Annotated in this window: 52 protein-coding genes (2 of these 52 running past the window's edge); 21 read left to right on the top strand and 31 right to left on the bottom strand. The window is 66.7% G+C overall.

The genetic code is table 11. The features are described from left to right. Together ACFC4D_RS31505 and ACFC4D_RS31500 are read right to left on the bottom strand one after the other, a co-directional pair. Window positions 1-88: the 5' portion of a hypothetical protein gene (locus ACFC4D_RS31505; RefSeq protein WP_376068641.1), read on the bottom strand. 53 nt of this gene lie to the left of the window's left edge; the window shows 88 of its 141 coding nt (coding positions 1-88); the start codon lies at window positions 86-88; its stop codon lies off the left edge, out of view. 37 nt (window positions 89-125) lie between these two features. Next, window positions 126-1745, bottom strand: a complete 1620-nt coding sequence (locus ACFC4D_RS31500) for an FAD-dependent oxidoreductase (protein ID WP_376068639.1) — start codon at window positions 1743-1745, stop codon at window positions 126-128. A gap of 164 nt (window positions 1746-1909) precedes the next feature. Between ACFC4D_RS31500 and ACFC4D_RS31495 the strand changes: the two genes are divergently transcribed. Both ACFC4D_RS31495 and ACFC4D_RS31490 read left to right on the top strand, forming a co-directional pair. Then, complete coding sequence (locus ACFC4D_RS31495) at window positions 1910-2173, top strand: metal-sensitive transcriptional regulator (RefSeq protein WP_364631593.1); 264 nt, start codon at window positions 1910-1912, stop codon at window positions 2171-2173. A gap of 80 nt (window positions 2174-2253) precedes the next feature. Next, entirely contained in the window at window positions 2254-2895 is a 642-nt protein-coding gene (locus ACFC4D_RS31490; RefSeq protein WP_376068638.1) for a dihydrofolate reductase family protein, read from the top strand. A 16-nt stretch (window positions 2896-2911) separates the two neighbouring features. On the opposite strand, the gene ACFC4D_RS31485 is transcribed toward ACFC4D_RS31490, so the two are convergent. The 7 genes from ACFC4D_RS31485 to ACFC4D_RS31455 form a co-directional block, all read right to left on the bottom strand. After that, window positions 2912-3832: a universal stress protein gene (locus tag ACFC4D_RS31485; protein WP_376068636.1), complete on the bottom strand. Its 921-nt coding sequence runs from the start codon at window positions 3830-3832 to the stop codon at window positions 2912-2914. A gap of 36 nt (window positions 3833-3868) precedes the next feature. Continuing rightward, window positions 3869-4720 (bottom strand): universal stress protein, encoded by an 852-nt coding sequence (locus tag ACFC4D_RS31480; protein ID WP_376068635.1) that lies wholly within the window; start codon window positions 4718-4720, stop codon window positions 3869-3871. Window positions 4721-4888: 168 nt separating this feature from the next. Beyond that, a complete protein-coding gene (locus ACFC4D_RS31475; RefSeq protein WP_376068633.1) occupies window positions 4889-6697 on the bottom strand; it encodes a tetratricopeptide repeat protein in 1809 nt (602 codons plus the stop codon). A gap of 112 nt (window positions 6698-6809) precedes the next feature. Further along, window positions 6810-7187, bottom strand: a complete 378-nt coding sequence (locus tag ACFC4D_RS31470) for a hypothetical protein (protein WP_376068631.1) — start codon at window positions 7185-7187, stop codon at window positions 6810-6812. 59 nt (window positions 7188-7246) lie between these two features. After that, the gene (locus ACFC4D_RS31465) at window positions 7247-8185 is read right to left on the bottom strand and encodes a hypothetical protein (RefSeq protein WP_376068630.1); all 939 of its coding nucleotides are present in this window, start codon (window positions 8183-8185) and stop codon (window positions 7247-7249) included. Continuing rightward, a complete protein-coding gene (locus tag ACFC4D_RS31460) occupies window positions 8182-8688 on the bottom strand; it encodes a CGNR zinc finger domain-containing protein (RefSeq protein ID WP_376068629.1) in 507 nt (168 codons plus the stop codon). The genes ACFC4D_RS31465 and ACFC4D_RS31460 overlap by 4 nt, the downstream gene beginning before the upstream one ends. 267 nt (window positions 8689-8955) lie before the next feature. Further along, entirely contained in the window at window positions 8956-9189 is a 234-nt protein-coding gene (locus ACFC4D_RS31455; RefSeq protein WP_375954105.1) for a DUF3039 domain-containing protein, read from the bottom strand. 163 nt (window positions 9190-9352) lie between these two features. Between ACFC4D_RS31455 and ACFC4D_RS31450 the strand changes: the two genes are divergently transcribed. Then, the gene (locus ACFC4D_RS31450; RefSeq protein ID WP_375955961.1) at window positions 9353-9703 is read left to right on the top strand and encodes a DUF3099 domain-containing protein; all 351 of its coding nucleotides are present in this window, start codon (window positions 9353-9355) and stop codon (window positions 9701-9703) included. Here ACFC4D_RS31450 and ACFC4D_RS31445 read toward each other — a convergent pair. Continuing rightward, window positions 9674-10999, bottom strand: a complete 1326-nt coding sequence (locus ACFC4D_RS31445) for an MFS transporter (protein WP_376068701.1) — start codon at window positions 10997-10999, stop codon at window positions 9674-9676. The two genes, ACFC4D_RS31450 and ACFC4D_RS31445, sit on opposite strands and share 30 nt — an antisense overlap. A 104-nt stretch (window positions 11000-11103) precedes the next feature. On the opposite strand from ACFC4D_RS31445, the gene ACFC4D_RS31440 reads away from it, so the two are divergent. Both ACFC4D_RS31440 and ACFC4D_RS31435 read left to right on the top strand, forming a co-directional pair. After that, window positions 11104-12099 carry a GlxA family transcriptional regulator gene (locus ACFC4D_RS31440; RefSeq protein ID WP_376068627.1) on the top strand — a complete coding sequence of 332 codons (996 nt, stop codon included), beginning with the start codon at window positions 11104-11106 and terminating at the stop codon, window positions 12097-12099. Then, window positions 12096-12821 (top strand): VOC family protein, encoded by a 726-nt coding sequence (locus tag ACFC4D_RS31435; protein ID WP_376068625.1) that lies wholly within the window; start codon window positions 12096-12098, stop codon window positions 12819-12821. The genes ACFC4D_RS31440 and ACFC4D_RS31435 overlap by 4 nt, the downstream gene beginning before the upstream one ends. 26 nt (window positions 12822-12847) lie before the next feature. On the opposite strand, the gene ACFC4D_RS31430 is transcribed toward ACFC4D_RS31435, so the two are convergent. The 7 genes from ACFC4D_RS31430 to ACFC4D_RS31400 all read right to left on the bottom strand — a co-directional run bounded on the left by ACFC4D_RS31430 (window position 12848) and on the right by ACFC4D_RS31400 (window position 17508). Then, entirely contained in the window at window positions 12848-13420 is a 573-nt protein-coding gene (locus ACFC4D_RS31430) for a hypothetical protein (protein ID WP_375954110.1), read from the bottom strand. Further along, window positions 13420-13926: a F0F1 ATP synthase subunit B gene (locus ACFC4D_RS31425; RefSeq protein WP_364631541.1), complete on the bottom strand. Its 507-nt coding sequence runs from the start codon at window positions 13924-13926 to the stop codon at window positions 13420-13422. The genes ACFC4D_RS31430 and ACFC4D_RS31425 overlap by 1 nt, the downstream gene beginning before the upstream one ends. Window positions 13927-13933: 7 nt before the next feature. Beyond that, complete coding sequence (locus tag ACFC4D_RS31420) at window positions 13934-14191, bottom strand: F0F1 ATP synthase subunit C (RefSeq protein ID WP_364631538.1); 258 nt, start codon at window positions 14189-14191, stop codon at window positions 13934-13936. Between the two features lie 44 nt (window positions 14192-14235). After that, a complete protein-coding gene (gene atpB / locus ACFC4D_RS31415; protein ID WP_375955967.1) occupies window positions 14236-14985 on the bottom strand; it encodes a F0F1 ATP synthase subunit A in 750 nt (249 codons plus the stop codon). Between the two features lie 29 nt (window positions 14986-15014). Beyond that, the gene (locus tag ACFC4D_RS31410) at window positions 15015-15443 is read right to left on the bottom strand and encodes a hypothetical protein (protein ID WP_375954112.1); all 429 of its coding nucleotides are present in this window, start codon (window positions 15441-15443) and stop codon (window positions 15015-15017) included. Between the two features lie 125 nt (window positions 15444-15568). Further along, window positions 15569-17173, bottom strand: coding sequence for a cation acetate symporter (locus ACFC4D_RS31405; protein WP_376068624.1), 1605 nt, complete (start codon window positions 17171-17173; stop codon window positions 15569-15571). Further along, the gene (locus ACFC4D_RS31400) at window positions 17170-17508 is read right to left on the bottom strand and encodes a DUF485 domain-containing protein (RefSeq protein WP_375954116.1); all 339 of its coding nucleotides are present in this window, start codon (window positions 17506-17508) and stop codon (window positions 17170-17172) included. The genes ACFC4D_RS31405 and ACFC4D_RS31400 overlap by 4 nt, the downstream gene beginning before the upstream one ends. Window positions 17509-17721: 213 nt before the next feature. Here ACFC4D_RS31400 and ACFC4D_RS31395 point away from each other — a divergent pair, with 213 nt between their 5' ends. After that, a complete protein-coding gene (locus ACFC4D_RS31395) occupies window positions 17722-19239 on the top strand; it encodes a methyltransferase (RefSeq protein WP_376068622.1) in 1518 nt (505 codons plus the stop codon). Between the two features lie 461 nt (window positions 19240-19700). Continuing rightward, window positions 19701-20669 (top strand): sigma-70 family RNA polymerase sigma factor, encoded by a 969-nt coding sequence (locus tag ACFC4D_RS31390; protein ID WP_364631520.1) that lies wholly within the window; start codon window positions 19701-19703, stop codon window positions 20667-20669. Window positions 20670-20816: 147 nt separating this feature from the next. Here the strand turns inward: ACFC4D_RS31390 and ACFC4D_RS31385 are convergent, their stop codons facing one another. Both ACFC4D_RS31385 and ACFC4D_RS31380 read right to left on the bottom strand, forming a co-directional pair. Continuing rightward, complete coding sequence (locus tag ACFC4D_RS31385; RefSeq protein ID WP_375954120.1) at window positions 20817-22913, bottom strand: glycogen debranching N-terminal domain-containing protein; 2097 nt, start codon at window positions 22911-22913, stop codon at window positions 20817-20819. Next, window positions 22910-24154 carry a glycosyltransferase family 4 protein gene (locus ACFC4D_RS31380; protein WP_375954121.1) on the bottom strand — a complete coding sequence of 415 codons (1245 nt, stop codon included), beginning with the start codon at window positions 24152-24154 and terminating at the stop codon, window positions 22910-22912. The genes ACFC4D_RS31385 and ACFC4D_RS31380 overlap by 4 nt, the downstream gene beginning before the upstream one ends. Before the next feature lie 168 nt (window positions 24155-24322). On the opposite strand from ACFC4D_RS31380, the gene ACFC4D_RS31375 reads away from it, so the two are divergent. After that, window positions 24323-25171: a class I SAM-dependent methyltransferase gene (locus ACFC4D_RS31375; RefSeq protein WP_376068620.1), complete on the top strand. Its 849-nt coding sequence runs from the start codon at window positions 24323-24325 to the stop codon at window positions 25169-25171. Between the two features lie 15 nt (window positions 25172-25186). Here ACFC4D_RS31375 and ACFC4D_RS31370 read toward each other — a convergent pair whose 3' ends face one another. Next, a complete protein-coding gene (locus ACFC4D_RS31370; protein WP_376068619.1) occupies window positions 25187-25996 on the bottom strand; it encodes a helix-turn-helix domain-containing protein in 810 nt (269 codons plus the stop codon). 86 nt (window positions 25997-26082) lie between these two features. On the opposite strand from ACFC4D_RS31370, the gene ACFC4D_RS31365 reads away from it, so the two are divergent. Continuing rightward, window positions 26083-26934, top strand: coding sequence for an SDR family NAD(P)-dependent oxidoreductase (locus ACFC4D_RS31365; protein ID WP_376068617.1), 852 nt, complete (start codon window positions 26083-26085; stop codon window positions 26932-26934). Here ACFC4D_RS31365 and ACFC4D_RS31360 read toward each other — a convergent pair. Then, the gene (locus tag ACFC4D_RS31360; RefSeq protein WP_376068615.1) at window positions 26924-27496 is read right to left on the bottom strand and encodes a TetR/AcrR family transcriptional regulator; all 573 of its coding nucleotides are present in this window, start codon (window positions 27494-27496) and stop codon (window positions 26924-26926) included. The genes ACFC4D_RS31365 and ACFC4D_RS31360 overlap by 11 nt on opposite strands. Before the next feature lie 83 nt (window positions 27497-27579). Between ACFC4D_RS31360 and ACFC4D_RS31355 the strand changes: the two genes are divergently transcribed. After that, the gene (locus tag ACFC4D_RS31355; protein ID WP_376068614.1) at window positions 27580-29103 is read left to right on the top strand and encodes an MDR family MFS transporter; all 1524 of its coding nucleotides are present in this window, start codon (window positions 27580-27582) and stop codon (window positions 29101-29103) included. Here the strand turns inward: ACFC4D_RS31355 and ppc are convergent. From ppc to ACFC4D_RS31340, 3 genes are all read right to left on the bottom strand, one after another. Further along, a complete protein-coding gene (ppc, locus tag ACFC4D_RS31350) occupies window positions 29100-31862 on the bottom strand; it encodes a phosphoenolpyruvate carboxylase (protein WP_376068612.1) in 2763 nt (920 codons plus the stop codon). The two genes, ACFC4D_RS31355 and ppc, sit on opposite strands and share 4 nt — an antisense overlap. 74 nt (window positions 31863-31936) lie before the next feature. Continuing rightward, window positions 31937-34618 carry a GNAT family N-acetyltransferase gene (locus ACFC4D_RS31345; protein WP_376068700.1) on the bottom strand — a complete coding sequence of 894 codons (2682 nt, stop codon included), beginning with the start codon at window positions 34616-34618 and terminating at the stop codon, window positions 31937-31939. A gap of 34 nt (window positions 34619-34652) precedes the next feature. Then, window positions 34653-35891: an acetoin utilization protein AcuC gene (locus ACFC4D_RS31340; RefSeq protein ID WP_376068611.1), complete on the bottom strand. Its 1239-nt coding sequence runs from the start codon at window positions 35889-35891 to the stop codon at window positions 34653-34655. Window positions 35892-36095: 204 nt separating this feature from the next. Between ACFC4D_RS31340 and ACFC4D_RS31335 the strand changes: the two genes are divergently transcribed. Both ACFC4D_RS31335 and galE read left to right on the top strand, forming a co-directional pair. Then, window positions 36096-36782 (top strand): iron dependent repressor, metal binding and dimerization domain protein, encoded by a 687-nt coding sequence (locus ACFC4D_RS31335; protein ID WP_364631491.1) that lies wholly within the window; start codon window positions 36096-36098, stop codon window positions 36780-36782. 3 nt (window positions 36783-36785) lie between these two features. Further along, window positions 36786-37769 (top strand): UDP-glucose 4-epimerase GalE, encoded by a 984-nt coding sequence (galE, locus tag ACFC4D_RS31330; protein ID WP_376068609.1) that lies wholly within the window; start codon window positions 36786-36788, stop codon window positions 37767-37769. Between the two features lie 23 nt (window positions 37770-37792). Here galE and ACFC4D_RS31325 read toward each other — a convergent pair whose 3' ends face one another. Together ACFC4D_RS31325 and ACFC4D_RS31320 are read right to left on the bottom strand one after the other, a co-directional pair. Beyond that, complete coding sequence (locus tag ACFC4D_RS31325) at window positions 37793-38887, bottom strand: DUF4192 domain-containing protein (protein WP_376068608.1); 1095 nt, start codon at window positions 38885-38887, stop codon at window positions 37793-37795. 497 nt (window positions 38888-39384) lie between these two features. Then, window positions 39385-39792: a VOC family protein gene (locus ACFC4D_RS31320; protein ID WP_376068606.1), complete on the bottom strand. Its 408-nt coding sequence runs from the start codon at window positions 39790-39792 to the stop codon at window positions 39385-39387. 91 nt (window positions 39793-39883) lie between these two features. On the opposite strand from ACFC4D_RS31320, the gene ACFC4D_RS31315 reads away from it, so the two are divergent. Both ACFC4D_RS31315 and ACFC4D_RS31310 read left to right on the top strand, forming a co-directional pair. Then, entirely contained in the window at window positions 39884-40825 is a 942-nt protein-coding gene (locus ACFC4D_RS31315) for a helix-turn-helix transcriptional regulator (RefSeq protein WP_376068604.1), read from the top strand. Between the two features lie 125 nt (window positions 40826-40950). Then, window positions 40951-41466, top strand: coding sequence for a hypothetical protein (locus ACFC4D_RS31310; RefSeq protein WP_376068602.1), 516 nt, complete (start codon window positions 40951-40953; stop codon window positions 41464-41466). A 49-nt stretch (window positions 41467-41515) separates the two neighbouring features. On the opposite strand, the gene ACFC4D_RS31305 is transcribed toward ACFC4D_RS31310, so the two are convergent. Next, entirely contained in the window at window positions 41516-42187 is a 672-nt protein-coding gene (locus ACFC4D_RS31305; RefSeq protein ID WP_376068601.1) for a sensor domain-containing protein, read from the bottom strand. A 257-nt stretch (window positions 42188-42444) separates the two neighbouring features. Here ACFC4D_RS31305 and ACFC4D_RS31300 point away from each other — a divergent pair, with 257 nt between their 5' ends. The 4 genes from ACFC4D_RS31300 (at window position 42445) to speD (ending at window position 48499) form a co-directional block, all read left to right on the top strand. Continuing rightward, on the top strand, window positions 42445-43392 hold the full coding sequence (locus tag ACFC4D_RS31300) for a PAC2 family protein (RefSeq protein WP_364631470.1): 948 nt from the start codon (window positions 42445-42447) through the stop codon (window positions 43390-43392). Between the two features lie 63 nt (window positions 43393-43455). Beyond that, window positions 43456-45966, top strand: a complete 2511-nt coding sequence (locus ACFC4D_RS31295) for a DEAD/DEAH box helicase (protein WP_376068599.1) — start codon at window positions 43456-43458, stop codon at window positions 45964-45966. Window positions 45967-46211: 245 nt separating this feature from the next. After that, window positions 46212-47273, top strand: coding sequence for a type III PLP-dependent enzyme (locus tag ACFC4D_RS31290; protein ID WP_376068698.1), 1062 nt, complete (start codon window positions 46212-46214; stop codon window positions 47271-47273). A gap of 8 nt (window positions 47274-47281) precedes the next feature. Continuing rightward, entirely contained in the window at window positions 47282-48499 is a 1218-nt protein-coding gene (gene speD / locus ACFC4D_RS31285; protein ID WP_375954152.1) for an adenosylmethionine decarboxylase, read from the top strand. A 73-nt stretch (window positions 48500-48572) separates the two neighbouring features. Here speD and ACFC4D_RS31280 read toward each other — a convergent pair whose 3' ends face one another. The 4 genes from ACFC4D_RS31280 to ACFC4D_RS31265 all read right to left on the bottom strand — a co-directional run bounded on the left by ACFC4D_RS31280 (window position 48573) and on the right by ACFC4D_RS31265 (window position 52401). Then, window positions 48573-49880 (bottom strand): class I SAM-dependent methyltransferase, encoded by a 1308-nt coding sequence (locus ACFC4D_RS31280; protein WP_376068598.1) that lies wholly within the window; start codon window positions 49878-49880, stop codon window positions 48573-48575. A 7-nt stretch (window positions 49881-49887) separates the two neighbouring features. Beyond that, complete coding sequence (locus ACFC4D_RS31275) at window positions 49888-50811, bottom strand: sterol desaturase family protein (RefSeq protein ID WP_376068596.1); 924 nt, start codon at window positions 50809-50811, stop codon at window positions 49888-49890. A 223-nt stretch (window positions 50812-51034) separates the two neighbouring features. Then, window positions 51035-51613 (bottom strand): hypothetical protein, encoded by a 579-nt coding sequence (locus ACFC4D_RS31270; RefSeq protein ID WP_376068595.1) that lies wholly within the window; start codon window positions 51611-51613, stop codon window positions 51035-51037. A gap of 62 nt (window positions 51614-51675) precedes the next feature. Next, window positions 51676-52401 carry a hypothetical protein gene (locus tag ACFC4D_RS31265; RefSeq protein WP_376068594.1) on the bottom strand — a complete coding sequence of 242 codons (726 nt, stop codon included), beginning with the start codon at window positions 52399-52401 and terminating at the stop codon, window positions 51676-51678. A gap of 233 nt (window positions 52402-52634) precedes the next feature. On the opposite strand from ACFC4D_RS31265, the gene ACFC4D_RS31260 reads away from it, so the two are divergent. The 3 genes from ACFC4D_RS31260 to ACFC4D_RS31250 all read left to right on the top strand — a co-directional run. After that, the gene (locus ACFC4D_RS31260) at window positions 52635-53618 is read left to right on the top strand and encodes an aldo/keto reductase (RefSeq protein WP_376068592.1); all 984 of its coding nucleotides are present in this window, start codon (window positions 52635-52637) and stop codon (window positions 53616-53618) included. Window positions 53619-53701: 83 nt separating this feature from the next. Further along, the gene (locus tag ACFC4D_RS31255) at window positions 53702-57079 is read left to right on the top strand and encodes a DUF4132 domain-containing protein (RefSeq protein WP_376068590.1); all 3378 of its coding nucleotides are present in this window, start codon (window positions 53702-53704) and stop codon (window positions 57077-57079) included. Between the two features lie 13 nt (window positions 57080-57092). Further along, a protein-coding gene (locus ACFC4D_RS31250; RefSeq protein WP_376068589.1) for a DUF4132 domain-containing protein crosses the window boundary here: on the top strand, window positions 57093-57345 show its 5' portion. The gene runs 3098 nt beyond the window's last position; only the first 253 of its 3351 coding nucleotides appear in the window; the start codon lies at window positions 57093-57095; the stop codon falls past the right edge of the window.

Here is a 57345-nt window from a genome sequence, read left to right as displayed (position 1 = left end):
GCACATCGCCGAGCACCTGTTCGACGTGGTTGCCGCATCCGGTGAAACCGGGCTTACCGCAGGCGCGGCAGGTGGTGCGCTGACACATGAGATGAATTCCTTTCGGGAAGAAGGGGTTTCGTAGTCTAGGACGATCGGGCCGCACTCCACGTGCGGTAGCCGCCGTCGAGATTGCGCGCCTCGCGGCCGAGCTGGGTGAGCAGGCGGGTGGCGCTGTTCCCGCGCTGACCGACCTGGCAGAAGGCCAGGATCGGGCCCGGCGGGATATCGCCGAGGCGCGCGCGCAGTTCGTCCAGGGGGATGTTTCGCGCGCCGGGAATGGATCCGGCCGCGAACTCCTCCGGCGAGCGCACATCCACCAGTTGTGTTCCGGCGGCGACTGTTTCGGCCACCTCATGCCATTGCAGGGTGTCCACTACACCGGTGCGCAGGTTGTCGGCCAGGTAGCCGAGCATATTCACCGGATCCTTCGCCGATCCGAATTGCGGGGCGTAGGCGAGTTCCAGATCCATCAGCCGGGAAGCGCGGATACCACCGGCCATGGCGGTGGCCAGCACATCGATGCGTTTGTCGACGCCCGCGCCGCCGACCGCCTGCGCGCCGAGGATCTCATCGGTATCGGGATCAACCAGCAGTTTCAGAGACAGTGAATCCGCTCCGGGGTAGTACCCGGCATGGTCCAGCGGATGGGTGTGCAGCGCCCGGAACGGGCGGCCCGCCGCGCGCAGGCGCTTCTCACTCCAGCCGGTCATCGCGACCGTGAGATCAAAGACGCCGAGAATCGCGGTGCCCTGTGCGGCCGGATCATGCACCGGCAGGCCCGCGATCGCGTCCGCCACCAGGCGACCCTGGCGATTGGCGGCATTGGCCAGCGGGATCAGTGCCGCCTGCCCGCCCACCGCGTCCCGCTTCTCCACCGCATCACCGACCGCGTAGATGTGCGGGACCGAGGTGCGCAACCGCGCGTCGACGACAATGCCTCCGCCGGAACCGATTTCGAGACCTGCTGCCTTGGCGAGCGCGCTCTCGGGACGAACGCCGATCGCCATCACGACCACATCGGCGGGAATGACCCGTCCATCGGCGAGGGTCACGGTATCGGCGTCGATGCGCGCGAGTTCCGCCGCCAACTCCACTCCGATGCCGTGTGCGCGCAGTTCCGCCGCGACGGGTGCGGCCATCTCGGGATCCAGCGGTGCCAGCAGCTGCGGGCCGCGCTCCACGAGAGTGGTCGGAATACCCTGGCGCACCAGGTTTTCCGCCATCTCGACGCCGATGAATCCGGCCCCGGTCACCACGGCGGAACGGGCATCGCCGAGTGCGGCGACCATACGATCGACATCCTCGACATCGCGCAGCACCAGGGCCCGCTCGACGCCCGGCAGTGGCGGGACGATCGCCGCGGCGCCGGTGCTGAGCACCAATTCGTCGAAGGTTTCGGTGAATTCGCGTCCGGAGTCCAGATCGCGCACGGTGACGGTCCGGCCGTGCGGGTCCACCGCGATCACCTCGTGCCGCACGCGCACATCCAGCCGGAACCGCGCGGCCAGCGATTCGGGGGTCTGCAACAGCAGCGATTCCCGTTTCGGAATGACCCCGCCGACGTAGTACGGCAGACCGCAATTGGCGAACGACACGTGCGCGCCGCGCTCGAACACGATGATCTCGGCGGACTCGTCGAGCCTGCGCAGACGGGTGGCGGCCGACATGCCACCGGCGACGCCACCCACGATCACGACCTTCATCCGACACCTCCCGACGGGCCACTCACGCGCACCCGACACAACGATCGATGGATATACCCCAGGGGGTATCTGACAATTCTGCTCCAACATACCCCATGGGGTATTCTCGACAGCGGCGGGAGTCGACGCGACCATCCCGGACCCACGGAACGCAGGAGGCAATCATGGTCGGCGACGAAGAGACCATCACCGCGGTGCTCAATCGACTGCGGCGTGCGCAGGGCCAGCTCACCGGCGTCATCTCGATGATCGAACAGGGCCGCGATTGCAAGGATGTCGTCACCCAGCTGGCCGCGGTCTCCCGCGCCCTGGACCGCGCCGGATTCAAAATCGTCGCGAGCGGCTTGCGGGAATGCCTCACCGGGGCCGAGGGCCGCGAACCGCTCAGCGAGGCCGAACTCGAGAAACTCTTCCTCGCCCTGGCCTGAATCCCCGAGCCCCGATGAATTCGCGGCCGCTCCCCCGTCTTAGCCAGTGACCGAACCGGCCGATTCATCGGGAGTGCGATATGGGACTGATCCACATCGAGATGTTCGCGACATTGGACCTCGTCGGGCAGGCGCCCGGCGGTCCGGGCGAGGACCCGGACGGGGATTTCCCGTTCGGCGGCTGGCAGGCGCCGCTACTGGACGAGGTGTCCGGGGCACAGGTCAGCGATGCGTACGAGGGTACGGACGCGCTGCTGCTCGGCAGGCGGACCTATGACATCTTCGCCGGCTACTGGCCGGATCAGGCCAGTGACGAGGACCAGGATTTCGCGAACCTGTTCAACCGGATTCCGAAGTACGTGGCCTCGCGCGGCACACCCGAGCTGTCCTGGGCCGGATCGTCACTGCTCGGCCCGGATCTGCCCGCGGCCGTGCGCGAGATCCGGGAACGGCATGAGCACGTCACCGTCGTCGGCAGCCTGAACCTGGTGCAAACCCTGTTGCGGGAGAAGCTGTTCGACCGCCTCGACCTGTGGGTGCACCCGATCGTGCTCGGCGTGGGCAAGAAGGTGTTCGACGGCGGCGCGGTGCCCACCAATATCACGCTGCTGGAGCCGCCGGTGGCGGGCAAGCTGGGCACCGTACTGCTGCGCTACGGCCTGGCCGACGGCACGCCCGCGACCGGGGATATGAGCGCCCCCGATCGCGGTCTGTCCCGCTGAGCCGCAACGCTTTCCGCTAGTCCGGGTGCACCACCATGACCGGGCAGTTCGCCTGCTGCACCAGCGCGTTGCTGGTGGAGCCGAGCAGCATCCCGGTGAATCCGCCGCGGCCGCGGCTGCCGACGACCAGCAGTTGTGCGGTGTCCGACCAGGTGAGCAGATGATCGCGCGGATCGGCGAGATGGATATCGCGGGTGACCTCCACCTCCGGATAGTTCTCGCGATACCCGGCCAGCCGCTCCACCAGCAGTGAACGCTCGGCCTCGGCGATCTGGTCGGCCTCGATGGAGGTGTCGATGATCCCGGAGAACTGGCTCAGATAGAGATCGCTCCAGGCGTGCACCGCCACCAGCGGCGCACCGCGCAGGGCCGCCTCCTGGAAGGCCACCTCGATCGCGGCCTCGCTGACCGGGCTGCCGTCCACACCCACCACGACCGGACCGCTGGACGGCGGCGGCGCGTCGGCGGCGGGGCTGCGCACGGTGACCACCGCACCGCGGCTGTGACTGGAGACCGACAGCAGGATCGAGCCCAGGCGATTGAGTCCGCGCCTGGGTTCCGGACCGCCGATCACCACCATATGCGCGGTGGCCGAATGTTCGATGAGCAGTCGCGCCGGATGTTCGGGTGAGACCTCGGTGCTGATGCGCAGATCCGGATCGATCTTCTCCGCGACCTGCCGCGCGGCGGCCACCAGTTCCTCGCCGTGCTGCGAAATGGGCAGCACCACATCCTGATTGACCACGGAATAGGAGCCGAGCAGCGCGCGCGTCATCTCCAGATTGGTGCCGTGCACGATGCGCAGTTCCCGCTCCCGAGCCGATGCGGTGTGCGCCGCCCAGGCGACCGCGTGACTGGCTTCCGGCGTGCCGTCCACACCGACCACGACCGGCGCGGACGCCAGCAGGTGGGGATTCTCGTTCCGGGACAGGCTCATTCGATCCACTCCTGTTCTATCGATAACCGTTCGGGTTCAGTTCCGCAGTCGCACAATGGCGATCGGGCAGCCCACCACGGGCAGCAGCGCCTCACCGGTGGAGCCCAGCGTCATACCTTGGAAGCCCCCGACACCGTGACTGCCGACCACAACCAGTTGCGCCGCTTCGCTTTCCGCCAGCAGGGCGCGCACCGGCCGATCCTCCGCGACCACGCTGCGCACGCTCACACCCGGGAATTCCGCGCGACTGTGCGCCAGACTGTCGGCGAGCACCTTTTCGGCGCGCTCCTGCGAACCGGATCCGCTCTGCCCCAGTCGATCCCAGACATGCACCGCGACCAGTCCGACACCGCGCCGGGACGCCTCATCGAAGGCGACTTCGATCGCGCGGGTGCTGTACGGCGATCCGTCCACGCCGACCACCACCGGCAGCGTGGAGTCCGGCGCGGGTTCGCCGGGCACCACGACCACGGGGCCGAGCGCATGCCGCGTCACCGCCATACTCACCGAACCGAGCAGGCTGCGATGGTAGGCGCCCAGCCCGCGCGAGCCGACCACCACGTAGCGGGCGGTCGCGGCCAGCGCGTTCAGGGTCGGGATGGGCGGCGCGTCGACCAGGAAGGTCCGGGTCTTGATATCGCCGTACGGTGCGGCGAACTGCACAGCCGCCCGCGCCGCATCCGCGAGCGCCTGTTCCGCGGTCTGCCGATACTCGTCATGCCAGAGCCGCACCGGATTGTCGTCCAGGGGCGTCTCCACGAACGGCGGTACAGCGAATACCAGATGCAGTTCGGCCCCGTGCAGCGCGGCGTCGATCGCCGCCCACCGCACCGCATGCCCCGCAGACTCCGAGGAATCCACTCCCGCAACCACCGGACGATCGATCATGCTGGCAGGCAACGTATCTCACCTCTCCATCGGCGATACCGCGGACCATGTCGGCGGTACTCCCGGTGCGACCGGAAGTACCCTCCGTCAATTCCGACAATACCGGCGACAGGCCCGGTTGGCGGGTAAGCGCAATCACAGAGCTACCGCAGGGGATTTACGGCGCGCTCAGTCCTGCGTTTCGGCCTCCAGGATGTCCCGGGCCAGCTCGAGGATGCTCGCGTCCACCCACGGGCAGGCCAGGACAAGTCGGCAGAACGAATCGAGGATGGTCACCGGGCGGGAGCGCGACGCCTCGGCCAGGGTGACGAAACGGCGGCAGACCGCGTAGCCGATATCGGCCCGGGTGCCGGGATCGGTCCAGGCGACCGCTATCAGCGCGATCGCGGCGGCCTCGCAGACCCAGTCCTCGACACCGTGCAGCAGATCGAAAAGCACCGTGCGGCGGGTGGATTCCTGCCAGGGTTCGTCGGCGCGGTGGTGTGCGATACCCAGACACGCCCACATCTGCACCGCCCGGATCCACAGGGCCGGGTGCTGTTCGTAGAAGGGCTCGGGATCCGGTACGGGGGGATGCACCAGCGCACCGAGCAGATCCGGGAGCGGCAGACCGGCAAGCGCGACGGCGAAGTCGTAGGCGGCGGGCAGATGCGGCCAGCGCAATTGTGTTGTCCGGCGGATCTTTTCGGCGGCCTCGGGTGTAGGCGGCGCGACAATGGGAACGGCGGTCATGGCATTGTCGGGATAGTGCCAGACCGCAAGACCCGTCGGATTCCAGTCGGCGGACCGCAGTCGCGGGTCCGGGTCACCGACCTCGGAGACCGTGATCTCGACGCGCGGCAGCGCTCGGCGCAGGGTCAGCACGGCGCTCGGCGGCTCGATCATCGAGACCGTGCATTGCAGCTCCAGCTCCGCACGACCCTCGGGCACCTGTTCGATCACCTGCCGCAGCATGTTCATCAGGGACTCGCCCGCACCCTCGATATAGCCGAGCCATGAAGCGTCACCACAGAATTGGGTGAGCAGTTCATCGGCGTAGTGGTGGTCCGGATGTGCGCGCAGATGATCGGCGAGCGCCACCAGATGCCCGATGTCCCCATCCATTCGATAGCGCAGGCCGAGCAGCGCGGGCGCGCCCTTCTCATGCTCGGGCGACATCGCCACGACGGCTTCGAGCCAGGGCAGGCCGAGTTCGGGCCGGCCGGTTTCGGCGTAGAGCTCCGCGAGATCGGTGTGCAGGTATTCATCGGACGGATCGCGCCGCAGCTGATCGGCCCACACCTCGATCGCCGCGTCGGCCCGGCCGGTACGGCGGTACACCTGCCCGAGCATCACGCTCGTGATCTGATCCGCGCTGATCCGATGCGCCCGCACCGCAAGGGATTCCGCGAGCTCGAACGCGGTGAAGCGGCGCGCCAGCGAGGATCCCATCGCCAGCAGCCGGGAATCCTCGTCATACTGTTCGACCGCGGCGCACAGCAATTCGTACAGCGGTGCGATCGTCTCCCGAATCTCGGGCGAAACCGGTTCCGGCAGTTGCCGATTGAGCGCGAGGACCGCGTAGAGGACGGTGTCGGCGCTCAACGCAGGCACGATATCCGGCTGCTCCAGCCACGCCGCCCGCGCCCACGGCAGGCTCGGATCGAATGCGACAACCTGGGTGAGCAGCGATATCGCGGAATCCCACTGCGCGTCGGCGGCCAGCACATGCGCCCGCGCACCCATCGCACCCAGGCTGGGGCGATCGGTCGGATACAGCGTCAGCGCGGCCTCGACGCCACCTGCCGCGACCACGAGCCGGGCCAGCAGCTCATGCGCCTCGGGCAGCATGGGTTCGAGCTGCAACGCCCCCGCAATATGGTCCGCGGCGTGCGTGAGATCCCCGCTGTCGAGGGCGAGTACCGCGATCGCGATCTCACCCTCCGCCTCGATCCGGCGATCGCCGACCCCGTCACTTGTTTCCGATACCGCTGCCATCGCTCCCCATCGTGTGCGCGAATCCACTGACTACGCGCCCATGATGTCCGAGTCGAGCCCGAGTTGCCAACGACGAAAACACCGGCCCCGCTTCATCACCGGACTAGGCGCGTCACCAGACCCGAATCGTCCCCCAGCAGCCGTGGCCCGCACTCCCCGACACCCACGGTGTCATGAGCTCGAACGGGATCGCACCCGCGGGCTGCGCGTCCACCGCGACCCGGGCACGCGGGCTGAAATAGGCGCTCGGCAGAATCACCCGGATCTTCAGCGAGGGAATCCGGAACTCGGACTGATCGGTGAACTGGAATCCGGTGTCGATATCGACGAAGAACGGCGTATTCGCGGGGACCGAGACCTCGGTCGTCGAACAGTAGCCATTGTGAAAACCGAGCTCGACGATCGGCGGATCCGCGCTCGCCCGCGGTGCGGCGATCACCACCGCCGCGAGCACAGCCGCCCCGAGCGCCCCGCCGTACCTGCCCTTCATGGCCGATCCCTTCGCTCCCGTTGACACGCGCCTGCGGTGAATCCTATGCGCGTTCGGCATCAATGGGTGCGGGACAGCAACATTGCGGCGACCGCGGCGCTGTAGGCGTGACTCGCGGCGATGGGTTCGCGCGCCGGATAGTTCGAGCGATGGGTGACGATGACGCCACCGGGCAGCGTGACCGTGGTGTGCAGCACCGTGGCGACGCAGTTCCCGCCCGCCTTGCCGGTGAGGTCGACCACGACCGCCCCGGACGGCAATGCGGCGAGTTCGCGAGCGCCGAGCACTACCGGTGCACGCTCTCCCCGGCGCACGGCCGCGCAGATCACCAGATCGATCCGCTCCCGTTCGAGCAGTGCGGATATCTCGGAATCGAGCAGGAATCCTCCCGCACCGTGCGCACTCGCGCTATCCCTTTGCGCCGCGCGATGTCCCACGGCGATCACCTCATCGCCATGCCGTGCCGCTGCGCCGAGTGCCGCCAAGCCCGCGTGCCCGCACCCCAGCACCAGCGTTCGCAGCGGCTGGTCGCGCGTGTCCTCGGCCAGCAGCCCGCGCCCCTCCGTATAGGCGATGACCCCGGCGATGCGACTCATCGCGGACAGCGCGTCGGTATCGGACCCGCTATCACCGGGCACCTGCTCGAACGCCACCGATTCCACCCCGCGCTCGCGCAACCACGCGATCCGTTCGGCCCGCACGATCGGATCCTGAAATCCGATCAGCACCTGCCCCTGTCGCAACGGCATCGAATCCAGCTGATAGACAGGCGGTTTCACCCACGCGATCAGATCCGCCGACTCGAAAACCATCGCGGGATCTGCCACCAATCGCGCTCCGGCACGTTCGTAGGCGCGATCATCGAATCCCGCACCGGCTCCAGCCGCGGCCTCCACCACCAGCCCCAGACCGGCCGCACACAGCCGCCGCACATCATCGGGTGTCAGCGCCACGCGCCGCTCATCGGCCGCGGTCTCCCGCAGCACCCCCGCGATCAACGCCCGTCCCCGCCCCGGCGGCGATGCGCCGCCACGTGCACCCGCGTCGAACAGCGGGTGGAACAGAACCGCCGCTTGCCATTACGCGATGTGTCGATGAAGACGATCTCGCACCCCTCGCGATCACACCGCCCGATCCGAGCCGGATCCTCACAGAACAGCGTCGCCAACCCGAACGCGGTGTAAGCCTTCACACGTTCATCGATCGGCGCGGTCTCCTGCGAATAGTGCATATGCGGAGCCCGCCCGTCATGGGTCGAGATATACGGCCGATGAGTGGTCTCGGCAAGCAGCCCATTGAGCAACTCGACCGTGGGCGCTGTGAACACCCCGTCGAGTTCCTTTATCCAGCGCCGCAATTCGGCTTCCTGCCGCGCATCGATGGCCCCCACCGGCCGATATCCGGCGTCGACGAGCAACCCCTCGAGATCCTCGTCCGCCCCCGCGTTCACCAGCCGAGCCGCGATCTCCGCCGCCACCCCACCGTAAGGGTTGAAATGCACTGAACCATTACATCAGGGTGGAGGCATGCCCGCCACCTGCCCCACCTGCTCCTGGCCCGACCCCACCCTCGTCTCCGCACACCGAACCGTCCGCTACCTGCGTTGTGTATGCGGACAATGGATCGTCGAGGATCATGCGACGGTGATAGCCACGGCGGGCGAGAGCGCCTTCGCCGCGGCCCCCGCCGATTCAGCGCCGTCGGCGCACCCCCGCGCCCGCTCGGCGCGGCAGACCGTTCGCCGCCTATACGGACTCCGGAAGGACAGTTAGTCCTTCTTCATCATCTCGTAGACGCGCTTGCACTCCTCGCAGACCGGGGAGCCCGGCTTGGCGGAGCGGGTGACCGGGAACACCTCGCCACACAGGGCCTGCACGAAGGTGCCCATGACGGCGCTTTCGGCGATCTTGTTCTTCTTCACGTAGTGGAAGACCTTGGGGGTGTCGTTGTCGGTCGACTCGTCGGTGGTCGTTTCCGGACGTACCAGGGTGTCTGTGCTCACCCGTCCATGATGCCAGGTCACCGGCGGGCGGCAACCGGCATGTGCATTCGACAGGCGGGAGTGCAAGACTCGAGGTATGCAGCGTGATGGCGAATCAGGGGCCGAGGTCTCGGGCGGCGATGATCGCCCGGAGGTCGAATTCCTTCCTGCCGGTTCGATTCCCATGCCGGAGCGCAAACCGGCGGGGTTCTTCCGGGGTGAGAAGGACCATCCGACGCTGATCACCGAGGCGGCGACGTCGCTGGAGCAGCAGCATCGCAATCGGGTGCGACGCTATGTGATGATCATGGCTTTCCGGATTCCATGCCTGGTGGGCGCGGCGATCGCGTACGGCATCTGGCACAACTGGGTGATTTCGCTGCTGATCATCGGGGTGTCGATTCCGCTGCCGTGGATCGCGGTGCTGGGCGCGAACGACCGCCCGCCCCGCAGCAAGGACGAACCCAGCCGCTGGGACGGGCGGCGCAATCAGAAGGCGCTCGATTCACGCCCGCACAACGCCATCGACAGCTGAGACATCCTCGGGCTTCCTGCGGCGAATGCTCGCGGACATGAGCGCGGCCAGCCCGCACAATCCGCCCGCGATGAACCAGGCCATGGTGTAGCTGCCCTGCACATCGCGGATCACACCCGCACCGAAGGCCGCGATGGCCGCGCCGATCTGATGTGAGGCGAAAACCCAGCCGAAGGCGACCGGACCGTCGTCACCGAAATGCTGACGGCACAGCGCGACCGTCGGCGGCACGGTGGCGATCCAGTCCAGGCCGTAGAAGATGATGAACGCCCACATGCTCGGCTGCACATCCGGCCCGAACAGCAGTGGCAGCACCAGCAGCGACAGTCCGCGCAGCGAGTAGTAGCCGACCAGCAGATACCGCGAATCCACGCGATCGGTGAACCAGCCCGAGGCGATGGTTCCGGCCACATCGAAAATGCCGACCAGCGCGAGCAATCCGGCCGCGGTGGTGGCGGGCATGCCGTGATCATGGGCGGCACTCACGAAATGGGTGCCGATGAGACCGTTGGTGGACGCGCCGCAGATCGCGAAACCGCCTGCCAGCAGCCAGAATACGGGCTTGCGGGCCACCGAGAAGAGCACCGTGAGCGCCCGCCCCGCCCCACCCGGAGCCTGGGTGCGCACGCCGACCATGCTGCCGGGTTCGGCCCCGTACGCGGTGCGGCCGATATCGCTGGGATAGTCCCGGATGAACAGCAGCACCAGCGGCACCACCACCAGCGCGGTCCCCGCCACCACGAGAGATGGTGTGCGCCAACCGTAATCGCCCGCGAGCCGCGCGATCAGCGGCAGGAATACCAGCTGCCCGGCCGCGCCCGCCGCCGTCAGCACGCCCGTCACCAGCCCGCGCTGCCGCACGAACCAGCGCCCGGTGATGGTGGCCACGAACGGCATGGACATGGATCCCACACCGACGCCGACCAGCAGTCCCCAGGTGGCCATCAGCTGCCAGGGCTGGGTCATGAATACGGTGAGCCCCGCCCCGGTGGCGATGAGCAGCAGCGCACCCGCCACCACCCGCCGAATCCCGAAGCGATCCATCAGCGCCGCCGCGAACGGTGAAATCAGGCCGTACAGCAGCACATTCACCGAGACGGCCGCCCCGATGGTGCCGTGCGACCAGCCGAACTCCTCGTGCAGCGGTTCCATGAGCACGCCGGGCACCGACCGGAAGGCGGCCGCGCCCACCAGTGCGACGAAGCCGACCGCCGCGACGATCCAGGCCGGATGCAGGCGGCCCGAGCGCAAGGGTGCGGAGCCTCGGGGTGATTCGACATCGGAATCGGAGCGCAGTTCGGTCACCGAATGAGCGTGACGGATTCCGGGCTGGCGAACGAGTGGCCTGAATGACACAATGCGTCAATATCCGGCCATTGTTGAGGGAGAGGAGGCCGGTGATGGGCACACCGCATCTGGTGGCCGTACTGGCACTGGAACCGCTGATCGGATTCGATATGACGATTCCGCCGCTGGTGCTCGGCGAGGCCAAGGACGAATCGGGCCGTCCGCTCTACGACGTGCAGATCTGCGGATTGCAAGCGGGACAGCCGATTTCCAGCACCAACGGCTTCCTGGTGATCCCGAAGTTCGGCCCGGAACTGCTCGCCCGCGCCGATACGGTGATCGTGCCCGGCACCAGAATCGCGGAACCGCGCACCCAGGGCGTGCTGCCGCCGGAACTGACCGAGGCCCTGCGCGCGATTCGCCCGGACGCCCGCATCGTCTCCATCTGCACCGGCGCGTTCGTCCTGGCCGCGGCGGGCCTGCTGGATGGCAGGCGCGCGACCACACACTGGAATTTCGCCGATATGTTCCGCTCGCTGTATCCGGCGGTCCGGCTCGATGAGAACCTGCTCTTCGTACAGGACGAAAACATCTGGTCCTCAGCGGGTTTGGCCGCGGGCATCGATCTGTGCCTGCATCTGATCCGCACCGATCACGGCAGCGCGGTGGCCAATAACGCCGCCCGCTACTGCGTGGTCCCGCCGTGGCGCGAGGGTGGGCAATCGCAGTTCATCGAACAGCAGGTCCCCGAACCGGGCAATGACGGCACCGCACCCACCCGGTTGTGGGCGCTGCATCAACTGCATCGAGAACTGGACCTGAACACCCTGGCCGCGCACGCGTGCATGAGCGTGCGCACCTTCACCCGCCGATTCAAGGCCGAAACCGGAATGGCCCCCGGCGCATGGGTATTGCAGCAGCGCCTGCGCCACGCTCGCCAACTGCTGGAGACCACCGATCTGGCGATCGACGAGGTGGCCCGATCCGCGGGTATGGGCACCGCGGCCTCGCTGCGGCATCACATGCGCGCCGAACTCGGGGTGCCGCCGCTGACCTACCGCAAGACGTTCCGCAAAGACTGGCAACGCGAGAGTTTGGAGACGGTATGACGATTCGATGGGTCTGGGCGTTCATCGACACTCCCGCGGCACGATTCGACGAGAGCGCGGAGTTCTGGCGCACCATCACCGGAAGCACACTCTCGGCCAAACGCGGCGAGAACTCTGAATTCCTCACGCTGCTACCGGATTCCGGCGCACCCTCGGTGAAGATGCAGGCCGTGCCCGAAGGCCCGCGCGTCCATCTGGATCTGGACGTCGAGGATGTCCGGGCGGAGGCGGTGCGAGCGGAAAAGCTCGGGGCCACAGTGGTTCTCGAACATCCGGACTACACCGTGCTGAAGTCGCCGCACGGAATGATCTTCTGCCTGACTCCGGCGGGCAACGAGGGTGATATCGCACCCGTGGTCACCGGTCCGGAGGGTGATCGCAGCCGACTGGATCAGGTCTGCCTGGATATCGGCGCGGCCGATCACGTCGAGGAGGTCCGCTTCTGGACCGAGCTCACCGGCTGGCGCTGGACGCCCGGCACCCTGCCCGAATACTCCAGGCTCACACCGGATTTCACGCTGCCGGTGAAACTGCTGCTGCAACGCCTGGACGAAGACCGCCCGACCGGCGCGCATTTGGATCTGGCCTGCGACGATATCGGCAAGACCGCGACCTGGCATGAAGAACTCGGCGCGCGACGCGTGCGGTGGGGCCGGGAATGGCTGGTAATGACCGATCCGGCCGGTCAGCACTACTGCCTGACCGGCCGGGATCCGGACTAACCGTGTCTATGTCACACGATTTCTGATCAATTCAACCCGGTCTGCGGCTGCTGCCGTACGGCCGGGGTCGAGTTGGCCAGGGCCTCGAGATCGGCGAGGAAACGCTCCACGCTCTCGGACCTGGCCTGTGGGGTGCCGATCTGCTCGCGCACCTTCTCTTCGGTGAGAGCCAGCATGGCGGCCGAGAGATCGGCCTCCAGATCGCGCATCAACTGCCTGCGGTACTGCAGGATCTGATCGCGGCCCTGTTTGCGGACCCGTTCGACTTCCTCGGCCGCCGCCTCCCGCATTTGCGCGATGATGCGATCGGCATCGGTGCGGGCGTCGGCCCGCATGCGCTCGAGTTCGGCCTTGGCTTCGGCGATGGCGCTGTCGTAGGCGGATTTCGCGTCGGTCAGCCGATCGGCCGCGTCCGCGCTCTCCTCCAGCTGACGCCGGACGGTGTCCTGCGCCTTGGTCATTATCTTCTTCAATGGTGGCAAGATGTATTTCACGAAGATCCATACGATGACGACGAACCCGAACAGCTGGCTGAAGAACACCGGCCAATCGAAGGAGATGTCGTAAATCGCCTCGGCGAGTACGCCGTTCGTGTGCATCAGGGCGTCCCCCTGCCTCTCTGCTGACCGGCGCTGGTCCGGGGTCTATCCTTCACGCCGAGCATGCGATCGGCGAGATTCTGGGCCAGCGGTTCGACGTCCTCGCGGAGTTCGGCGGCGACCTGATCGGCCTCGGCACGCAAATGTGCCGAGGATTCGGCGACGATGTGATCGACCTCGTTCTTGGCGTCGCCACGGAGTTCTTCGAGTATTGCCCGGCCTTCGGCACGCGCCTGGTTCCGGATCTCGGCCGCTTCGGACCGAGCCTGTTCCAGTGCGGTCTGGTATCTGGCCTCGGCCTCGGCGAACAGTTCGGTCGCCGATTTCGCGGTCGCTGCCGTCTCTTCGACCCGAGCCTCCCGTTCCGCCAGCACCTTTCGGATCGGCGGGACCACGAAGAACATGATGACCCCGAGCACGATCAGGAAGATCGCCAGCTCGACGAAGAAGGTGCCGTTGGGAATCAGGAAGTTCCCCGCGGCCTCCACATCTGTTCTCGGAGACATGATTACGCTACTTACCGGGAGTTGCGAATACGAAAAGCGCCATGAACGCCAGGTTGATGAAGTACGCCGCTTCCACCAGACCGACGGTCAGGAAGAAGTTACCGCGCAGGCGGCCTTCCGCCTCGGGCTGCCGGGTAACGCCATTGATCAATGCCGCGCCGGCGAGACCGTCACCGATACCAGCGCCGATCGCACCGCCCGCCAGGATGATGCCGCCGCCGATAAGAGCGCCCTGGATGATACTCGCGGTTGCTGGGTCTGCCATTTTTCACTTCCTTTGTGGAAATCCTCACCGAACAGCGGTGCCGATCAGTGCTTTTCATCCTCCAGCGACATCGACTGGCTGAAGTAGAGGACGGTCAGCAGGGAGAAGATGAATGCCTGGATCGCGCCGACGAAAAGGTCGAACAACTTCCATATCGCATTCGGGCCCCAGCTGATCCAGAACGGGAACAGCGTGATCACCGCGACCATGACGCCACCGGCGAACATATTGCCGAAAAGTCGCAGCGCCAGGGAAAGCGGTTTGGCGATTTCCTCGATCACATTGATGAAAACCATGGGGCCCCAACCGGTGTGGCCCTTGAGCAATTGTTTGGCGTGTGTGCCCGGCCCGCGCCGCGATACACCCGCGGCGTGATACGCCACGAATACGAACAGCGCCAGCGCGTACACGAAGTTGACATCCGAGGCCGGCGGGGCGATCAATTCCCCGGAGCCGTACTGCACCGGCAGCACCGACAACCAATTGGACAGCAGGATGAACGTGAACAGCGTGACCGCCAGCGGCAGCACGAAGGGGGCGACGCGCATGCCGATGGCGGTCTCCACCTGATTGCGCATCTGCACGGTGACGGCCTCGAAGAACAGCTGAACACCGTTGGGGACACCGGAAGTGAGCTTGACGCGCAGATAGAAGGCGAGTCCGAGCACGATGAGCGCGGCCACGGTCGTCGACACGATGGTGTCGACATTGAACTCCAGGCCCCACAGGTGCGCGACGGCGTGATCACCGACGTGGATCTTCGGCTCCGAGCCCTCATCGGCGCTCAGGATCATATTTGCGGTCAGCTGGGCGACGGGATGGCTCATGGCTGCTGTCGGAGCCCTTTCACTTCGGGCAATGCGGTGTGCAGTACCAGAATCAATTGAAAGACGGCCAGCCCGAAGAAGATTCCGACCCCGTAGGGGCGCGTGAAGAACGCGACGAGAATGGACAGGCCGGTGAGTATGAGTAAGCGCGCGGCTGAGGACAATGCGAGCTTCTGCTTGCTCGGAGTTTCCGCATCGGTGATGCGGACAATGGACATCCACGTCACTTGCGCATTGATCCAACCGAGAGCCAGTCCGGCGCTTATGAATACGCCGAGCAACAATCGATCGAACACTCCGGTCGCCGCAAGGACCAGTACGCCGAGTGCGACGACAATAATCGTCGCACGGCGCATTCGGAGCCTGTTGACGTCCACCTGGAACACCGCCTCGCCATCATCCCACCTCGCAGTGGGGCTGTGCATGACCGAAGCATACACAGCCCAACCACGTTGCGTAGCAGTATTTTTGATCTTCGAATTTTTCGATCTTGCAATGCCGGAACGGTTTTCAGCGACACCGTAGCGACAATTTCTTTAATCTCTTATTACTATTTCTTTTCCGCGCCTATGCCGGACAGGGATCGCACCTGCATCTCGGCATACTTCGCATTATTGCGTTCCGAGGAAAGCACCGTTCCCAGCCAGCCGAAAGCGAACGAAACCGGGATGGACACCAGCCCCGGGTTCGCGAGCGGAAACCAGTGGAAGTCCATGGTTTTGATCATGGACGTGGGCGTCCCGGAAACCGCCGGGGAGAACACGATGAGCACGATGGTGACCGCCAGCCCACCGTAGATGCTGCTCAGCGCCCCGGCGGTATTGAAACGCCGCCAGAACAGCGAGTAGAGCAGCGTCGGCAGATTCGCCGAAGCCGCCACCGCGAACGCCAGGGCAACCAGGAAGGCAACATTCTGGTTCTTCGCCAGAATGCCGCCCACGATCGCCAGCGCGCCGATCACCACCGCGGTGACGCGCGCGACCGTCACCTCATTGTCCTTGGCATCGGGACTGCCGCGCTTGATGACATTGGCGTACACATCGTGCGCGAACGAGGCCGAGGCGGTGATGGTGAGCCCGGCGACCACCGCCAGGATCGTCGCGAAGGCCACGGCCGCAACGAATCCCAGCAGCACCGGACCACCGAGTTCGAGCGCGAGCAGCGGTGCGGCGGCATTCTCCTTACCCGGCGCCTTGGCGATCTTCTCCGGTCCGACCAGTGCGCCCGCACCGTAGCCGAGCACCAGGGTGAACAGGTAGAAGACGCCGATCAGCCCGATGGCCCAGACCACCGACCGCCGCGCGTCCTTAGCCGTCGGCACCGTATAGAAGCGCATCAGCACATGCGGCAGACCCGCCGTGCCGAGCACCAGAGCCAGTGCGAGAGACAGGAAGTCGAGTTTGGACGTCCCGTTCTTGCCGTACTTCACCCCCGGCTCGAGCAGCTTCTCCCCCACCTTGCCACCGTGATCGACCGCGTCCTGTAGCAGGCTGGACAGGTTCATCCCGTACCTGGCGAGCACCCAGACGGTCATGGCACCGGCGGCGGCGATCAGCAACGCCGCCTTGACGATCTGCACCCAGGTGGTGCCCTTCATACCGCCAACCAGCACGTACACGATCATGATCGCGCCGACCACCGCGATCACGAGATTCTGTCCGGCACCGCCGGATACGCCGAGCAGCAGCGATACCAGCACGCCCGCGCCCGCCATCTGCGCAAGCAGATAGAACAGACTCACCGCGAGCGTGGAGGTGGCCGCCGCCGCCCGCACCGGACGCTGTCGCATCCGGAAGGCCAGCACATCGCCGAGCGTGAATTTGCCTGTGTTGCGCAGTAATTCGGCGACCAGCAGCAGCGCTACCAGCCAGGCCACCAGGAATCCGATGGAATAGAGGAAGCCGTCGTAGCCGGACAGCGCGATGGCCCCCGCGATACCGAGGAAGCTGGCGGCGGACAGATAGTCGCCGGAGATGGCGATGCCGTTCTGCGGTCCGGAGAACGCCCGCCCGGCCGCGTAATAGTCTGTGGCCGTTCGGGTATCGCGGCTGGCCCAGAACACTATGCCCAGCGTGATGACCACGAAGATCGCGAAGATGGTGATGTTCAGCCCCGGCCGACTGCCCTCGACGGCCGTCGCCATATATACGGTCATGCGCGCGGACCTTCCACTTCATCCCTGATCGCATCGGCGATCGGATCCAGCCTGCGATCGGCATAGCGCACGTACACGCCGGTGATGACGAAGGTCGAGAGGAATTGCAGCAGGCCGAGAATCAGCCCGAGGTTGATATTCCCGGCGACCTTGGTGGCCATGAAATCGTGCGCGTAGTCCGCGAGCAGTACGTACAGCGCGTACCAGGCCAGGAACAGTGCGGTCATGGGGAAGACGAAGAGCCGGAAGCGCCGGCGTAGTCGCTGGAATTCGGGGCTGTCGTAGATCTGCTGCCAGTCCGGCTCGGGTCCGCCGGTCTCGATATCGGATGTCATCCGCGATACCTCCCTTGTGAACTAGGTCACAGTAGCAACGAATATCGGTCCGAGCGGTCGAAATAACCGCAGGTGAGATCGTTCAATGATGTTGAAGTGAGCGGGAATTCACGCGCCGCGGCACCGGCGCACATTCGGCGAACCGATCGAACCGACGCGCGAATCGGGACCGCCCGGAGATGCCCGAAGATTGCGGTGGCAGAGTTCGCACTCATGCCGACGAATCAGACGACCGCCTCGTCCCTGCTCGCCGACCTGGCCCCCGACTTGCGCACCGCGCTGACCCGGGTCCGCTACGACTCCGACTCTCTCCTGGAAGTCCTGGGCGACGAGGCGCACGCCGCGCTGTGGCGCTCCGAACCGGTGCCGGTACGCCGCGCCGCCCGCACGGCCGGAGAGCTCGGCACGCTGGTGCGCCTGCTGCTGCTCGGCGACGCCATACCCGAGCGCGAGGTGGCGGCCGCGCTGGCCCCGGTCGATATCGACCGCGCGGTCGCGGCCGGACTGCTCGAACGCGATGGCGGCGATATCCGTCCCGCACTGGATCTGCGCCCGCTCGATCTCGGCGACGGCACCCGCTGGGTGCTGTCCGACCTCGACGACTCCATGCGCCGCCGGACCCTGGACACCGATCACGTGCTGGGCGTCGGCCAGGCATCCCTGTCCCTGCTGCGCGCCACCCCGACCCGTCCGGTCGGCACCGTGCTCGATCTCGGCACCGGCTGCGGCGTACAGGCCATTCACGCCGCGTCCTACGGCAAGCAGGTCACCGGCACCGATCTCAACAAGCGCGCGCTCTGGCTGGCCGAGGCCACCGCCGCGCTCAACGGCCTGGATATCGAACTGCGACAGGGCTCCTGGTACGAGCCGGTCGCGGGCCGCCGCTTCGATCAGGTGGTCGCCAATCCCCCGTTCGTGGTCGGCCCGGCGCGCGTCGAGCACACATATAGGGATAGCGGCCTCGCCATGGACGGTGCGAGCGAACTCGTCATCTCCGGAATGCCCGCCATGTTGAACCCCGGCGGCACGGCCGCGCTGCTGGCCTCCTGGGTGCACGTGGAGGGTGAGGACTGGCGCGCGCGGGTGTCGAGCTGGCTGCCCGATCAGGGCGTGGACGCGTGGATCGTGCAGCGCGATATCGCCGATCCCGCGCTGTACGTCGGAACCTGGTTGCGCGACGCCGGACTGGATCCGCGCGAACCGCAGGCGCAGGAACAGGCCGAGCGCTGGTTGCAGGCGTTCACCGACGCCAAGGTCGACGGCATCGGCTTCGGCGTGGTCTATCTGCGCGATATAGAAGGCCCCACCGAAATCCTGGCCGAGGACCTCACCCATCCCTTCGAGGATCCGCTGGGCAATGAGGCGAGCCGCTACTTCGAGCGCTCGGCGTGGCTGCGCGCGGTGGCCACCGATCCGGACCTGGTGCTGGCGAGCCGTTTCGAAGTCGATTCCAAGAGCGCGCTGGAACGCGTCTACCTCCCCGGGGCCGAAGGCTGGGAGCAGCAGGTGGCCCGCCTGCACCGCGGCGACGGTCCGCTCTGGCAGCACGAGGTGGATGACACCACCGCCGCACTGCTGGCCGGTATGCGCCCGGACGGGCTGCCGCTGAGTGAATTGGTGGAACTGCTGGCCTTCAGTGAGACCGGCGGCGCGGCCACCCCCGAATTCGAGTCCGCGGTACTGGGCGTGGTGGTCGGTTTGGTCCGGCACGGCCTGATCCATCCACGCTGACGCACCTGTCCATCCGCGCTGACACCTCAGCCCCGTGCCCGACTTCCGGCCGCCGACGCACTCCGCTCGGCGGCCGGTTCGTTTCCGCGCCGTGACCAGGCGTTTATCTGATCTCCGTGAGCTATCTCACGTTTGGATCTCATCCGGCGGGTACCTCTGGAATGCCTCCGACCTGCGGATCGTTACACAGAGACTCGAACGACCAGCGGCAGGGCAAGGCCCGTACACACGTATTCGATTGCCGCGCTCCGAAGTTCGGGTTCCGGCGGCGGCAACCACCCGGATAACGATGGCCGCCGATCGGGTTCCGAAGTTCCGCACTGTACGCCCTTCTCAGGAACTTCTCAGCCGTCGATAGCGGAAACCGCAGCTCAGATACGGTTTATAAGCGCCATCGCTGGGAACTTTCCTGATGTCGGGTCCGTTGAACGGAGCGAGACACCACCGACAGGAGGCAAGTCATGACAAGCCCCGCCACCACTGACGTGCGCATCAGCGAACAGGACCTCGACGCCCAGAGCCCCGCAGCCGACCTGGTACGCGTGTACCTGAATGGCATTGGCAAGACCGCGCTGCTCACGGCCGCCGACGAGGTCGAGCTGGCGAAGCGCATCGAGGCGGGCCTCTACGCTCAGCACCTGCTGGAGACGGGTAAGCGATTGTCCGCGGCCAAGAAGAAGGATCTCGCGATCCTGGTTCGCGAAGGACAGTCCGCCCGCCAGCACCTGCTCGAAGCCAACCTGCGCCTCGTGGTTTCTCTGGCCAAGCGATACACCGGCCGCGGTATGCCGCTGCTGGACCTGATCCAGGAGGGCAACCTGGGTCTGATTCGCGCCATGGAGAAATTCGACTACACCAAGGGCTTCAAGTTCTCGACGTATGCCACCTGGTGGATTCGTCAGGCGATCACCCGCGGTATGGCCGACCAGAGTCGCACCATCCGGCTGCCCGTGCATCTGGTGGAGCAGGTCAACAAGCTCGCCAGGATCAAGCGCGAACTGCATCAGCAGCTCGGGCGCGAGGCCACCGATGCCGAACTGGCCCGCGAATCGGGTATCCCGCAGGAGAAGATCGCCGATCTGCTGGACCACAGCCGCGATCCGGTATCGCTGGATATGCCGGTCGGCAATGACGAAGAGGCCCCGCTCGGCGATTTCATCGAGGATTCCGAGGCCACCTCGGCCGAGTCCGCGGTGATCGCGGGTCTGCTGCATCGCGACGTCCGAGTGGTGCTCGCCACCCTCGACGAGCGGGAACAGCAGGTCATCCGGCTGCGCTACGGTCTGGACGACGGCCAGCCGCGCACCCTCGATCAGATCGGCAAGCTCTTCGGGCTGTCCCGCGAGCGCGTCCGCCAGATCGAACGCGAGGTCATGTCCAAGCTCCGCAAGGGTGAGCGCGCCGACAGACTGCGCGCCTACGCGAGCTGATATCAAGCGGCCGAACGGTTTTCCGTTCGGCCGCTGCTCCATCTTCGGGCCGTCATACGAGGCGCCGGTCCGAGATACGCCAGCCGGTTCCCGTATTCCGTTGTCCCCCTCCGGAAAACGCGAGTCGGCTGGCGCTTCGCTGTCCACTCAGCCCTGATTGAGCCGCCAGTCCTCGGGCAGGCCCTCCACGGTGATGGTGTCGCCGTGCGCCTCGATGGTCACCACGGCGGTACCCAGGCGCAGATCCGAGAGGCGAATGCGGCCCGCCCGCGCCGGAAGCCTGGGCGCGACATTGAGCGTTCGGTTCGGCACATCCGGGGCCAGACCCAGGAATGAGCGCATCAGCAGCAGCGGTGCGGCACTGGACCACGCCTGCGGTGAGCAGGAGGTCGGGTACGGGACCGGGGAATGGAATTCGGGGCGGGGGAAGCCGCAGAAGAGTTCAGGTGGGCGGGCGTCGAATTCGGCGATCGCCTCCAGCAGACCCACGGACAGGCGCTCGGCCAGTTCGAACGCCCCCGGAATGTGGCGGTAGCGGAGCAGTCCGGCGACCACGATCGCGGTGTCATGCGGCCACACCGAGCCGGTGTGATAGCCCATCGGGTTGTAGCGGCGGGCGGTGGAAGACAGTGTGCGCAAGCCGAATCCGCTGTCCAGGTCGGCGCCGCCGAGGCTTGCGATGAGCGCCTCGGCGCGCTCGTCCTCGACGATGCCGGTCCACAGGCAGTGGCCCGCATTGCTGGTGGCGGTGTCGACCTGTTGTTTCGCACCGTCCAGGGCGAGGGCGTAGCGGTTTTCCGAGGGCATCCAGAAGGCTTGGTCGAAGCGCTGTTTCAAGTCCTGAGCCTGAGCGCGCAGGCGCTGGGCGAGGGCGGGATCGCCGAAGGCTTCGGCCAGATCGGCCCGGCCCAGGCGGGCGGCGTAGACGTAGCCCTGTACCTCGCACAGGGCGAGTGGCGGATCGGCGAGGCGGCCGTCGGCGAAGCTGATCGCGTCCCAGCTGTCCTTCCAGCCCTGATTGGCCAGTCCGCGATCGGTTTTGCGGCGGTATTCGACGAATCCGTCACCGTCGCTGTCGCCGTACTCGTCGATCCAGGCCAGCGCGGCGTCGGCGGCGGGCAGCAGTTCGGCGATGGCGGAGCGGTCCACGCCCCATTGCAGACATTCGGCCAGCAGCATGACGAAAAGCGGTGTGGCGTCGGCGGTTCCGTAATAGACGCTGCCGCCGAGCACGGCATCGCCGCCCGGGCCGTGCCGCATTTCGTGCATGATGCGGCCGGGTTCTTCCTCGGTGAGCGGATTGTGCTGTGTGCCTTGGAGTTTCGCCAGCTGCCGGAGTGTTCCCAGGGCCAGTGCCGAATCCAGCACCAGCGCCATCCACGAGGTGAGCAGGCTGTCGCGGCCGAACAGGGCCATGAACCACGGTGCGCCCGCGGCCACGTACGCGGTGCCGTTGTTCGGATCGTCCATGCGCAGTGCGCCGAGGTCGCTCTCGGTGCGCTGCAGGATGGCGTTCAGGCCCGCACCGCTGGCGGTGAGGCTGGTGGCGGTGGCGCGCCACTGCCGAATCTTGTTGGACGGGTTGTCATTCGAATCGTCGTCCAGGTTCACCGCGACCGGATGATGTCCGACGATCGGCTGGCACAGCACCACGGTCTGCCAGGTGGAGCGCCGCGGGACGACGATATGCCAGCTCAGCGAACCCGGTTGTGCGACAGGGTCTTCGGTGGCGGTGATGACCAGGCCACGCCCGGAATTGGCGCGGTCGGTCAGTCGCAGCATGCCCTGGTCGGCGGCGAGTTCACAACCGCCGCTGTGCACTCGGCCGTCCTTGACCGCGAACAGATCCGCGAAATCGGAGTCCGCGGCGAGCGTGACGGTCATGGCGGTGTCCTCGTCGCCGAGGTTGTGTACCGTGATGGTCTCGCGCATGCCCTCGCCGATCATGCGGCGGCGCAGCACCAGCACCGTGGCGTCGGCGACACCGTGATTGGGCGGTTTGCGGGTCACGAAGCGGGCTCGGAACGCCTCGGCCATCATGACCGCGAGGTGTTCCGGCGGATGGCTGTCCAGCCGCAGTTCCCAGCGCGAGAGCAGCCGGGCGTCCCGGTAGAACAACCCCTGGGCGGTACCCGGATGGATATCGCCCAATTGGTCGGAGAGACAGAAGGATCCGGCCTCCACCAGGGTGACGATCCCGCGACCGTCTACCGGTGATGGAGGCCCGGCATTGAAAATGCTCATCGGCGGCTCACTGCGGCGGTATCGGGCACGGTCATGGCGACGGCATCGGGCACCGCGCCGGCGACGGCGTCCGGCACCGCCCGGGCGGCGGTTTCGGCGGCGACCTTCGCGGTGTGAATCACGCTGCGGTAGTCCGCGACTCGCGAGGGAGTGCGATCCATGCCGTCGTCCATGGCACCGTGGTAGGCCGCTTCGTAACCGCGCACGAAATGATCGGCGGCGAAGAGCCGCTCCACCCGCTCGCGGCAGGCGTACGGATCGATCTCCCCGGCCCGGTCGATGGCTGCGGGCAATTCCGCGGGATCCTCACAGATGAAGCCCGTGACCCCGTGTTCGATGACCTCCGCGACCGCACCGCCGCGCAGGGCGATCACCGGGGTGCCGCAGACCATCGCCTCGATCATCACCAAACCGAACGGCTCCTCCCACTGGATCGGAAACAGCAGACAGCGCGCGCCCGCCAGCAGTTCCCGCTTGGCGATGGCGTCGGCCTCGCCGAAAACCTGATCGGACGCGGTGAGCAGCGGCTTGATCGCCTGTTCGAAGTACGCCTTCTCGGGCGGTTCATTGCATTTACCCGCCAGAATCAGCCGCAAACCCGCGGCATGCGCGGCCGCGAGGGCGAGATCGGGCGCTTTCGACGGCGAATACCGGCCCAGGAACAGCCCGTAATCCATTTTCTCGGCCCGGAACGGCCATTCCTCCGGTCGAATCGCATTGTGCACGCGGGCAATCCAGGGCAATCCCGGAGCCAATTCGCGCTGCCGATCACTGATTGCGATCAGGTGGGCGCTGCGGTCGAAGGATTCGTAGTACTCGCGCATATCCGCATCGACCGGACCGTGCACCGTCACCACCGTCGGGATGCCGAGCAGCCGATAGGCGGCAGCGTTGAGCGGACCCGCGAAGGTGTGGTCATGCACGATGTCCACCGGGTCCTCGGCATGGAGTTCCTCGATGATCCGGCACACCTTCATAGCATTCACGACTTCGGGAAATGTTTCACCGAGGCGCGCGGTGAGCACCTCGTCCCAGACCCGGATGAACCGCGCCTTGGTCCCGGCGCGACCCGCGCCGAGCAGCGTCACCCGGTGTCCTCGATCGACCAGCGAATCGGCGAGCGTCGCCACCATGGCCTCGACACCGCCGTATCCGGCGGGCGGAATATCGAAGTAGGGTGGCGCGACCAGCACTATATGCAGGGGCTGTGCGGAGTATTCGGCCGAGAGTTCGAAAGTCATTCCAATCTCCTCGTCGTTGAGGTCTGAATGAATATCGAAAGCCAATCGACGTATCTATTACCTCGGCAATCCAATCGCAAACATCCCCCGCTGGCGGCGGCCGCCGGTGTCCTCTAGAACTGACTGGGGACGCCCGCAGACCGCCGGGCGGGCGAAGGAGTCGGGCAGATGGCATCCGCCGAACCACTGGTGAACCACGTATCCGATACCGCGCGCTGGGTGGCTGCCCGCCGGGCCGCCGAATCGGCCCGGCCCGACGCGCTGTTCCGTGATCCGCTGGCCGACCGGCTCGCGGGTGAGCGCGGCCGTGAGATCGCCGCGGCGGCCGGGCGCAAACTCGATGACGACTGGTACTTCGTGACCCGCACCAGGTTGATCGACGACCAGATCGCCACCGCTGTCGCCGAGGGCTGCGATGCCGTGCTGAATCTCGGTGCGGGCCTGGACACCCGCCCCTACCGCATGGACCTGCCCGCCGAATTGCGCTGGATCGAAGCCGATCTGCCGGGCCTGATCGCGGAGAAGAACACCCTGCTGGCCGCCGAGACCCCCGCGTGCCGATTGAGCCGCACCGCAATCGATCTCACCGATTCGGACGCGCTGGCGGCCTTCCTGGATTCCGCCCTCGCGGATATCGGGCGGGCCCTCATCGTGACCGAGGGGCTGCTCATGTATCTGCCCGAACCCGATGTCATAGCCCTGTCCAAGTCCTTCACCCGTCCCGACATCGCGGGCTGGTGCCTCGAACTCAGCACCCCCGGGGTGGCCAAGCTGATGGCCGATCGCAAGGTCGGGCTGCTCGAACAGTCCCCCATGCGATTCCTCCCCGCGGACGGCATCGCCTTCTTCGAAACCCATGGCTGGACAGTCGAATACCTCGAACCGATAGCGGCCGGCGCCAACCGATTCGGCCGCCTCACCACCCCGCTGCACCGCGCCGCGCTCGAGGGTCCGCAGCCCGATCCCCGCGCGCCCGGCGACTGGCCGTACACGGCGGTCACCCGGCTGGGCCACTGATCGGCGCGGCGGCCCTCACAGACGCGTGGTCCGCTGGCACGCGGTGGGGGCGGGCAGATCGCCCCTGACGAACTTGCCGGGTGTGACTCCCATCAGGGCGCGGAAGTCCGATGTCAGGTGGGATTGGTCGAAATACCCTGTGGTGGTGGCGATATCGGACCAGGGGGTGTTTCCAGCCGCCGCCAGAACCTGGCGGATCCGGGTGATGCGGGCGTAATGCTTGGGCGAGACGCCGACACCGGCGGTGAAGAGGTTGCGCAGTTGGCGTTCGCTCACCGCGAGGGTGGTCGCCACTTCGGGCATCGGGGTGGAGCGGTGGATGGCGGCGACCGCGGAGTCGAGCAGGCGGCGATGTTCGCGGCGGGTGGAGCTCTCCGAAAGTGCGCGCGGGAGTGCGGATTCCAGAAAGGTGAGCACCTCATCGAGGTCGATCTCGGTGAGCGCTCCCGCGAGATCGGCCGCGGGGCCGGGCATATCGGCCAGCCGCAGGACACGGTCGGTGAGATCGGCTGCGGGAGCGCCCAATAGCGGCTGGGCGACGCCGGGAGCCAATCGGAGCCGGAGGCAGCCCAGGGGTTCTTTCGCACCGGCGTAGGTGGCGCGGGTGCGCGGACCGATCACCAGGGCGTCGCGACGACCGGAGGGCTCCGCGCGCAGCACGATCGTGGTCGCGGCGTGCGGGAGATGGGTGAAGCGCGGGGGCAGATCGGTGCGGGGGTCGATGCGGCCGATCTCGGTGATCCAGGGGCGCAATGCCTCCGAGGGCGGCAGGGCGTCCTCGAAGCCGTCGGCGGTCACCACGGCCGGGTTCACTAGGGCGGTCACCCGATCCACTGTAGGCCGTGCGGAGTCCCCGAAGTGTGCCGGTTTTTCCTATAGCGCGAGGTAGGGGCGGCGGCATTGTTGGCAGCATGATCGTTATCACCGGTGCAACCGGAACCATTGGCAGTGCGGTCGTGCGGCAGCTGGCGGCACGAGACGTGAAGGTGCGGGCCGTGACCCGCGATCCCGAGGCGGCACAGCTGCCCGAAGGCGTGGAGGTGGTGCGCGGTGACTACGCCGACACCGATTCCATGGCAGCGGCTTTCGAAGGTGCCGAGGCCGCGTTCATCGTGGGCTTGCTCGGCCCGGAGTTCGTCGAACTGGACCGTGCGCTGGTGAACGCCGCGCGTGCAGCCGGAGTCCGGCGGATCGTGAAGCTGTCGGCCATCGGCACCGGCGAACCGGAATTGGGTCGCGTCGGCACCTGGCATCTGGCCGGTGAACAGGCCGTTCGGGACAGCGGGGTGGCGTGGACGATCCTGCGGCCCAGCAGTTTCGCGAGCAATACGCTCAGCTGGTCACCCATGATCCAAGCCGGTCAGGCGGTGCCGAATCTGACCGGCGACGGTACGCAGGGCGTCATCGATCCGCGCGATGTCGCCGCCGTAGCCGTGGAAACCCTGCTCTCGGATAAGCATTCGGGTCGGATCCTCACCCTCACCGGGCCGGATCTGCTCACCACCCGCGATCAGGCCGCCGCACTGTCCGCCGTGCTGAACCGGCCGATCGAGGTGGCCGATATCGACCAGGACCGAGCCCGCGAATTCATGCTCGGCGCGGGCATGTCCGAGGAATTCGCGGACGGCGCATCCGCCGGGCAGGCATTCGTGCGCGCGGGCGGCAATGCCATCGTCACCGATGATGTGGAGCGAGTGCTCGGCCGCGCCCCAGGTACCTACGCGGCCTGGGCCCGCGATCACGCCGCGGCGTTCACTTCCTGACCATCGGACCCCAGCCGGTTTCGAGCAGTTCGAAGATGCGGGTGAAGTCCGCGGCCGGTGTCTCACCGCGCCGCGCGACGTCCATCGCGCCGAAGACGAAGTGCGCCAGTGCCCTAACGGCGACATCGTCCGGATCGCGGCCCAGATCCTCGGCGATCGCTCGTGCCAGCGCACCTTCGTGACGCTGCCACATGCGCCGGAAATAGCCGGTGAGCACCGGGGTTTCGTGCACGAGGCGCATGAAGTCCCGCATCTCCTGGGTCTCCCCGCCCGCGGCGGATTCCAGGAACGCGTCGCGGAGGCCCTCGAGCACCGTGGTGCCGGGCGCGCGATCGCGGACGGCGGCGATCAGGCCCTGTTCGCGATCCGCGTCGAGGTCGAAGACGAGCGATTCCTTCCCGTCCGGGAAGTGCGCGAAGAGCGTGGGCACCGAGACATCGGCGGCCTCGGCGATCTCCTTGACGCTGACCGCGTCGTAACCGCGCTCGATGAACAGCCGCATGGCCACATCGGCCAGGTTCTTGCGGGTCTGTGCCTTCTTTCGCTCGCGCAGTCCACTCATGACCGCATCGTAGCCGACTGACCTAAGTCGTACAAATTTTTAACTCCATTGAATTTTTTAAGTCGTTATGTTTTTCTGGAGTCATGACCGGAACAATCACGGCTCGGACCACCCCGCACAATGTGCGCTGGGTGCTGCTGGGTGTCATGCTCGCCATGCTGCTGGGAATGCTCGACAACATGATCGTCGGCACCGCCATGCCGACGATCGTCGGTGAACTCGGCGGTCTCGAACACCTGTCCTGGGTGGTCTCCGCGTACACGCTGGCGACCGCCGCATCCACCCCGATCTGGGCCAAACTGGGAGACCTGTTCGGCCGCAAGAACAATTTCCTCGCCTCGATCGTGATCTTCCTGATCGGCTCCGGACTGTCCGGAGCCGCGCAGAGCATGGAGCAGCTCATCGGATTCCGAGTGCTCCAGGGCATCGGCGCGGGCGGGCTCGCCGCCGGGGCGATGGCCATCATCGGCGAACTGATTCCACCGCGCGAGCGCGCCAAGTACATGGGCATGACCGCCTCGGTCATGGCATTGGCGACCATCGGCGGACCGCTGCTCGGCGGTATCGTCACCGACAACTTCGGCTGGCGCTGGGCCTTCTACCTCAACCTGCCGCTCGGACTCATCGCCCTGGTGTGGTGCCAGACCACGCTGCATCTGACCGCGCGGCGGCCCAATGCCAGGATCGACTATCCGGGCGCGGCCCTGCTCACCGTCACCATCTCCGCGATCGTGCTCGCCACCACCTGGGGCGGCACCCAATACGCCTGGGGCTCAGCGCAAATGCTCACCGTGATCGCGGTGGCGGTGCTCGGGCTCGCCGCGTTCGCGTGGTCGCAGACCCGCGCGACCGAGCCGATCATCCCGCTCGGGCTGTTCACCAATCGCAACTTCACCCTGACCGCGATCCTGTCGGCGGTCGCCGGTGTGGCCATGTTCGGCGCGGTGAGCTTCCTGCCGCTGTTCCAGCAGACCGTGCAGGGCGCGTCCGCCTCGAATTCGGGACTGCTCCTGCTGCCGATGATGGTGCCCATCATCGTGGTCTCCCAGATCGCGGGCCGGGTGATGAGCAGAACCGGCCGCTACAAGGTCTTTCCGATCCTCGGCGCGCTCTTCCTGACCGCGGGCAGCATTGCCATGGCCACGGTCGATACCGGCACCAGCCGACTCGCCTCGGGCAGCTACATGGTGCTGCTGGGCGCGGGTATGGGATTCCTCATGCAGATGACCATGCTGATCGCGCAGAACAGCGTGGCCATGAAGGACATCGGCGCGGCGTCGGGGGTGTCCACCCTGTTCCGCACGCTGGGCGGCTCCTTCGGGGTGGCGCTGTTCGGTGCGCTGTTCAACCGGCAGCTCACCGCCGCGATGACCGGACAGGGCAATACCACTGGCGCGCAACCGGATCCGTCCGCGCTGGGCAAGCTGCCCGCCGCCGTGCGCGATGCGTACCTGCACGGGGTGGCATCCGGTATCCACAGCATCTTCCTGTGGTCGGCGGTGCTGTGCGCGATCGGTGTGATCGCGGCGCTCGCCATCGTGGAGGTGCCACTGCGGCAGATGGGCGCGCCCACTGCGGCCGCGCCCGTCGAGGAACCCGCTGTCTAGCCGGAGTTGCGCAGGGCGGTGGCCAGGCCGTTCATGGTGAGCAGGATGCCGCGTTCGACCAGTTCGGAGTCATCGCCCGCGCGCCGGCGGCGCAATAGCTCGACCTGGAGTTGATTGATGGGTTCGAGGTAGGGGAACCGATTATGGATGGATTCGGCCAGGGCCGGGTTATCGGAGAGCAGTTCGTCCGCGCCGGTGATGGCGGCGTGCATGCGGGCGGTGCGATTGAACTCATCGCAGATCATGCCGAAGACGGTGGCGCGCAAGGTTTCATCGGGAACCAGTTCGGCATAGGTGGCCGCGATATCCATATCGGCCTTCGCCATGACCTGCGCCAGGTTCGACAGCACCGTCTGGAAGAACGGCCAGCGGCGGTAGAGGTCGGCCAACTGCGCGAGGCGTTCCGGGTCGTCGCCGATCCACTCCTCGATGGCGGATCCGGTGCCGTACCAGCCCGGGAGCATCACCCGGGATTGACTCCAGGACATCACCCAGGGGATGGCGCGCAGGTCGTAGACGGAGTTCGTCGGTTTGCGCGAGGCCGGGCGACTGCCGAGATTGAGATCCGCGACCTCCGCGACCGGAGTGGAGGCGCGGAAGTACTCCACGAAGCCCGGGGTTTCATGAACCAGTCGCGAATACGCTTGGCGCGCAAGCTCGGCCAGCTCGTCGAGTACCGCGTAGGCGGGTTCGGCATCGTCGCCGAGGCCCTCCACATCCAGCAGCGTGGATTCCAGGGTGCCCGCCACCAGGGCTTCCAGATTGCGGTACGCGGTGCCCGCCTCCGCGTATTTGGTGGAGATGACCTCGCCCTGTTCGGTCAGGCGCAGCGAACCCCGCACCGCGCCCGCGGGCTGGGCCAGGATGGCGTCATAGCTGCGGCCGCCGCCACGACCGACGGTGCCGCCGCGACCGTGGAAGAGCCGCATGCGAATTCCGGTTTTGCGCGCGGTGTCGATCAGGTCCAGCTCGGCCCGATACAGCGCCCAATTGGCGGCCAGGTATCCGCCGTCCTTATTGGAGTCGGAGTAGCCGAGCATGATCTCCTGCTGCATACCGCGCGCCCGCACCAGCCGCGCGTACGCGGGCACTTCCAATGCGGCGGAAAGGATTTCGGCACCGCCGCGCAGATCGTCGATGGTCTCGAAGAGCGGCACCACGCCCACCGAACTCGACGGCGGCGTATCGGCGTCACCCGGATCCAGGATGCCCGCCTCCTTGAGCAGCAGCGCGGCCTCGAGCATATCGCTGACCGAGGTGCACATGCTGATGATGTAGTTGGGCACCGTATCCGGCCCCAGATCATCGATGGCGGCCTTGGCGGCGCGCACCACCGCGAGTTCCTTCGCCGCGAGCTCGCTGAGATCGGCCGACGGGCTGACAAGTGGCCTGCGCGTGGTCAATTCGGCGGCGAGCAATTCCACCCGCTGCGCTTCGTCCAGTGAAGCGTAATCCGAATGCACTCCGGCCCAGGCGAACAGCTCGGCCACCACCTGCTCGTGGGTTTCGGAGTTCTGCCGCAGATCCAGGCCCTGGAGATGGAAACCGAAGGTCTCCACCGCACCGCGCAGCGCGGCGAGCTGATCATCGGCGAGCAGACCGTCACCCGAGGCGCGCATGGACGCGTCGACCACATTCAGATCGGCGAGCAATTCCTGTGGTCCGGCATACGGCCGCGCCCCGACATCGACTCCCTCCGTGGGGATTTCATCGAGGGCCTGCCGCGCCGAGGCGGTGAGCCGCGCCCGGATGCCGCGAATGGCCCGGCGATACGGTTCATCGGCGCGCTGCGGTGAGTCATCGAATCCGGCATCGGCCAGAGCCGCCAGTTCAGGTGTCACCGGCACCAGGCGCGCCGACTGCGAGAGCGATTTCTCCAGTTCCACAAGGGATTTCGAATACCGCTCGAAGGCGACCGATCCGGCGCGATGGGTGGCGCGGTGCACCACGTCCGCGGTGACGAAGGGATTGCCGTCCCGGTCGCCACCGATCCAGGAACCGGGCCGCAGCATCGGCCGGGACAGCAGCTCGTGTTCGGGCCAGCGGGCGCGCAGGGCATCGCGCAGATCGGCATTGATCTTCGGGATCACCTCGAACAGCGTGAGATCGTAGTACCGCAGGCCGACCTCGATCTCGTCCTGAATGCGCAAGCGCGCCAGGCGAATCAGCGCGGCCCGCCACAGTTGCAGCACCTGCCGCCGGATATCGGTGTCGATGACGGCGAATTCGGCCTCGTGCTCACCGTAGCGCTGGCGCTGTTTCATGAGTTCGGTGATGCGCGCCTGCACATCGAAGATGGTGCGCCGCCGGGTTTCGGTGGGGTGCGCGGTGATGACGGGCGAGACCAGGGCGTCACTGAGCAGATCGGCGACCAGATCGCCATCGGGCCGCGCGGCGTCGAGTTTGCGATAGGTGGCCGCCAGGCTGGAGTCCTGGGGCGGCTCCCCCGCCGCGATATGCACCGCGCGCCGGCGATCGCGCTGCAGATCCTCGGCCAGATTCGCGAGCAGCAGGAAGTGGCTGAAGGCGCGAATCACCGGTATCGCGGTGGCTATGTCGAGATCACGCAGCATATCGGCGACCGCATCGCGGTCCACCTCCTCGCGGCGGATCTTGAACGCCTCCACCCGGACCCGTTCGATCAGGTCGAAGACGTCCGCGCCCTCGTGATCGCGAATCGTTTCCCCGAGGATGCCGCCCAGGAACCGGATGTCATCGCGCAGTGGCGCGGTCGCCGTTTCGATCTGGTTCTCCCGCATACGATCACCTCTCCTTGCCGACGATTCTTGGTCCATCTCAACTCATTCGCGCGCTGCCGCCACCGCTGTGTGAGTCATGCCATACGGCGCGGTCCGATATCGAATCTGCTGGGTTCCGGGCCGATGCGCACCCGGCTGTACAGCACCGCGGCGCCCTCGGGTGCGGCCATGATCGGCTCGCACTGCAACTCGCGCACCTCGGGCAGGTCATCGCAGAGCGCCGAAATACGCTGTGCGAGTTCGGCGAGCGCGGCCCGATCCACCGGTTTGCCGATATCGCGGCCGCGCACGGTGCCCGAGAGCAGCGGGGCCGCGCGCGGGGCGTCGATCAGCTCGATGGACTCGGCCTCGGTCAGCGGCAGCGCCCGGTACACCCGGTCGCCGAGCAGATCGATAATGGTGCCGGACAGCCCGAAACTGATGACCGATCCGAACGACGGATCGTCCTGCACCCGGAAACCACAGCCGACGCCCTTGGTGGCCATGCGCTGAATGTGCACGGGATTGCCGGATATCTCGGCCAGATCGGTGAAACCGCGCCGCACCGCGTCCGGACGCCACAGATCCAGCCGGACGCCGGTGAGATCCGGGCGATTACGCCAGATCTCACCGGTCGCTTTGGCTGCCACCGGATAGCCGAGTTCCTCGGCGGCGGCCACGGCGGCATCGGCATCGCGCACCTCGCGGAATTCGACGACGCGAATCCCGTAGCAGCCCAGCAGTTCCGCGGCCTCCAGATCCGAAAGCCAGTGATCGGTCGCCGAGGCCATCCACGCGGCGACGAGTTCGCGCGCACGGGCGGTGTCGACGCCATCGGGGCGCGCGACCGGCGATACCGGGCGGGTCCGCCAATCGGCATAGCGCCGCACCCGGGCCAGCGCGCGGGCGGCGCGTTCCGGATCACCGTAGGACGGAATCGATCCGCGCTCGAGCATGCCGCCCGGGCCGCGCGTGGCGAGCAGATTCGACATGCCCTGATCGGCCACGAAGGTGGTGAGAACCGGTGTGTCCGGGTCGGATTGGGCACCGGAGCGAATGGCCTCGGCGAAGGCGGCGACCGCGGTGGGCACGGGCGGGGAGTAGATGACGATGACCGCGTCCACGGCGCTATCGGTGACGGCGGCCGCCACGGCGGTGAGATAGTCGGCGGGTCCGGCCTGCGGGCCGAGCTGGATCGGCTCCCCGACCGTGAGGCCCTCACCGCGCCCGGCATCGACCGCGAGCCAGTTCAGCGCGGCGCTGTTGCCCAGCACCGCAAGACGCGGTCCGGCGGGCAGCGGCTGATAGGCCAGCAGCATGGCGCAGTCGAAAAGCTCACTGATGGAATCGACCTGGACGATGCCCGCCTGCGCGAACAGATTCCGCACCAGGGAGCGATCCAGATCCGGCTCCCCGTCCACCCGCACGGCATTGCGGCCACTGCTCACGGCCACAATGGGTTTGGTGCGCGCCACCCGGCGCGCGATACGGGAGAACTTGCGCGGATTGCCGAAGGTCTCCAGATACAGCAGCACCACATCGGTGCTGGGATCGCTGTCCCAATATTGCAGCAGGTCATTACCGGAGACATCGGCGCGATTACCCGCCGAGACGAAGGTGGACAGGCCGAGCTGGCGGGCCGCCGCCTCACCGAGAATGGCAGCGCCCAAAGGGCCTGACTGACAGAAGAATCCGATGCGGCCGCGTCCCGGCAGCACCGATGCCAGCGTGGCGTTCAGCGAGACCGCGGGATCGGTATTGGCGATACCGAGCGCACTCGGACCCACCACGCGCATACCGTGCGAACGCACCGCGTCGACCAGTTCGCGTTCGGCGGCGTAACCGCGCGGCCCGGTTTCGGAGAATCCGGCGGTGAGCACCACCAGCCCCTTGACGCCCTTGGCCATGCAGTCGTCGAGCACCGAGCCGATTTCGGCTGCGGGAACCGCGATTACGGCCAGATCGACCTCATCCGGAATATCGCGCACGGTCGGATACGCGCGCACCCCGCGCACGGCGGTGCGATTGCGGTTCACCGGGAACACCGGCCCCTGGAAGCCGCCGGACAGCAGATTCGCCAGCACCGCACCGCCGACCCGGGTCGCCAGCGGCGTCGCGCCGATCACCGCGACCGAGCGCGGGGACAGCAGATTCCCGACACTGCGCGCCTCCGAGGCGCGTTCGCGCGAATCCCGCACCGATTGCAACGCCTCGCTGGGATCGATCGCGAATTCGAGGTGCAGCACCGATCCGTCGCGGCTGCGCTGCACCTGATATCCGGCATCGCGGAACACCTGCACCATGGCGTTGTTCTCGGCGAGCACTTCGGCCACGAAGGTTTCGATGTGATTCTCGGCCGCGGCCCCCGCCAAATGCTCGAGCAGTATCGACCCCAGGCCGCGACCCTGATGCTGATCGGCCACCACGAACGCCACCTCGGCGGACCGCGCACCCGCTCGCTCGGCGAGGTACTCGTACCGGCCCACCGCGATGATGTCGTCCCCGAGCTCGATCACCAGCCCGACCCGATCCCGGTAGTCCACATGCGTGGTCCGGTACAGATCCTTCGGCGTCATACGCGGATACGGCCCGAAGTACCGCAGGTACCGGGTCCGATCCGACAGCCGGGTGTGAAAGCGCTCCAGCTCCGCCGCATCATCGGGCGTGATCGGCCGCAATCGCACCACCCCGCCGTCGGAGGCGAGCACATCCGCGAACCAGTGTTCCGGGGGCGGCGGCGGAACCGCCGGGGTGCCGGGGGTATCGGCGGGCAGCAGCGGCACGACCGGTTGGGCGGCGGGGTCGGCGGAGTCAGTCACGGGGATCCTCCGGATCCAGGCCGAGCAGGCCGAAAGTCGCTCGGCGGGTTGCCAGAATAGAGGTGTCCAGGGCGCGGCGGGCGCGGTCCGCGCGCTCATCACCGGTTTCGCGGCCGCCGCCGGGACCGTCCCAGCGCGTGAAGGTGGTGTCCGCGCCGTCGCCCATGGTCTCGGGCGCGGCGACGGTCGGGGCGTACGCGCCGACCAATTCCTTCCACTGCGCGGGTATCGCGGTATCCGGATCGATGGTGCGGTCCAGGGCGGTGGCGAGCAGATGGGTCCAGGCGCGCGGGACCACGCGAATGAGGCCGTAGCCGCCGCCGCCGACCGCGAGCCAGCGGCCCTCGGCGTACTGATCCGCGAGATCGCGCATGGCGATGAAGGCCGCGCGCTGGCCGTCGACGCTCAATTCCAGATCGGCGAGCGGGTCTTCGCGGTGGGTGTCGACACCGCACTGACTGATAACGATCTGCGGGCGGAAGGCCGCGAGCGCACCGGGGGCGACGGCGTGAAAACCACGCAGCCACAGCTGATCCCGGGTGCCGGGCATGATCGGCAGATTGACGGCGGTGCCCTCGGCCTTGCCCGCCCCGGTCTCCTCGGGCCAGCCGGTATTGGGCCACAGCGTCGCGGGATGCTGGTGGATGGACACGGTCAGCACGCGCGGATCGCCATAGAACATGCGCTGCACGCCATCTCCGTGATGTACGTCGACGTCGAGATAGGCGATGCGGTCGAACCCGTTCTCCAGCAGCCACGAAATCGCCACCGCCACATCGTTGTACACACAGAACCCGGCCGCCGAATCCGGCATGGCGTGATGCATACCACCGCCGATGCTCACCGCGCGTTTGGTGCGCCCCGACGCGATCTCCTGTGCGGCGGCCAGTGTTCCGCCGACGATCACCGAAGCGGCCTCGTGCATATGCGGGAAGACCGGGTTATCGGTCGAGCCGAGACCGAACGGCGGCGCTGCGGGCGGTGCGCCCGGAGGTTGCCGCGCGTGCTTGACCGCCTCGACGTAATCGTGGGTGTGCACCCGCAGCAATTCGGACTCCCCCGCCGCCTCGGGTGTGATCGTCTCCACCCCCTCGAGCAGTCCGAGATTCTCGGCAAGCGCCATGGTGAACCGCAATCGCACCGGTCGCATGGGGTGTTCGGGCGTCCACGTGTAGTCGAGGAACCTATCGCTCCAGACAACGGTTCCATCTCCACGCGCACGGTCGGGCATACCTGCCACGCTAATGCGTCGCCGGACTTCGTAGGCTAGTGACACTGCTGCACCGCCATTCCGGACCTCTGCCCCGTCACCCCCCGAAACCCGTGGGGAACACGCAGGCCGTCCTGGGTGTTCTCCCGGCGTTCGCGAAATATGCTGTCGCCCGGTGTAGCCGCCGCGCATGGGTAGAATTCGTGCCGACGAAGGGGTTAACAGGTGAAGGATCTGGTCGACACCACGGAGATGTACCTCCGTACCATCTACGACCTCGAGGAGGAGGGCGTCACGCCCCTGCGCGCCCGCATTGCCGAGCGCCTCGAACAGAGCGGGCCCACGGTCAGCCAGACGGTGGCGCGGATGGAACGCGACGGTTTGCTGACCGTTGCCGGTGACCGCCACCTCGAATTGACCGATAAGGGCCGGGCCATGGCGGTCTCGGTCATGCGCAAGCACCGGCTCGCCGAACGACTGCTGGTCGACATCATCGGGCTGGACTGGGAGAACGTGCACGCCGAGGCGTGCCGCTGGGAGCACGTGATGAGCGAGGAGGTGGAGCGCCGCCTGGTGGAGGTGCTGAACAATCCCACCACCTCCCCGTACGGCAATCCCATTCCCGGACTGGACGAACTGGGCGTCACTCCGAGTTCGGGCAGCGAGGAGAAGCTCATCCGGCTCTCGGATCTGCCGTCCGGCCAGTCGGCCGCGGTGGTGGTGCGCCGCCTCTCGGAGCACATTCAGACCGATCCGGAGATCATCGGCCAGCTGCGTGAGGCCGGTGTGGTTCCGGACGCGCGCGTGAATGTGGAGACCAAGCCGGGCGCGGTCGTCATTCTGGTGCCGGGTCACGAAGGCTACGAATTGTCCGACGAGATGGCGCATGCCGTCCAGGTGAAGTTGGTCTGAGACTTGAAACTGCTGGTTACCGGAGGCGCGGGCTACGTCGGCGGCGGAGTCGCGCAGGTACTGCTCGAGGACGGCCACGAAGTGGTCATCGTCGATGATCTCTCCACCGGCAATGCCGATGGCGTCCCGGCCGGAGCGAAGTTCGTCGAGGGCGATATCGCCACCGCGGGCGTCGATCTGATCGCGGCCGAATCCTTCGACGGCGTCCTGCATTTCGCGGCGCAGTCGCTGGTCGGCGAATCGGTGACGCAGCCGGAGAAGTACTGGCACGGCAATGTGGTCAAGACGCTCGCGCTGCTGGAGGCCATGCGGGCCGCCGGTACCGAGCGTCTGGTCTTCTCCTCGACCGCGGCGGTGTACGGCGAGCCGGAGCAGGTGCCGATCGTCGAGGACGCCCCGAAGGCGCCGACCAATCCCTATGGCGCGTCGAAGCTCTCGATCGATTACGCCATCACCTCGTACGCGGCGGCGCATGGGCTGGCCGCGACCAGCCTGCGCTACTTCAACGTGGCCGGGGCGTATGCCGGGCTCGGTGAGAACCGGGTGGTGGAAACGCATTTGATCCCCCTGGTGCTGCAAACGGCGCTGGGACATCGGGATTCGATCTCGGTCTTCGGCACCGACTATCCGACCCCGGACGGCAGTGCCGTGCGCGACTACATCCACATCCTCGATCTGGCGCAGGCGCATTCGCTGGCGCTGGCCCAGTCGCAGCCGGGCGTGCACCGGATCTTCAATCTGGGCAGCGGTACCGGATTCTCGGTGCGCGAGGTCATTTCGGCCTGCCGCGAGGTGACGGGCCTGCCCATCGCCTCGATCGACGCCCCGCGCCGCGCGGGTGATCCGGCGGTGCTCATCGCCTCCAGCGATAAGGCGATGGCCGAACTCGGCTGGCGGCCCGAGCACACCGATCTGGTCGAGATCGTCTCGGACGCCTGGGAATTCCTGCGCTCGCTCGGCGATCGCGCGCACAGCGCTCGCAAGTAAGGCTCTCGATTCCGCCGCGGATTTCACGGGTGCTCCGATCGCAGATCGACCCCGAGGTCCGCGGCGGCTTCGCGTCCGGCCTCGGCCAGGCGATGCAGGCGCTCGGGCGGCATACCGGTCTGCAGGCCGATGTCGAGCAGATTCGCCATGCGATGTGATTCGTCGGAGGCCAGTGCGGCCTCCAGCGCCACCCCGGCCAGCGGTCCGTCCCCGCGCGCATAGGCGGCGTAGCCCAGCAGCATGGCCGCTTCGGCACGATCGGGATCGGGCAGGGCACGGGTCAATTCGAGCCAAAGCGTCTCGGCCGCGCGGGCGTGCGCGCCCGGTACGAGCCCGAACAGGATGTCGCGCACCTCCGGATCACGCAGGGCCACGGCCACTTCCGCCAGTTCGGCGACATTGGGCAGACTGCCCGCCTCGATATCCGCGATCCGTTCGAGCACCGTGCGCAGGGCGGCGCGACTGTAGAAATTCGGCTCGCCGCGGCGCACGGCCTGGGCGAGCCGGTCGGTGGCTACCTCGGTCGCGGCATCGAGCAGTTCCGGCATCTTGTCCCGCACAACGGCATTCACCGCCACCGCCGCGATCAACTCATCCCGCGATGCCCGCATCGGACGACCCTCGAGCACATGTTTGAGCGTCACCAGCGACGTCGCCGGATCCGGTTGACGACCCCTGCGATCGGGACCGAGCACACTCCACCAGGGCAACTCACCCCCGATCGCCCGCACCGCCCACGCCCCGGCGAGCGGAACCGCCTCGATATCGAGGCGATGTTCCAGCGCCCCGATCAAATCGCGATGCTTGCGGAATCGCACACCCCGATGCCGATCGGCAGGCGCGGTCGCCCGATCATCAACGATCAACGCCAGCACCGCGAGCGCCGCCCCGCGAGCACACATACTCGCCACCCGGTCCACCAACTCCCCGGTGGCGACCCGGCCAGGATTGTCCAAACCCATCCTTGCCACCACATCAATGGCGGCCCTACCGGATTCACCGGACGCGGCCCGCAACACGGTGATCACCAGCGACCTGGCCGGAACGAATCCGAGCATGGCGGGCACCGCCGCGATGAACTCCCCCGGATCTCGCAAATGCGAATCCGGCTCGGTCACCGCCCCTTCGGACAGTTCCGACGATCCTTCCCGCGGTACCCCCACAGACGAGCTCTTTGGCGGCGACTCCTCGGACGACGTTTGGGTCGGTCCCTCATGAGGCACGGCCTCCGGCAGCACCGGTCGGGGCGGGCCTTCCGACGGCAGACCCCGAGGCGGACCGTCTTCCGGAGACGAGGGTTGGCGGTGGACAGGTGGTTCGGCAGGTGTGGTCATGGCGTCGACGGTCGGCAGGGGCACCGACAGCTCCGCGGTCCCGGCCGGGCATCGGCCCCCACCTGTGGAATTTGATTCGCGCCGTGGACTATTCGGCGTGGCGCGATGCGGGACGGCGCGAATCTGTCGGTGAGTGCTGATAACACCGCTCGGCCACAACGTGAAATGGATTCGTTTCATTTTGCCCGAAAGCGCCGCCACATGCTGTTACAGTCCGCTCCAGCATGCTCCACGCGTGCCGGAAGGAGTGGCGTGCGCAATGCGAATCAGGCGGGTGCGCCCTACTCGGGCCGCAGCCGCGCGAGCATTTCGACGTAGTGCGGGTTGGACATGATGCCGAGGATATTGCCGAACGGATCGATGACCGCGGCGGTGACGAATCCGGTGCCCGCGCCACGCTCGGTGATGGGCTCGTACTCCTTGGCCCCCATGCTCAGCAGCCGTTCGAAGGTGGCGGAGAGGTCGTCGACGTGCCAGTTGACCACCTGACCGCCGGGCTGATCGGGCCGGCTGGGCGCGAACTTGCGATTGATGAGCCCCAACTCGGCCTGGTAATCGCCGATGCGGAACTCGTAGTACCCGCCGGGGACGGTGAAATACGGTGCGGTGCCGAGGAATTCGCTGTACCAGTCCTTGGCGGCCTCGAGGTCGTCGGCGTAATAGGTCACGGTGGCCATTCCACGCAGCATGTCGTTCTCCTTGGTCGTTCCGATGTCGATATAACAATCATCGGCGGCAAAGTGCTCACCGAATGAGCACTTTTATTGGCAAGATTCAAATATGCGAGCCGATCGATTGGTAGCCACCCTGTTGTTCATGCAGACCCGCGGCCGGGTCACCGCCGCCGAGGTGGCGACCGAACTGGAAGTGTCGGTGGCCACCGCGCGGCGCGATCTGGAGGCGCTGTCCACCGCCGGAATTCCGGTATATCCGCAGGCCGGACGCGGTGGCGGCTGGGCGCTCGTGGGTGGCGCGCGCACCGATCTGAGCGGTTTGACCGAGGGTGAGGCGCAATCGCTGTTCCTGCTGCTGGGCCCGATGACCACCGCGAGCCCGGCCACCCGCGCCGCACTGCGCAAGCTATTGCGCGCCCTGCCGCAATCCTTCCGCGCGGAGGCGGAGGCCGCGGCCGGTGCCATGATCGTCGACCCGGCGCGCTGGGGCGAGCGCGATGAACAGGCCCCGCCCGAGGTCGCGCGCCTACAGCGAGCGGTGGTGCGCCGTCGCAGGGTGCGTTTCGACTACGGCCGGTCGGGCAGCCGCACCGAGCGCACGGTCGATCCCTGGGGGCTGGTCGACAAGGACGCCATCTGGTACCTGATCGCCGGAACCGAACGCGGACAGCGCACTTTCCGCGTGGACCGCATGGCCGGAATCGAGATCACCGACGAAACAGCGCATCGCCCCGAGGATTTCGATCTGAACGCGGCCTGGTCCGAGGTGGTGGAGGCGATGGAGCAGCGCCGCTCGACCCTCGCCGCGACGGTCTTGGTGCCGGATCACCTGCTACCGGTGCTGGCCCATCAGCAGGGCAGGCACTGCGAGATCGACGGCCCGATCACCGAGGGCCGCACCAGGGTTCGCATCACCGCCCCGAGCCCGCTGATGATCGCCCAGCAGTTGGCGGGCTGGGGTACCGCGCTCGAGGTCACCGAACCGGAATCGGTGCGCGCCGAACTCGCCCGTCTCGGTTCGGAATTGGTGGCGCGCTATGCCACCTGACATACCGCTGCGCAGTCATGCATGATTCGAATCATGTTGCAGCACTTTTGATTTCACCAAAACGAAGCCTGCACGCTGTTACCGTACGGCCGGTGCCCGTCGGAGGCGCCGGAAGGAATTACGCAATGACGAGAACACTTTCCAAGGTGGGCGCGGCCGCCGCGTTCGCCACCCTCGCGGGGCCGATGCTGCTGGCCGGACCCGCCACCGCGGATATCGCCGATATCAGCGTGGTCGGCCTCATCCCGGGTAAGAACTGCACCGTCGCCGACGGCTGTTCGATCATCGTGGGCGTCTCCGGTGACAACAAGTTCAACCAGGTCGAGTTCCTGATCAACGGCACCAGCATCGGAACCGCCACGCCCGCCGCCAATTCCGGTGTGGTGACCGCTTCCATCGACTGGCACCCCACCGCCTCGGGCAGCTACACCATCGGCGTGAAGCAGGGCCTGTCCATGTCGACGATCGTCTACCCGGTCGGCGCACCGGGTTCGCTGTGCTCACTGCTGCCCAGCGGTTCCTCCAGCGGCTCCGGCGGCAGCGGTTCCGCGAGCGGTTCCGGCGGCAGCGGTTCGGCCGGAACCGGTTCGGCGGGCTCGGGTTCCGCGGGTTCGGGCTCGGGCACCGGTTCTGCCTGCTGATTCGGTGCTGGAGCCGGGCAGGCAGGGGTCGGCTCCTCTCCCGGATTTCTCAGCCCTTGCGCACCTTGCTCACCGCGGTGGTGAACAGTGAATCGAGGGCTTGCGCATCGGCTTTGGCGTCGGTGAAGGACATGTAGGTGACGTTGATCCGCACATCGCCGATCTGTCCGAGCAGCGTTTGCATATTCCGTGTCATGCCCGCGCTGCCGTTCTCGGAGCGGACGCTGCGGCGCAGCGCGAGGGTGTCATCGGCGTCCAGCGGCGGCGGCGGATCCATTTCGGTGGTGATGGTGGCGGTGGTGCCGCCGTGTCCCACCCGCACGGTTCCGCAGCGCTGCAATTGATCTCGCAGCACGCTCAGTTTCTGATCGGTGCGCACCAATTCCACGGTGAGGGTGGCGCGCGCGACGTCATCGGTGCCGACGACCACCACGGGTCCGGCGGTCGGGGCCTGCGGTGCGCAGGTGGCGGGATCGATCATGGCCCCGGGCAGTACGCCGTCGAGATCGCTCGCGGCCTGACCGGCCGCGTCGACGGGCAGGGTGACCGCGGCGTAGCGCGCGGGGAATTGTGATGAGTCCGGCAGCAGCCGGGCCAGTCCGCTATCGGTCTGCACGGCGGTGATCAAACCCTGCGAGGCTTGCGGGTGACCCGATACGGTGCCGCCGCAGCCCGCCAATACGATGGCCGATAACGCGATACCCACGGGGCGGAAGGGCATTCGGCACCATCTGCGGGCGGGCATGGGGCAGGGCGTGTAAGCCACCTGCCGACCCGGCGAATTCGGCACGGTCACCCGTCCACTATGCCGAATATCTGCTGTTCACACCGAATGCCACGCCGCGTGGCGACGCCTCGGGAATGCGTGTCCGGGTGCGGCGCGTTGCAGCACGGGTGCGGGCAATGCACGACCTGTCGGCGCATGAGAGAGAATGGGTAACGGGTCGCGCAGGTGGGCCACGCAGGAAGGAGTACGCGATGGACTCAGAGTCGCATATGTACGAGCTGGAGTTCCCGGCTCCGCAACTGTCGTCCGCCGACGGCGCCGGTCCGGTACTGGTGCACGGGCTGGAGGGTTTCACCGACGCCGGGCACGCCGTCAAGCTGGCTACCACGCATCTGCGCGAGAGCCTGGAGAGCGAACTGGTCGCCTCGTTCGATATGGATGAGCTGCTGGACTATCGCTCCCGCCGCCCGCTGATGATGTTCAAGACCGATCACTTCTCCGAGTACTCCGAGCCGGAGTTGAATCTCTGGGCGCTCAAGGACACCGCGGGGACCCCGTTCCTGCTGCTGTCCGGGCTGGAACCGGATCTGCGCTGGGAGAAGTTCACCACGGCCGTGCGTTTGCTGGCCGAACAGCTGGGCGTGCGCCGGACCATCGGCCTGAGCGCGATTCCCATGGCGATTCCGCACACCCGCCCGCTCGGGGTGACCGCGCACGCCAGTGATACCGATCTGATCGGTGATCACCAGCGCTGGCCCGGCGAACTCCAGGTGCCGGGTAGCGCCTCGTCGCTGCTGGAGTACCGGATGGCCCAGCACGGTCATGAATCGGTCGGGTTCTCGGTGCATGTGCCGCACTATCTGACCCAGACCGCGTACCCGGAGGCCGCGCAGACGCTGCTGGAGAACGTGGCCGAGAACGCGGGCCTGGAACTCCCCCTCGCCGCGTTGAGCGAATCGGCCGCGCGCGTCCGCGAACAGGTCAACGAGCACATCTCGGGCAATTCCGAGGTGGAGAACGTGGTCTCGGCGCTCGAGCAGCAGTACGACAGCTTCGTCACCGCGCAGGAACGCCAGTCGAGCCTGCTCGCCAGCGATGCCGAACTGCCCACCGGCGATGAACTGGGCGCGGAATTCGAACGCTTCCTGGCCGAACAGTCCGGCTTCACCGAGGACGGGGACGGCGAGCCGCGTCGCTAGTTCGCACATCCGCTCCGCCCGCCGTGGGCGGAGCCGGGCAGATCGCCCAGTAACGTAGGGCGCGTGCAGCTATCCGAACTCGTCCCCGACCAAGCCATACCCGATGTGGACCCGGACTGGCTGTACGAGACTTTCACCGACTGGACCACTTCCGAAGGGCTGACGCTGTATCCGGCCCAGGAAGAGGCGTTGCTCGAGCTCTTCACCGGGTCGAATGTCATTCTGGCGACGCCGACCGGGTCGGGTAAATCACTCGTGGCGATCGGCGCGCATTACGCGGCGCTCAATCGCGGGCAGCGCAGCTACTACACCGCGCCGATCAAGGCTCTGGTCAGTGAGAAGTTCTTCGCGCTGTGCGAGGTGTTCGGGGCGGATCGGGTCGGCATGGTGACCGGTGACGCTGCGGTGAATCCGGATGCGCCGATCATTTGCGCCACCGCGGAGATCCTGGCGAATCTGGCTTTGCGCGAGGGCGCGAAGGCCAATGTCGGCCAGGTGATCATGGATGAGTTCCACTACTACTCCGATCCCGATCGCGGCTGGGCATGGCAGGTGCCGCTGATCGAATTGCCGGGCGCGCAGTTCCTGCTCATGTCGGCGACGCTCGGTGAGGTCGACTTCTTCGCCGAGGATCTGAAGCGGCGCACCGGGAATGACACCGCGATCGTCTCGGGTGCGGAACGTCCTGTGCCACTGAGCTTTTCGTATGTGCGCACGCAGATCAGCGAGACGCTCGAGGATCTGGTCACCACCTCGCTCGCGCCGGTGTACGTCGTGCACTTCACCCAGGCCGCGGCCATCGAACGCGCGCAGGCGCTGATGAGCGTGAACTTCGCCTCCAAGGCCGAGAAGGACGCGATCGCCGAGGCGCTGGGCGAATTCCGGTTCGCCACCGGATTCGGCAAGACGCTGTCGCGGTTCATCCGGCACGGCATCGGCGTGCATCACGCGGGCATGCTGCCCAAGTACCGGCGGCTGGTGGAGAAGCTGGCGCAGGACGGACTGCTCAAAGTGGTCTGCGGCACAGACACTCTCGGCGTCGGCATCAATGTGCCGATTCGCACGGTGCTGCTGACCGGGCTCACCAAATACGACGGTGTGCGCACGCGCCGGCTCAATGCCCGTGAGTTCCATCAGATTTCGGGTCGCGCGGGGCGCGCGGGATTCGACACCATGGGCACCGTCGTGGTGCAGGCGCCCGAGCACGAGGTGGAGAACGCCCGGCTCATCGCGCGTGCCGGGGATGACCCCAAGAAGCTCAAGAAGGTCCAGAAGCGCAAGCCGCCGGAGGGTTTCGTCTCCTGGTCCGAGGAGACCTTCGACCGGCTGGTGGCGGCCTCGCCCGAACCGATGCTGTCGCGTTTCAACGTCACCAATGCGATGTTGCTGAATGTCATTGCGCGCAAGGGCAATTGCTTCTACGCCATGCGACATCTGCTGGAGGACAATCACGAACCGCGGGCGGCGCAGCGCAAACACATTCTCAAGGCGATCAAGCTGTATCGCGCACTGCGGGACGCGGGCGTGGTGCAGCAGCTGGACGAGCCGGACGAGTTCGGCAGGCATGCCCGGCTGATGGTGGATCTGCAACGCGATTTCGCGCTCGATCAGCCGCTGTCGCCGTTCGCGCTGGCCGCGTTCGAGCTGCTGGACAAGGAGTCCCCGACCTACACCCTCGATGTCATCACGCTCATCGAGGCGACGCTGGAGGATCCGCGGCAGCTGCTGATGGCGCAGCAGCACAAGGCGCGTGGGGTGGCGGTCGCGGAGATGAAGGCCGATGGGATCGAATACGAGGAGCGGATGGAGCTCCTGGAAGAGGTCACCTGGCCCAAGCCGCTGGCCGAGGAGCTGATTCTCCCGGCGTTCGAGACGTACAAGGCCGGGCATCCGTGGGTGTCCGAGTTCGAGCCCGCACCCAAGTCCGTAGTGCGTGAAATGGTCGAAAGGTCCATGACCTTCGCGGAATTGGTATCGGTGTACGAGCTGGCGCGCTCGGAGGGCGTGGTGCTGCGGTACCTGGCGGACGCGTACCGGGCGCTGCGGCGCACGGTGCCGGAGCAGGCGCGCACCGAGGAGCTCGATGACATCACCGAATGGCTGGGCGAGCTGATCCGGCAGGTGGACTCGAGCCTTTTGGACGAATGGGAGCAGCTCACCAATCCGGGCGCGGAGACCGATACCGAACAGGTCGCGTTCGGTGCGGAATCCGTACGCCCCATCTCCGCGAACGAACGCTCGTTCCGGGTATTGGTCCGCAATGCCCTGTTCCGCCGGGTCGACCTGGCATCCCTGCGGCGCTGGGACGCGCTCGACGAGTTCGAGGACGAGCTGGATTGGGAGGGCGAGCTCGAACCGTACTTCGCCGAGTACGACGAAATTCGCACCGGCCCGAACGCACGCGGTCCGAAGCTGTTCCAGGTGGAGAAGCGGGGCGAGTTCTGGCATGTGCGCCAGGTGCTCGACGATCCGGCCGGTGACCACGGCTGGAGTATCAACGCGGTCGTTGACCTGGCCGAATCCGATGCGGCGGGTGAAGTGGTGTTCGACGAGGTCACCATCTCGGCGGGCTGATCGGCCGCCTGGAACCGGCTGATCCGGTCACACTCTCGTAAGGTCTCGGGGCCGCCTTCGGGCGGCCTCGCGGCGTTAAGGTGACGTAGTCGTTGATCGCCAGTTCGTTTTCCGACGCCAAGCACTGCTATTCTCGCTGGCTGTTGCCCGAGGCCGTTTTGACGGCCCGAACAGTGGGGAGTTCCCTTAGATTGACCGTCTCAAACTCTCGCGAGTCACCCTGTCTCGTCGTCGACCTCGAGCTGGTGCGTGCCAACTACCGCGCCCTGCAAGCCGCGCTACCCACCGCGCGAATTCGCTTCGCCGTCAAGGCGAGTCCCCTACCGGAGATCATCCGGCTCCTCAACGTAGAAGGCGCTGAATTCGACGTAGCCAGCGTCGGGGAGATCGAGCTCTGCCTCGCGCAGGGGGTTGATCCGGCCGTCATGTGCTACGGCAATCCCATCAAGAAGGCCGCTCATATCGCCGCCGCGTTCGCCGCGGGTGTGCGCCGGTTCGCCTTCGATACCGAGGACGATCTCGAACGTATCGCCGAGCATGCGCCGGGATCCGAGGTCGAGTGCCGATTCCTCGCCTCCGCTCCGCAGTCGCAGACGCCGTTCGGAACCAAGTTCGGTTGTGCGCCCGAGGAAGCCGGGCAGTTGCTGGTGCGCGCGCACGATCTGGGCCTACGGGTCGGCGGACCATACTTCCACGTCGGTTCGCAGCAGCTGGATCCGATCGCCTGGCAGATCGGCATCGAACAGGCCGGAGCCATCGCGGAAGCGTTGGCGGTCAAGGACATTCCGGTCGCGGCGGTGAATATCGGTGGGGGACTGCCGATTTCGTACGCCGACGCGGCTCCCGGCGTGGCCGAGCTGGGCGCGGTGATCACCGCGGCCGCCGCCCGCCATCTCCCGGAACACATCGACCTCATCGTGGAACCCGGTCGCGCCCTTGTGGGTAACACCGGTGTGATTCACGCGGAGGTGGTGAATGTTCGCCAGGCGCCGGACGGGCGGCGCTGGATATACCTCGACATCGGCCGCTACAACGGCATGGCCGAAACCGAGAACGAGTACATCGCTTACCGTTTCCAGACCGATCGCGACGGCGATCCGGTGGCCGAGGCGGTGGTCGCGGGTCCGACCTGCGATGGCGACGATGTACTCTATCAGCGCACGAGGGTCCTTCTTCCGACCACGTTGCGAGCCGGTGATTCAGTGCGAATCCTCGAGACCGGTGCCTATACGGCGAGCTATTCGTCGGTGTCCTTCAACGGTTTTCCGCCTTTGACTGTTCATGTCACTGGCGCTGAGCGAGAGTGAGTTTAGCCATGACGGCAGAATTCACCGGCTGGCATGTGCTGGCCGAGTTCGGTGGTGTCGACGCGGCCCTCTGCGACGACCTCGAACGACTCGAAGCCGCACTTCGAAAATCGCTGGTCGCCGCGGGGGTGACCATCTGTGATGTCGTGCGCAAGCAGTTCGAGCCGCAGGGTGTCACCATCCTGGCTCTACTCGCCGAGTCGCACGCCTCGATCCACACCTACCCCGAATCCGGAGACATCTTCGTCGACGTATTCACCTGCGGCAGTATCGGTGCCGGGGCGACCAAGGCGGTTGAGCTGCTCCAGCAGGAGCTTTCGCCCGCGACGGTCAATATGGAGGTCATTCAGCGCGGGCACGCCTCGCGCCGGATCCACGAGCCGGTCGGCGACGGTCTGACCCGGGTGTGGAATATGACCGATGTCGTGGTGGACACCAATACCCCGTTCCAGCACATGGTGATCGCGCAGACCGAGCAGGGCCTGTCGCTGTTCTCCGACGACGATCGCCAGTCCACCGAGTTCTCCCAGCTCACCTACCACGAGGCCATGCTGGTCCCGGGTTACGCGCTGGCCGAGAAGCTGGACAAGGTGCTGATCATCGGTTCCGGTGAGGGCGTCGCCTCGCAGATGTCGGCCGCGGCGGGCGCTTCGCTCGTCGATCACGTGGACATCGATCAGCTGGAGGTGGAGCTGTGCGCCAAGCACCTCCCCTACGGTTACTCCGAGGCGGATCTGGCCGAGGCGGTCGCGCAGACCGGCCCGATCAAGATGCATTACGCCGACGGCTGGGACTTCCTGGCCAAGGCCGAGGCCGACGGCGTGCGCTACGACATGATCTGTATCGATCTGCCGGACGAGCGGGTCGAGGACGCGCAGCACAATCGCCTGTACGAGGACGATTTCCTGAACCGCTGCAAGGCGATTCTGGCCGAGGGCGGCGTGCTGGCCGCGCAGGCGGGCTGTCAGACCATGTGGCGCAACGAGACTCTCAAGCGTTCGTGGACCCGCTTCCACAACCTGTTCGAGACGGTCGTCCCGTACGTCAGCGATGAGCACGAGTGGACCTTCATCTTCGGTACCCCGAAGGCCATCGAGGATCCGGTCGCCAAGATGACCGCCACCCTGTCGACCCTGCCCTACAAGGCGGAGACCATCGACGAGCGCGCGATCGTCCGCGGCGCGATCGAGCCGCACGCCCTGCGCGTGGGCGCGACGGTCGGCTAGCTCACTCGCACCGGAGGCACAGTGCCCGTACAGATCTCGGATCTGTACGGGCATTTCTCGTATCCGAGACGGTTCACCCCCAGGCGCGCCGCGTCGCGGGCATCCCGGTATCGCCTGCGGGAGCGGGGATTACGCCCAGCACCTGATGCAATCCGAGGCCGCCGTCCTCGAAACCCAGTGCGGAAGCGGCCATGTAAAGCCGCCATACCCGGGCGCGTCCCTCACTCGTCAGCGAAACCGCTTCCTCCCACCGGGATTCGAGATTCGCCACCCAATTCCGCAGGGTGAGCGCGTAATGCTCGCGCAGGGATTCCACATCCCGGACCTCGAACCCGGCGCGCTCCATCGCCAGAATGGTCTCCCCCACATCCATGAGTTCCCCATCGGGAAACACATAGCGCCCCACGAACCCTCGCGAGTTCATCACCGAGCCACCGGGCGAGGAGATGGCATGGTTGAGCAGTCGCCCTTCATCCCGCAGCAGCCCGCGCAACGTGGTGAAGTACTCGGCGGCCCGCTTACTCCCCACATGCTCGAACATGCCGATCGAGGAGATGGCGTCGAACTGTTCACCGGGCAGATCGCGGTAATCCTGTAGTCGGATCTCGATGCGGGCGGACAAGCCCGCATCCGCTATCCGCTTGCGCGCCAGTTCGGCCTGGGCGGTGCTGATGGTGACCCCGACCACCTGTGCCTGATAGGTCCGCGCCGCATGCATTGCCATTGCGCCCCAACCACATCCGACATCCAGCAGGCGCATACCGGGCCGGGCGTCCAACCCCAGTTTGCGGCAGATCAGATCGTGCTTGGCGCTTTGCGCGTCCTGCAGCGAGACCGTCGCGTCGGCGGGCTGATGGCCGTCGTCCCCGGAACCGACGAACCGAGCGCACGAGTAGGTCATGCTCGGGCCGAGCACCAGTTCGTAGAAGTCATTGCCGACGTCATAGTGATGGCTGATCGCCGCCGCATCCCGCCGTTTGGTGTGCAGCCCGGTGCGCACGGGCAGGGCTTCCTCCGCCGGTCGCGGTGGCCGCCGCCCGAGTGCCCCGACGCGCCGCGCCGCGCCGAACGCCTCCCACACCGCGTCAACCCCCAGCCTGGCATCCCGCGGCGCGGTAGAACTCAACGCCCGCAACAGCACGAAGATATCGCCGTCCAGATCCACCGCACCGGAAACGAACGCCCGCCCCACCCCCAATTCCCCCGGAGCCCAAACCACATGCCGCAGTGCGTCTTTCGACCGCACCCGCATGGTCCCCGCACACTCCCCCACCGGCTCGATAACGCTCCCGTCCCAGAACTCGAATCGCACCGGTGAGGTCGTCCCCACCGCGGCATGCAACAGGGGTTCGAACGCTTCCGCGACTGTCTGGTTGCCCATCGTTCCACTATGGTCCGAAATCTCCCCTTTTCGTGGCGAAGTCGCCCCCGAGCGACCCTGGCGTGTCGCCGCGCGGCTGCCAGCCGGGTGGGCCGAAGAGGTAGCCTGCGCGGTTGCGCCAGGTGGTGGCGGTGCGGACATCTGTTATGAGGGAACGGATTTCGTGGGTGTAGACCTTCAGGGGGTTGTGGGTGGCTATTTGGTGGGTGAGGCCGAAGTCGACGCGTTCGAGTTCGGGGGCGTAGGTGCCGAAGAGGCGATCCCAGAGCATGAAGACGCCGCCGAAGTTCTTGTCCAGGTAGGGGTTGTTTGCGCCGTGGTGGACGCGGTGGTGGGAGGGGGTGTTGAAGAGGTATTCCAGGGGTGCCCAGAGGCGGTTGACGCGTTCGGTGTGCAAGGGGACCTGGTAGAGGATGGTCACCGCTTTGGCGAGCAGGATGGAGTAGACGGGGACGCCGAGCAGGGCCATGGGGATGTACCAGAGTTGGCCGAGCAGATCCATCGCGCCGATGAAGCCGAGGCGGTTGGCGGTGGTGAGGTTGAAGTGCTCGCTGGAGTGGTGGACGCTGTGCGTCGCCCAGAACAGCCGAACCCGGTGTGCGGTGCGATGTTCCCAGTAGTAGGCGAGGTCGGCCATCATGATGACGATCAGCCAGCCGAGACCGCCGGGCTGCCAATGCAGCGGGGTGATGGCGGCGGCCACCGCGACCATCGCCGCGCCGCCGAGCACCTCGGTGAACCGCAGGATGAAGCCGTTGGCCAGCCCGAGGGTCACATTCGTGACGGTGTCCTTGACCCCGTAGCCCCGCCGCTCCGGATGCCGCCCCCTGCGCCTGCTGATCAGAAACGCGCCGATATCGACCACGAGCAGGACGTATATCGCCCATTCCGAATTCGTGGCCACCGTCTCTACGATGTGCTCGAAGTCCATGTGCCAGACGGTAAGTCGGATACCGCGCGGCGCACATCGCCCTGAGGAGCTAGAGCGGTGTAGCGCCTCCGGGGGATTCCTCAGGGGCCAGACCCCTACGAACGGCCGCCCGTCACATCATTCCGAACCCACGACCGACGTCCTGTGTACCGGAAGGTAAGCACGGATTACCTGCTGCGGCATTTTCTCTACCGCACATCCCTGCGGGTATCGGCACGGAATCTCAACCGCCGGTGCGGTGCCGGACGGGCAGTCCCGCGACGGGCAGGGCCGCGAGTACCGGGTCGGGGAACAGGCCGCGCGGCAGTGTGAGGTACGCGCCGGAGGGGTAGCAGAGCAGGACGACGGAGCCGCGTACATCGACGCGGGTGAGATCGGAATAGCGCAGGCGCGAATAGCCTGCGGGAAGCGCGATATCGACAGATTCGGTGCCGAAACGGGCCGATAGCACCGAGCCGTCGGCAAAGTTCCCACTCGCGAACTGACGCTCGTACGCATCTCCGGTCTGGCGTACCTGACGCCAACGCAGGTACGCGAGAATCAGTACCCCGAACAGCGCGAGCAGTGCGGTGCCGCGCCCCCACGCCTTGGCGGCCAAACCGATGATCAGCGCGGCAAACGCTATCTCCCAAAGGATTTGGCTCGGCCGAAGCGTGCTGTTCCGGACCAGGGCGCGCGCCAGCAGGCCCGCGGTTTCCGGTCCGGCCTTCCACACGACAGTGGGCTCCGCGAGCGCTGGAAACGTCGGCGGCGGCCCCTCCGCCAGCACCGAATCCGGATCGGAATGTAGCGAATCGGACATACCCGAAAACCCTAGCCCGCAGCGGTTGAGAACGGGCGAGGTTTGGAGGTGAAGTGACGAGGTCAGTGGGCGCGGAGTTTGGCTACCTGGGCGGTGAGAACGCGGTCACCGAAGGCGATGCTGTCGGCGGGGACTTCGGCGGACATGAATTTGCCGGTGATGTAGACGATTGCGGTGCGGGAGCCGACCGTGGCGAATTTGATCAGGCCCGAGGACGGCATGGTTCCCGTTGCGCGGGAACCCAATTCGCGCATCAGTGGCATTTCCACGACCGGGCCGATACCGGCGATATCGCGGGTGACCGGGATTTCGAAGCCCGGATCCGCGGACTTGCCCGCACCATCCATGAAGACCATGCCGGTGCCGGTGCCGGCGCAGCCGTGCATGGCATCGGCCAGGGCCGTGGTGTCGATCGCCCGGTTGACCACCGCGATCTGAACGTCGTAGCGAGGCCGCCCGTCGGCGGTGTCGATGCGGGCCAGCGCACTCGCGTAGGGATCGCTGTTGATCACCTTGATCGCGGTATTGCGGGCCTGACATTCGGGAGTCTGCTGCGCCGAGGCGAATCCGATCATGCCCAGCGCCATCGCATCGGTCGCGGGCGGCACAACATAGGTCACCCCGGGCGTATCCCCCGTTGTCACCAGATAGTCCGTCATGGGCCGCGGCGGCACCGTCGTGGTGGGCGCGGTGGTCGTCGCTGGTGCGGCCGCTTCCTCGGATTTCCCGCATCCGCCGATCGCGATCACCGATACGGCGGCCAACCCCGCCAACACAATCCGACGCACCGACACAACCATCCCCTCCAGCTGAACAAGCGACCCGTATCGAGTCCCGGGCAGCCTAACCTCCCATCCGCAAGCAACCGAGAGGGGTATTGGTCGCAGGATTCTCTGCGGATCAGCGCGGCGGGTACCTCCTTGGCGAGTTGACGGGTTGACTTGGAGTGCGCTCCAAGTCGTAGGTTCGTTTTCGAGCGGGTTGAGGCCCGGATTCGAGGTTGATCGAGGAGGAGTTGGGCATGATCGCGACCAGGAAGCTCGGGGAATTGACGGTCGGGGCCGAGGGGCTCGGGTGCATGGGGATGAGTCAGGCGTATGGGGTTCGCGATAGTGATGCGGAGTCGATCGCGACCATTCATCGGGCGCTCGAACTCGGGGTGACGATGCTCGATACCGCGAATGTGTATGGGCCGGAGACCAATGAGGAGCTGGTGGGGCGGGCTATCGCGGATCGCCGGGATCAGGTGGTGCTGGCCACCAAGTTCGGGATCGTGTGGGGTGAGGGCGGCTCGATGGGAGCGCGCGGGGACGCCGCATACGTGCAGCAGAGTTGCGATGCCTCGCTGAAGCGGCTCGGCGTGGACTACATCGATCTGTACTACCAGCATCGAGTGGATCCGAATGTGCCGGTCGAGGAAACCTGGGGTGCGCTCTCGGAACTGGTGCAGGCGGGCAAGGTGCGGTACCTCGGGATTTCCGAGGCATCGGCGGAGACCATCCGCAAGGCGCACGCGGTGCATCCGGTGACGGCGCTGCAGAGCGAGTGGTCGCTGTGGACTCGCGATATCGAGGCCGAGATCCTGCCCACCGCACGGGAATTGGGGATCGGCATCGTGCCGTTCTCACCGCTGGGTCGCGGCTTCCTCACCGGCGCGATCACCTCCACCGCGGATCTGCCCGCCGATGACATGCGCCGCCGCCTCCCCCGCTTCGCGGACGGCAACCTCGACAGCAACCTCGCGATCGTCGCCGCCCTGCGCGAGCTGGCCGAGGAAAAGGGCGTCACCGCGGGGCAATTGGCGCTCGCGTGGGTGCTGAATCAGGGCGCGGACGTAGTGCCGATTCCGGGCACCAAGCGCCGCACCTATCTGGAGCAGAACGTCGCCGCGGCCGAGATCACCCTCAGCCCTGCGGATTTGGCGCGCATCGAGGCCGCCGCCCCGGCGAACGCTATCGCAGGAGCCCGCTACCCGGAGGAATTGGCCCGCGCGGCCGGGAAATAGGCGCGGCACGCCGCTCCCCCGAATCCCTGTCGGAGCCTCTGGTTACAGTCGCTGCGTCAAAACGCTCCACGATTCGGGGGATCATGCTCGACTCCGCTTACACCGCCACCGGTGCCCACCTTGATGAGGACCACTGGGTGGTGCCGGACGAGTGGTGGGCGCGGGCGCTGCCGGTGCGCGGCCACGGACCCCGGCGCGAGCCGCTGCCGGTGTCGGCGACGGCCATCGCCGACCAGGCCGAAAGGCTTGCCGCCCATCAGGATTCGGTACGAGACACACTGGGCAACTCACATCCCGATCCCGAGTTGGCGCAGGCCGGTGCGGCGGCGGTCACCGACTTCGCGACCTGTTCTCCGCTCGGCGCGGCGGCGCTGTCGCTCGCGCTCGAGATCGCGGAGTACGGCACACCGGCGGTCGCCGACGCCTGGGTGCTGCAGCACGGACTGGTTTTCGCGGCCGAAGCCGCGGTCCTGCACGCCGCGCTGATCCGCGATGGCGAATGGGACCGGTCCAACAACACCTACCACTACCGGATCGGCCGCAGCTCGTCCGGTGATCCGGGCAGGTCCGATGCGCCGGAGAATCTGCGCCGCGTCCGCGCGCTGCTCGCCGACGCGTCCGAACAGGATTACCGTGCGGCGGTGGCCGCGATCGACGCATTGCGTTCCGCGCCGGGCGGTTTGGCGATTCGCATCGCCGCGTCGTATCTACTCCCCACCGAACAGCATTGGGTGCGTGCCGATCTGGACGAACTCACAAACCACATCCTGGACTACAACAGCCGTTTCCTGCTCCTGATCGGATCCGTGCACGCCTATGCGGATTTCGAACGCCTCGTCGACGCGTTTCCCGCCAGCTCGTTCATCTACAGCTCACAGCACGGGCTGTGGGAGACCGCGCTGGCGCGTTTCGGTCCCGAATGCACCGGGGCGATCGATCGAATGCTGCGCGACCGTGAGCTCAGCGGTGATTACGTGGCGAAGCTGGCGGCCATTCTGGCCTGCTTGCCCAGCGATGCGGCGTTCTCGGCGCTCACATCGCGGGTCGAGCAGCGCTTCATCCCACCGGCGCTGCTCGAAGCATCGCTGCGCTATCCGCGGCGTGCGCTGCGCCTGCTGGGTCCGATCTCGCCCAAATCCGGTATGGCCCGCCATATCCTGCGCACACTGGCCGCGCTGCGCCCGGCACTGGTCGCCCGACTCCCGGAGGCCACCGGGTTCCTCGATACCGACCGGCTACGCACCGCCGCACCGGCCGAACTCCCCGAGGTGCTGCGCGTCCTGCCGTGGCGCGAGGTCCGTGCGAAATCCAAGGCGGTCAGCTTTCCCGAACTGACACAGTCGATTCCGGACGGGCTGGCCTGGCTTCCGGGTGAGCAAGCCGAGTGGGCGGCGACGGAGGTCACGGTCTATCGGCCGTACCACACCGATTGGGCGGCCAGCCTCGCCCGCGCGGTGGTGCAGAATCACGGCGATCTGATGCGCATGCTCGCCCTCGCCCCCGAGGAGCTGGCCCGGCCCTATCTGGCCACGGCCAAACTCGACCGGTACTACACGGTCGAGCACGCGCTGCGCCGCATTCTCGCCCGCTTCGGCGCGGACGCCCTGCCGTTCGTGCTGCGTGCGGTGCAACAGGATACGCAGGGACTTGCGTACCTGCTCGCCCCGATCACCGGTAGCGCGGTGACCCTGTCGACGATCCGCAGACTCGACGGGAAGAGGTCCCGCGCGACCGCGCTGGCCTGGCTGGACCGCAATCACGCCACGGCGCTCCCGGTCATCATCGGCATCGCGCTGGGCAAACCGGGTAAGGACCGACGCCACGCCGAGACGGCGCTGCGCCTGCTGGCCGAGCGGGGTCATCGCAACGCGGTGGACAGTGCCGCAATGGAATTCGGCGAGCCGGTGGCGAAGGCGATCACGGGTGTACTGGAGGCGAATCCGCTGCACCAGTTGCCGCCGAAGATCCCCGTGACACCCGATTGGCTGGTGCCCGAACACCTTCCCGCGCTGGCGCTGCGGCGCGGGGACGGGTCCGCGCCGCAGGATGCCATCACTTTCCTGTCCGCGCCCGATGCCCTGCACGTGTGCACCATGCTCGCCATGTCCGGTGCGAACGGCGATTACGCCGGGGTGGAGCAGGTGATCGCGGCCGCGGATCCGGAGTCGCTGGCCGAATTCGCCTGGGGCGTCTTCGAAGCGTGGCGTTTCGCCGGGTATCCGTCCAAGGATTCCTGGGCGCTGCACGCACTGGGCCTGCTCGGCAATGACGAGACCGCCCGCAGGCTCGGCCCCATGATCCGCAATTGGCCGGGTCAGTCCGCACATGCCCGCGCGGTGTCCGGGCTCGATATCCTCACCGCGCTGGGTACCGATGTGGCGCTCATGCAGTTGCACGGCATTGCGGAGAAGGCCAAGTTCAAGGGCCTCAAGACCAAGGCGCAGGAGAAGATCGCCGAGGTCGCCGAGACCTTGAATCTGACGCCGGAGCAGCTCTCGGACCGGCTCGTCCCGGATTTCGGACTGGACGCGCGCGGCACGCTCGCCCTGGACTACGGTCCGCGCGGTTTCCTCATCGGCTTCGATGAACAGCTCACCCCGACCGTGTCCGATGCGATTCGGGATGTGGACGGGACCTGGCAGGCCACCGCGCGGCGCAAGTCGCTGCCCAAACCCGGCGTCAAGGATGACGCCGAACCGGCCGCCGCGGCGTACAAATCCTTCGCCCAGTTGAAGAAGGATGTGAAATCCGCCGCCGCCGACCAGATCCGGCGTTTCGAACGCGCCATGGTGCTCGGCCGCCGCTGGAGCGCGGACGAGCATCGGCGTCTGTTCGTCGACCACCCGCTGCTGTGGCATCTCACCCGCCGGCTGGTATGGGCGACGTTCGACGAAACCGGCGCCGTCACAGGCTCATTCCGGATCGCCGAGGACCGCAGCTACGCCGATTCGGCAGATGACCCGGTAACCATCGCCGATGAAATGATCGTCGGCCTGGCGCACCCCCTGGATCTGGGCGACGCCCTCGGCGAGTGGGGTGAGGTGTTCGCCGATTACGAAATCCTGCAACCTTTCCCGCAATTGCAGCGCGAAGTCTTCACCCTCACCGCGGAGGAAACCGCACTCGGCGCTCTCCCTCGCTTCCACAATCTGGTGATACCCACCGGGAAGATCCTGGGCCTCAATCGTTTCGGCTGGGAGCGCGGTGAACCCGCGGACGGCGGCGTCTCCTGCGAATACTTCCGCGTCCTGGGCGCGGGGCTTTCGGTGGTGATCGACCTCGATCCGGGCATCATCGCGGGTATCGCGCTGGAATTCGACAAACAGCAGATCGCGGTGCGCCTCACCGATACGGGCAACGAACACTATTGGGGCAGAGGCGAATCCACGCACACCTTCGGTGAACTGTCGCCGATCGCCGCCTCCGAACTGCTGCGCGAACTCAACGCGCTCATCGCCTGATCCGGGAAACGCCATGAACACACTGCGACGTATCGACGAGAACGCCTGGATCGTGCCGGGCGAATGGCAGGACCGGGCCGCACCCTATCGGGGTCACGGTGCCGTCGCGCCGGTCCCCATCGATCCGAAAGCGCCTGCCACCCTTCGGAAATGGCTGACGGACGAGCTGGTGGCCAAGGCCGTGGAGGCCACCGCCATCAGCCGGAGCACGGACCTGGCCGAGGCCGCACGGGCCGCGATCGCCGAACCGGAGCACGCGACCCCGC

The organism is Nocardia sp. NPDC056000 (genome assembly GCF_042269265.1).
In the GTDB taxonomy this organism is placed as follows: domain Bacteria; phylum Actinomycetota; class Actinomycetes; order Mycobacteriales; family Mycobacteriaceae; genus Nocardia.
The sequence above is the reverse complement of the archived record's forward strand: the minus strand, read 5'-3'. Positions and strand labels throughout refer to the sequence as shown.

What these genes read in the sequence shown, in the direction of transcription:
- ACFC4D_RS31365 (WP_376068617.1), top strand. Translation starts at nt 26,083, where the DNA reads ATGATCGTTATCACCGGTGCAACCGGAACCATTGGCAGTGCGGTCGTG.
- ACFC4D_RS31360 (WP_376068615.1), bottom strand. Translation starts at nt 27,496, where the DNA reads ATGAGTGGACTGCGCGAGCGAAAGAAGGCACAGACCCGCAAGAACCTG.
- ACFC4D_RS31410 (WP_375954112.1), bottom strand. Translation starts at nt 15,443, where the DNA reads ATGCACAGCCCCACTGCGAGGTGGGATGATGGCGAGGCGGTGTTCCAG.
- ACFC4D_RS31435 (WP_376068625.1), top strand. Translation starts at nt 12,096, where the DNA reads ATGACGATTCGATGGGTCTGGGCGTTCATCGACACTCCCGCGGCACGA.
- ACFC4D_RS31400 (WP_375954116.1), bottom strand. Translation starts at nt 17,508, where the DNA reads ATGACATCCGATATCGAGACCGGCGGACCCGAGCCGGACTGGCAGCAG.
- ACFC4D_RS31320 (WP_376068606.1), bottom strand. Translation starts at nt 39,792, where the DNA reads ATGCTGCGTGGAATGGCCACCGTGACCTATTACGCCGACGACCTCGAG.
- ACFC4D_RS31385 (WP_375954120.1), bottom strand. Translation starts at nt 22,913, where the DNA reads ATGAGCATTTTCAATGCCGGGCCTCCATCACCGGTAGACGGTCGCGGG.
- ACFC4D_RS31340 (WP_376068611.1), bottom strand. Translation starts at nt 35,891, where the DNA reads ATGCCCGACCGTGCGCGTGGAGATGGAACCGTTGTCTGGAGCGATAGG.
- ACFC4D_RS31420 (WP_364631538.1), bottom strand. Translation starts at nt 14,191, where the DNA reads ATGGCAGACCCAGCAACCGCGAGTATCATCCAGGGCGCTCTTATCGGC.
- ACFC4D_RS31425 (WP_364631541.1), bottom strand. Translation starts at nt 13,926, where the DNA reads ATGTCTCCGAGAACAGATGTGGAGGCCGCGGGGAACTTCCTGATTCCC.
- ACFC4D_RS31270 (WP_376068595.1), bottom strand. Translation starts at nt 51,613, where the DNA reads ATGTCCGATTCGCTACATTCCGATCCGGATTCGGTGCTGGCGGAGGGG.
- ACFC4D_RS31300 (WP_364631470.1), top strand. Translation starts at nt 42,445, where the DNA reads ATGGACTCAGAGTCGCATATGTACGAGCTGGAGTTCCCGGCTCCGCAA.
- ACFC4D_RS31375 (WP_376068620.1), top strand. Translation starts at nt 24,323, where the DNA reads ATGGCATCCGCCGAACCACTGGTGAACCACGTATCCGATACCGCGCGC.
- ACFC4D_RS31495 (WP_364631593.1), top strand. Translation starts at nt 1,910, where the DNA reads ATGGTCGGCGACGAAGAGACCATCACCGCGGTGCTCAATCGACTGCGG.
- ACFC4D_RS31480 (WP_376068635.1), bottom strand. Translation starts at nt 4,720, where the DNA reads ATGATCGATCGTCCGGTGGTTGCGGGAGTGGATTCCTCGGAGTCTGCG.
- ACFC4D_RS31470 (WP_376068631.1), bottom strand. Translation starts at nt 7,187, where the DNA reads ATGAAGGGCAGGTACGGCGGGGCGCTCGGGGCGGCTGTGCTCGCGGCG.
- ACFC4D_RS31275 (WP_376068596.1), bottom strand. Translation starts at nt 50,811, where the DNA reads ATGGACTTCGAGCACATCGTAGAGACGGTGGCCACGAATTCGGAATGG.
- ACFC4D_RS31490 (WP_376068638.1), top strand. Translation starts at nt 2,254, where the DNA reads ATGGGACTGATCCACATCGAGATGTTCGCGACATTGGACCTCGTCGGG.
- atpB (WP_375955967.1), bottom strand. Translation starts at nt 14,985, where the DNA reads ATGATCCTGAGCGCCGATGAGGGCTCGGAGCCGAAGATCCACGTCGGT.
- ACFC4D_RS31280 (WP_376068598.1), bottom strand. Translation starts at nt 49,880, where the DNA reads ATGGGCAACCAGACAGTCGCGGAAGCGTTCGAACCCCTGTTGCATGCC.
- ACFC4D_RS31260 (WP_376068592.1), top strand. Translation starts at nt 52,635, where the DNA reads ATGATCGCGACCAGGAAGCTCGGGGAATTGACGGTCGGGGCCGAGGGG.
- ACFC4D_RS31310 (WP_376068602.1), top strand. Translation starts at nt 40,951, where the DNA reads ATGACGAGAACACTTTCCAAGGTGGGCGCGGCCGCCGCGTTCGCCACC.
- ACFC4D_RS31305 (WP_376068601.1), bottom strand. Translation starts at nt 42,187, where the DNA reads ATGCCCTTCCGCCCCGTGGGTATCGCGTTATCGGCCATCGTATTGGCG.
- ACFC4D_RS31405 (WP_376068624.1), bottom strand. Translation starts at nt 17,173, where the DNA reads ATGACCGTATATATGGCGACGGCCGTCGAGGGCAGTCGGCCGGGGCTG.
- speD (WP_375954152.1), top strand. Translation starts at nt 47,282, where the DNA reads ATGACGGCAGAATTCACCGGCTGGCATGTGCTGGCCGAGTTCGGTGGT.
- ppc (WP_376068612.1), bottom strand. Translation starts at nt 31,862, where the DNA reads ATGCGGGAGAACCAGATCGAAACGGCGACCGCGCCACTGCGCGATGAC.
- ACFC4D_RS31500 (WP_376068639.1), bottom strand. Translation starts at nt 1,745, where the DNA reads ATGAAGGTCGTGATCGTGGGTGGCGTCGCCGGTGGCATGTCGGCCGCC.
- ACFC4D_RS31395 (WP_376068622.1), top strand. Translation starts at nt 17,722, where the DNA reads ATGCCGACGAATCAGACGACCGCCTCGTCCCTGCTCGCCGACCTGGCC.
- ACFC4D_RS31255 (WP_376068590.1), top strand. Translation starts at nt 53,702, where the DNA reads ATGCTCGACTCCGCTTACACCGCCACCGGTGCCCACCTTGATGAGGAC.
- ACFC4D_RS31355 (WP_376068614.1), top strand. Translation starts at nt 27,580, where the DNA reads ATGACCGGAACAATCACGGCTCGGACCACCCCGCACAATGTGCGCTGG.
- ACFC4D_RS31440 (WP_376068627.1), top strand. Translation starts at nt 11,104, where the DNA reads ATGGGCACACCGCATCTGGTGGCCGTACTGGCACTGGAACCGCTGATC.
- ACFC4D_RS31450 (WP_375955961.1), top strand. Translation starts at nt 9,353, where the DNA reads ATGCCGGAGCGCAAACCGGCGGGGTTCTTCCGGGGTGAGAAGGACCAT.
- ACFC4D_RS31475 (WP_376068633.1), bottom strand. Translation starts at nt 6,697, where the DNA reads ATGGCAGCGGTATCGGAAACAAGTGACGGGGTCGGCGATCGCCGGATC.
- ACFC4D_RS31430 (WP_375954110.1), bottom strand. Translation starts at nt 13,420, where the DNA reads ATGCACACGAACGGCGTACTCGCCGAGGCGATTTACGACATCTCCTTC.
- ACFC4D_RS31390 (WP_364631520.1), top strand. Translation starts at nt 19,701, where the DNA reads ATGACAAGCCCCGCCACCACTGACGTGCGCATCAGCGAACAGGACCTC.
- ACFC4D_RS31315 (WP_376068604.1), top strand. Translation starts at nt 39,884, where the DNA reads ATGCGAGCCGATCGATTGGTAGCCACCCTGTTGTTCATGCAGACCCGC.
- ACFC4D_RS31380 (WP_375954121.1), bottom strand. Translation starts at nt 24,154, where the DNA reads ATGACTTTCGAACTCTCGGCCGAATACTCCGCACAGCCCCTGCATATA.
- ACFC4D_RS31485 (WP_376068636.1), bottom strand. Translation starts at nt 3,832, where the DNA reads ATGAGCCTGTCCCGGAACGAGAATCCCCACCTGCTGGCGTCCGCGCCG.